The following is a 55015-nucleotide window of genomic DNA, read 5'->3' on the forward strand; positions in this document are numbered from 1 at the left end:
TGCCCTATAGCCCGCAAATCGTCGGAAATCCGCAAACCGGCGTCATTCATGGCGGTGCGCTGACCACGCTGATGGACACCGCCTGCGGCATGTCCACCCTCTGTGTGCTGCCGGAGTTCGAGGTCTGCCCGACCCTCGACCTGCGCATCGACTACATGCACGCCGCCGAGCCGAATAAAGACGTCTTCGGTTTCGCCCAGTGCTACCGCGTGACCACCGATGTGATCTTTGCCCGCGGCTTCGCCTATCAGGACGATCCCGAGCAACCCATTGCCCACGTGGTGGGCACCTTCATGCGGATGGGCAAAGGCATCAAGGGCGCAAAAGGCTTTGGTGGCGCGATCGCCGGAGATGCGAAATGACTGACTCATTCAAGCAGCAGCTGCAACAGGCTCATGAGCGGGGCGACTATGGCGTATTGCTGCAGCGGATTCCCTACGCCGCGCTGATCGGCGTCGAATGCTCACGGGTGGGGGATGAACTGCTGTTTCGTCTGCCGGCCAACAAGGACAACATTGGTAACCCTTTATTGCCGGCTATTCATGGCGGTGTCATCGCCGGTTTTATGGAGCTGGCCGCCGCGTTGCACCTGCTGGTGTCCACCGGCTCGCCAGGTGTGCCGAAGATTATCGATTTCTCCCTCGACTACCTGCGCGCCGGGCAGTTTCGCGATACCTGGGCCCGATGCCAGGTGTGTCGCCAGGGACGTCGCGTCGCCAACGTGGCGATTACAGCCTGGCAAAGCACGGAAGCGGAACCCATCGCCACGGCCCGGGCGCATTTCAAACTCGAGGAGCCCTTGAAATCCTGAACACAGCCCCCAACTCTGATGACATCCCGCCGCCGGCCTTCAAGGTCGCGGCTTAGCCATCTGATTGGAGTTTGATGACCATGAGTGTGGAAACTCAAAAGGAAACCCTGGGCTTCCAGACCGAGGTGAAGCAACTGCTGCACCTCATGATCCATTCGCTGTATTCCAACAAGGAAATTTTCCTTCGCGAACTGATCTCGAACGCCTCTGACGCTGTAGACAAATTACGTTTCGAAGCGCTGTCCAAGCCGGAGCTGCTGGAAGGTGGCGCCGAGCTGAAGATCCGTGTGAGCTTCGACAAGGACGCCAAGACCGTCACCCTCGAAGACAACGGCATTGGCATGAGCCGTGAGGATGCGATCACGCACCTGGGCACCATCGCCAAATCCGGCACCGCCGATTTCATGAAGCACCTGACCGGTGACCAGAAGAAAGATTCGCACCTGATCGGTCAGTTCGGTGTCGGTTTTTACTCTGCATTCATCGTCGCCGACAAAGTTGACGTGTTCAGCCGTCGTGCCGGCAGCGCCGCCAGCGAAGGCGTGCACTGGTCGTCCAAGGGCGAAGGTGACTTCGAAGTTGCAACCATCGAGAAAGCCGAGCGCGGTACCCGTATCGTCCTGCACCTGAAATCCGGTGAAGACGAGTTCGCCGATGGCTGGCGCCTGCGCAACATCATCAAGAAGTATTCCGACCACATCGCCTTGCCGATCGAGTTGCCGAAAGAAGTGGCGGCCGTCGAAGGCGAAGAGAAGCCGGCCGCCGAATGGGAAACCGTCAACCGCGCCAGCGCCCTGTGGACCCGTCCGCGTACCGAGGTCAAGGACGAGGAATACCAGGAGTTCTACAAGCACATCGCTCACGACTTCGAAAACCCGCTGAGCTGGAGCCACAACAAGGTTGAAGGCAAGCTGGAATACAGCTCGCTGCTGTACGTGCCGGCCCGTGCGCCGTTCGACCTGTACCAGCGTGAAGCGCCGAAAGGCTTGAAGCTTTACGTGCAGCGCGTGTTCGTCATGGATCAGGCGGAGTCGTTCCTGCCGCTGTACCTGCGTTTCATCAAGGGCGTGGTTGACTCCAACGATCTGTCGCTGAACGTGTCGCGGGAAATCCTGCAGAAAGACCCGATCATCGACTCCATGAAGTCGGCGCTGACCAAGCGCGTTCTGGACATGCTGGAAAAACTGGCGAAAAACGAGCCTGAGCAATACAAGGGCTTCTGGAAAAACTTCGGTCAGGTCATGAAAGAAGGCCCGGCGGAAGACTTCGCCAACAAAGAGAAAATCGCTGGCCTGCTGCGTTTCGCGTCGACCAACGGTGACGACGGCGAACAAGTGGTCGGTCTGGCCGATTACCTGGCGCGCGCCAAGGAAGGTCAGGACAAGATCTACTACCTGACTGGCGAAACCTACGCGCAAGTCAAAAACAGCCCGCACCTGGAAGTCTTCCGCAAGAAAGGCATCGAAGTGCTGCTGCTGACCGACCGTATCGACGAGTGGCTGATGAGCTACCTCAACGATTTCGACGGCAAGAGCTTTGTTGACGTGGCACGCGGTGACCTGGACCTGGGCAACCTGGACTCGGAAGAGGACAAGAAGGCCGCGGAAGAAGTCGCCAAGTCCAAAGAAGGTCTGGTTGAGCGTCTGAAAACCGCGCTGGGCGAATCCGTCGCCGAAGTTCGGGTTTCCCATCGCCTGACCGATTCCCCGGCGATTCTGGCCATCGGCGAGCAGGACCTGGGCCTGCAAATGCGTCAGATCCTGGAAGCCAGTGGGCAGAAGGTCCCGGATTCGAAGCCGATCTTCGAATTCAACCCGGCTCACCCGCTGATCGAGAAGCTCGATAAAGAGCAAAGTGACGAACGCTTCGGCGACCTGTCGCACATCCTCTTCGATCAGGCGGCCCTGGCGGCCGGCGACAGCTTGAAGGATCCGGCGGCCTATGTGCGTCGTCTGAACAAGCTATTGGTTGAGCTGTCGGCTTAACGGCGTTGTAGAAAAACCCGCTTCGGCGGGTTTTTTCATTCTGGTGTTTAAAAAATCAGGAGTTAGAAATGAGCCAAATCACTGTACGTTCCGTTGCCTATCAGATTGACGGTCAGCCCTACGAAAGCCGTGTGGCCTTTGATGCCGACCATAAGGGCCCGCGTCCGGGCCTGTTGATGGCGCCGAACTGGATGGGCGTCAGCGCTGGCGCCGAGGAAATCGCCAAGTCGGTGGCGGCCAAGGGATACGTGGTCCTGATCGCTGATCTCTATGGCCAATCGGTTCGTCCACAAAATAACGATGAAGCGGGCGCGGCGATGATGCCGTTGAAGAATGACCGCCCATTGCTGCGTAAGCGCATGAAAGTGGCGTTCGAGCAGCTGCAAAGCCAGGGCGAAGTGGCCGTCGATACCTCGAAGCTGGCCACGTTCGGTTTCTGCTTTGGGGGTTGCTGTGCGCTGGAGTTGGCCCGGACCGGTGCGCCGGTGAAGGCTGCGGTCTCATTCCACGGCACGCTGGATACACCGGACGTCAACGATGCGAAAAACATCAAGGGTAAGGTGTTGGTCCTGCACGGCGCTTCCGATCCATTGGTGCCGAAAGAGCAACTGCCGGCGTTTGAAGAGGAAATGAATGCCGCTGGCGTGGATTGGCAACTGCTGAGCTACGGCGGCGCGTTCCATTCGTTCACCGATCCGCATGCGAATGTGCCTGGCATGATGATGTACGACGCCAAGGTCGCTGCTCGGGCATTTACCTCGATGCATAACTTGCTGGATGAAGTGTTCAAGGGCTGATGTTGTCCGGCACTGGCTAATGCAGTGCCCGGGCCGGCCTCTTCGCGGGCAAGCCCGCTCCCACAGGGACAGATTGCGTTCGCATCATTTGTGACTCACCTCGAACCCTGTGGGAGCTGGCTTGCCAGCGAAGGCGACCCGCCAAGCGACACAAAACTAAGGCAATTCGATCCGCTCGCTTTCCCCCGGTACGGTTGGCCAATCCCCGGCCGCCCAGCGTCGGCGCGCTTCATCGATAGCCGCCGGATCGCTCGCCACAAAATTCCAGTTGATTCGTCGCGGACCATCCAGCGGTGCGCCACCGAATACAACGGCATGACTGTCGCTGTCAGCGAACAAAGTCATCTCCTCTCCGCCCGGTAGCACCACTAAGGTGTGTGGCTCTACAGGTTCGCCGTCCAGTTGCACCTCGCCGCTCAAGACATATAGCGCACGTTCTTCATGTTCGGTTGGAATCAGCAGTGTCGTCGCCGTTTGCAGGGTCAACTCCGCATAGAGCGTCGGAGACAGTACGGGGACCGGCGATTCCAGGCAGAAGCCCGTCCCGGCAATCATGCGGATTTTCACCCCCAGGTTCTCGCTGACCGGCAGTGTGGCGGCGGGGTGATGGCTGTAATGTCCCGGGCCTTGCTCATGATCCTTGGGCGAGGCCAGCCAGATTTGCAGGCCGTGCATCGTAAAGCCGTTTTCCTTGAGCGCCTCTGGCGTGCGCTCGACGTGGGCAATGGCGCTGCCGGCGGTCATCCAGCTGACATCACCGGTATCCACGACCTGATCGGAACCGAGGCTGTCCTTGTGCTGGATCTGCCCCTGGAACAGGTAGGTGAGGGTGGAGAGGCCGATGTGTGGATGCTGGCGGATGTTCATGCCTTTGCCCGGCGGGTAGCGGGTTTCCAGCATGTGGTCGAAAAATACGAAGGGTCCGACGCTGCGGCATTTGGCGGTCGGCAGTGGGCGAAGAATCGGCTGGCCCTCGACATCTTCGGCGCGGGGGCGGATCACGAGCGGAGTGTTCATTGTGCATTCCAGACTGAGCGGGTGATGCATTCGAGCATAACCCGCTTGCGCAGCCCTTGCCGCTATTGGCTGAAAGCGCCTTCGGACAAATGGGTTTCGATGCTGACTTCGCTGGTGGTCATCAATTTGTGGATCGGGCAACGATCCGCCACGCGATGCAGTTCTTCGCGCTGGGCATCGGTCAGCACGCCCTTGAGGGTCAGTTTGACGTGCAGCGCGTACTTGCCTTTCTGCTCCTGGCTGTTGTCGCGCTTGACCTCGACGCCGACACCGGTGAGCGGGATGTCTTTTTTCTTCGCGTACATTTTCAGTGTCAGGGCCTTGCAGGCACCGAGGGCGGCGTCGAAGTAGTCGTGTGGCTCCGGCGCCGAACCCTCGCCACCGGCTGTGGTGGGCGCATCGGCAAAGAGTTCATGGTCGTCGATCTGGACGCTGTGACGCAAACCTTCGGCGGAAACGGTGTTGACGGTGACAGTCATGGGAAACCTCGCAAGCGACAGGAAAAGTCATTCGATCAAAAAAGACCTTGAAGGTATAGAGCATGCGCGCGGCGACGCGTTCCGGTTTTTTGTTCCTGCATGAAAAAGCCCCGCGATTGCGGGGCTCTTTGTCTTGATCAGGCTCAGCTGCCTTTGACGGTCTTGCCGTTGACCTTGCCGTCCAGGAGCATGATGTTGTACTCCTTGCCGTCGGTTTCGACCTGTTGCAGACGGACCAGCAGGTAATCCCAGTCCTTGGCGAACCACAGCACGGTGGTGCGCTTGCTTTGAGTCGGGTCACGCACGCGCTCGACCTTGATCGCATCGATCTGGCCAGCCTTGGTGTCGACTTTTTCCGAGCCCAGCACGCGGAAGTCATAGGTATCGACTTCGCCATCATCGACAACCTGATAGCTCATGCTCTTTTTGCCGGCGGCCACGTCGTGCTGCAGCGCCAGTTGATAGGTGGATTTGTCGACCATGCCGCGATTGAGCGGAATATTGACCGCGTCGCCCCGATCGGTGCCGGTGACCTTCTTGGCCGTCCAGTCGAAGTCCAGATCAGCTTTCTTGGCCTTGCCCAGACCGCCGCGTGCGAAGTGGTAGGACTGCGGCAGCAGAGTGTCTTTGTCGACGGTCAGCGTGCTTTCTTCGGACAGGCTGGCGATCATCATCGAGGCCTTGAAGCTGAGTTTCCAGACGCCATTGGCTTCCTTGGTCAGGCTGCGTTCGGCGGTGCCGCTCATGGGCAACTGCTTCCAGTCGGCGGTGTAGCTGGCGGAGAAAGGTTGAAGGTCTGCAGCCTGCGCGAAGGGCAAGGCGAGCAGAGCGCAAGCGAAGAGCAGGGCACGACGCATAAAATCTCCTAGGTTCGAATCAAGTGGCCGCTGGCCGCGAGTAACTGTCCATCCAGTAAAGCACCATGCTCGCCGAGCGATAACCGGCCTTCTGCAAACCAGCGGACGGCCATCGGGTAAATCAGGTGTTCCTGAACATGGACCCGCTGCGCCAGACTCTGCGGCGAGTCGTGCAACTCTACCGGTATTACAGCCTGTACGACCAGTGGTCCGCCATCGAGTTCCTCGGTGACGAAGTGCACGGAGCAGCCGTGTTCGGTGTCCCCGGCTTCCAGCGCTCGCTGATGAGTGTGTAACCCTTTGTATTTGGGCAGCAGCGAAGGATGGATATTGAGCAGGCGGCCCTGATAGTGGCGAACGAAGTCAGCGCTGAGGATGCGCATGAAACCGGCCAGGACCACGAGTTTGGGATTGAAGGCGTCGATCAGTTCAATCAGAGCGGCATCGAAGGCCTCGCGGCCGTCGAAAGCCTTGTGATCCAGGAAGCGGGTGTCGATGCCCGCATCCCTGGCGCGTTGCAGGCCGTAGGCGTCGGCGCGGTTGGAGATCACCGCAGCGATGCGGACCGGGCTGTCGCCGGTCCGCGTGCTGTCGATCAAGGCCTGCAAGTTACTGCCGGTGCCGGACAGCAGCACCACCACATCACAGGTCTTAGGCATCAGTGAGCCTTGAGGTTCTTCAGTTCAACCTGGGCCGCGCCTTCGGCAGCGGTGGAGATCTGACCGATGACCCAAGGTTGCTCGCCAGCTTCGCGCAGGACCTTCAGGGCAGTGTCCACGTGCTCTTGCGCCACGCAGATGACCATGCCTACGCCGCAGTTCAGGACGCGGTGCATTTCGTTCTCGTCGACGTTGCCTTTCTCTTGCAGCCAGTCGAACACCGCCGGGCGGGTCCAGCTTGCCACGTCAACCACTGCTTGGGCGCCTTTTGGCAGCACGCGCGGAATGTTGTCCAGCAGGCCGCCACCGGTGATGTGGGCCATGGCTTTGACGGCGCCGGTTTCCTTGATCAGCTTGAGCAGCGGCTTGACGTAGATGCGGGTCGGGGCCATCAGCAGGTCGGTCAGCGGCTTGCCGTCGAGCTGGGTGTTTTCGATGTCGGCACCGGACACTTCGATGATCTTGCGGATCAGCGAGTAACCGTTGGAGTGCGGGCCGGACGACGGCAGGGCGAGCAGGGCATCGCCGGCTGCGACTTTGGAGCCGTCGATGATTTCGGATTTCTCCACGACGCCGACGCAGAAACCGGCCAGGTCATAGTCTTCGCCTTCGTACATGCCAGGCATTTCAGCGGTTTCGCCGCCCACCAGGGAGCAGCCGGACAGCTCGCAGCCAGCACCGATGCCGGTCACGACCTGGGCCGCGGTGTCGACGTTCAGTTTGCCGGTGGCGTAGTAGTCGAGGAAGAACAGCGGCTCGGCGCCGCAGACCACCAGGTCGTTGACGCACATGGCAACCAGGTCGATGCCGATGCTGTCGTGTTTGTTCAGGTTCAGCGCCAGGCGCAGTTTGGTGCCGACGCCGTCGGTACCGGAAACCAGCACAGGCTGTCTGTAGCCGGCCGGGATTTCGCAGAGGGCGCCAAAACCGCCCAGGCCGCCCATGACTTCCGGGCGCGCAGTGCGCTTGGCGACGCTCTTGATGCGTTCGACCAATGCTTCACCGGCGTCGATGTCTACACCGGCGTCCTTGTAGCTCAGGGAGGGTTGCTTGCTCATGATCCAGGCCTTTAGGGGGGATTCAGGGGTAACGACCGGGTCCAGCGGGGCCGCCGAAATCGACGAGGGCGATTGCCTCACGCGATATTCGAAGGTGCCCGGCTGTTGCCGGTCTGCGAAGGCGCGCGATTTTATCAGGCTTGAAGGGCAGCGGCCATCCTCAGGCCGACGGCAGGGGCATATCCGCCTAAAAAAACCGTATTTGTTCCGTTTGGTGGCATCCTTCACGCCTGCTCAAGGTGCCGCCATTAAGCGTCTATCGTTATGACAGTGCGAAAACTTACTCGGGACGTGTGAATGTTTTGCGCCGGGCGATGGTCACAGCCTTGCTCGATTGTCTTCATGCGGTCTGTTCCAGCCGCTCTTGTCGCCAGGAATCTTCCATGCGTTTTTCTAAATTCTTGTTTGTGGGCTGTTTATCCCTGACCAGTCTGGTCACTCATGCCGAAACCGTCAAAGGCCTCTATCAAGTACGCGAGCCCGTCAGCAGCCAGACGCAGGAGGAGCGTGATCAAGCGACTCAGCGCGCGCTGGACACCCTGGTATTGCGCCTGACCGGTGACCCCAAGGCAGCGCAGAGTCCGGGGTTGGCGGCGATTCGCAAAGATCCGCAGCAAATCATCAGTCAGTACGGCTTTGACGCAGGGCCGCCGGAAGTGTTGAAGGTCGATTTCGATCCGACAACCACCGAGCAGGCGTTACGTCGCGCCGGGTTGGCCATGTGGGGCGCCAATCGGCCGTCGATCCTCGGCTGGTGGTTGAACGACTCCACGGAGGGGTCAAGCCTGGTGGGCGATGGCCAGGCCAGTGCGATGCCGTTGCGCCGGGCAGCGCAGCACCGTGGTTTGCCGTTGCGCCTGCCGCTTGCGGACCTGAATGAGCAAGTCGTCGCCACGGCGCCGAATCTGGAAAGTACCGATCCGGCTGTGTTGCGCGCCGCCTCGGAACGTTACAACGCCGACGCCGTGCTGGCGGTGCATGCCCGCGAAGAGGGCGGTCAATGGCAGGCCAAATGGCATTTATGGCTGGGTGACCAGAAAGAAGCCGGCAGTGTGCAGGGAGCCGATCAGGCTGCCGTGGCGGATGCAGTGATGCTCGCGGTCAATGAGCGTCTGGCGCCGCGATTCGTCGCCAGGCCGGGGGCTTCGACGCAGCAGTTGCTGGAAGTGCAAGGCATGAACCTTGAGCGCTACGCGACGCTCGGACGTTTACTGGAACCCTTCGGCGGGCGTCCGCAAAGTGTCGACGGTGACCGGATTCTGTATCGGGTCAATGGCAGTACCGATCAATTGCGGGCGCAGTTGTCACTGGCGAAGTTGCAGGAGGTGGCGGCGGCGCCAACCCCGGCACCGGCACTCCCTGTCCAGCCCGTAGCGGACGGTTCGACCCCGGCTGTAGCGCCAGCTCCGGTTGCGACTCCGCAATTGCATTTCCGCTGGTAGATTATCTTTCTTTATATAGAAGCAATGGAGTGGTTCATGGTCGATACGCGGCGTTGGTTCTGGTTGGGTGGAGTAGTCCTGCTCTGCGCGTTTGTCTGGCTGTTGCATCCGATCCTTACGCCGTTCCTGGTGGCGTTGCTGCTGGCCTATCTGTTTGATCCATTGGTGGATCGGCTGGAAAAGGCCGGGTTGTCTCGGACCTTGGGTGTGGTCGCGGTGTTCGCGCTCTTCACCTTGATCTTCACCGCGCTGCTGCTGGTGCTGGTGCCGATGCTCGCCAAGCAGTTGTTCCGGTTGTATGAGCTGGCGCCACAGATGCTCGATTGGCTGCAGCACACCGCATTGCCGTGGGCGCAATCGAAGTTCGGGTTGTCAGAGGGTTTCTGGAAATTCGACAAACTCAAGGCTGCGATCAGCGAGCACATGGGCCAGACCTCCGATATCGTCGGCGTGGTACTGAGTCAGGCGACGGCTTCCGGCCTGGCGGTGATTGGCTGGCTGGCCAACCTGGTGTTGATTCCGGTCGTGAGTTTTTACCTGCTGCGGGACTGGGACCTGATGATGGCCAAGATCCGCAGCCTGCTGCCGCGCGACCGTGAAGAGCGCGTGGTGTCGCTGGCCGGTGAGTGTCATGAGGTGCTGGGAGCGTTTGTCCGTGGCCAATTGCTGGTGATGGTGGCGTTGGGTGTGATCTATGCCGCGGGCCTGATGCTGGTGGGGCTGGAGTTGGGGCTGTTGATCGGCCTGATTGCCGGTCTGGCCGCCATCGTGCCTTACATGGGCTTCGTCATTGGTATCGGCGCCGCCTTGATCGCGGGCCTGTTTCAGTTTGGTGGCGATCTGTATCCCATGGTCGGCATCGTCGCGGTGTTCATGGTGGGGCAAGCGCTCGAAGGCATGGTGCTGACGCCTTTGCTGGTGGGTGACCGGATTGGCCTGCACCCGGTGGCGGTGATTTTCGCCATTCTGGCCGGTGGTGAGTTGTTCGGGTTTACTGGCGTTTTGCTGGCGCTGCCGGTCGCGGCGGTGATTATGGTGCTGGTGCGCCATGTGCATGATTTGTATAAGGATTCTGATATGTACTCGGGTGTTGATGAACCTGAGCTCTAGGCCTTGTCATGGGTAGCCCGGCTCGGCGCCGGGTTATCGCCGGCTCCGCCAAAGAAACTGTCATAAAATCAGGGCGCCAACGCAAACCTTTGATTTTGCTTGTGGTCTGTCGCATTGTGCGGTCGGCGTCACGGGTATAAACTTCGCAAACTTTACACAGAGGCCACTAACGGTTCCTTTGGAACTGTTCAGTCAGCATGAAACCGATTCAGCTGCCCCTAGGTGTGCGTCTGCGTGATGACGCCACCTTTATCAACTACTACCCAGGCGCCAATGCCGCTGCACTCGGCTATGTCGAGCGTCTATGCGAAGCCGACGCCGGCTGGACCGAAAGCCTGATTTACCTATGGGGCAAGGACGGGGTAGGGCGTACGCATCTGTTGCAGGCGGCCTGCCTGCGCTTCGAGCAGTTGGGCGAGCCGGCGGTGTATTTGCCGTTGGCCGAATTCCTGGACCGCGGTATCGAAATTCTCGACAACCTTGAACAGTACGAACTGGTCTGCCTGGATGATCTTCAAGCGGTGGCCGGCAAGGCCGACTGGGAAGAAGCGCTGTTCCATCTGTTCAATCGCCTGCGCGACAGTGGCCGACGGCTGTTGATTGCCGCATCGACTTCCCCGCGTGAGCTGCCGGTGAAGCTGGCAGACCTCAAATCCCGCCTGACCCTGGCGCTGATCTTCCAGATGCGTCCGCTTTCGGACGAAGACAAATTGCGTGCCCTGCAACTTCGCGCATCGCGGCGGGGACTGCATCTGACCGACGAGGTCGGGCATTTTATTTTGACCCGTGGAACACGCAGCATGAGTGCGCTTTTCGAATTGCTCGAGCGGCTCGATCAGGCCTCCCTTCAAGCACAGCGCAAGCTGACTATTCCCTTCCTGAAAGAGACGCTCGGCTGGTAGAAAAAAAGCCGGGAATGCCAAGGCCGGCGGGGCTTTCGGCATATTTCAGGCGCCAGGAAATACGCTTTCCTGCAGGGCTGCAGGCTGCGCAAGTGTTTAATATGGGCTTAAGCGCTTAGATGTTGGCAAGAAACCGATAAGTCACAAAAAGTTCGATTGAATTTGCAAATGAGGATGATAGCGGGCATAGTCTCGACTTCTTTACAACTATCAGCCACGGTCGTGCCCATGCTAAAGCGCTTCGCACCCCTCGTGCCTCTCGCACTCGTCACCCTGTTGTTCGGTTGCGCTGCTCACTCTCCAGTGTCCCAGCAACAGCAACAGCAGCAGCAACAGGTTAAAAATTCTGTTACCGCACAGTCGTCCGCTCTTTACCAGGACGCTTTTTACCAGGAAGAGAAGGCCACTGAAAAAGAGCTGGCTGACTTCGCCGATGGCAAGTCGTATCAACTTCCGGCGCTGGCTGACAGCATCCTCGAACGCGGCATGTCCCTGATCGGTACCCGTTACCGTTTTGGCGGTACTTCTGAAGCCGGTTTCGATTGCAGTGGGTTTATTGGCTATCTGTTCCGTGAACAAGCCGGCATGAACCTGCCACGCTCCACTCGCGAAATGATCAACGTGGATGCGCCACTGGTGTCTCGCAGCAAGCTCAAGCCTGGCGATCTGCTGTTCTTCGCCACCAACGGTCGTCGTGGTCGTGTCAGTCACGCCGGGATCTACCTGGGTGACAACCAGTTCATCCACTCCAGCAGCCGCAAAAGCGGTGGTGTCCGGATTGATAGCCTGGGCGACAGCTACTGGAGCAAGACCTTCATCGAAGCCAAGCGAGCTCTCGCGATGGCGCCAAACGCGGCTCCGATTGTGACCGCACGCAATTAAGCGGACATTTTGTAGGGCGAACTTAAAGTCTTACTTGAAGTTTGCCGCATAAGCGCTAGAATCTGGTCTATGAATGATGGCAAACCGCCTGCGTAACGCGCAGGCGGTTTTCTTTTCTGCACCCCCAGCAGAAAAACGCCGCAGCCAGATCAGGATGCTCTGCTTATGTCGACGTCGGCCCGCCTCGCAATCATGCTTTTCGCAGCGCTGCTCAGCGCTTGCGCCAGCCGCACACCGCCGCCTGCGCCGGTGGCTCGCACTCCTCTCGTTTTCGGTTCCTCCCAAGCCTTTTCGCCTGAAGCGGAAGACGTACTGTTTCGTGCGTTGGGCCTGGTGGGTACGCCGTATCGCTGGGGTGGCAATACACCGGATTCCGGGTTCGATTGCAGCGGGCTGATCGGCTACGTGTACCGTGATGTCACCGGTATCTCGCTGCCGCGCACCACTCGCGAAATGATCTCCATGCAAGCGGCCAATGTGGGCAAGGAAGGCCTGCAGACAGGTGACCTGATCTTCTTCGCCACCAATGGCGGTTCGCAGGTCAGTCATGCAGGCATCTACGTCGGCGAAGGTCGCTTCGTCCACGCGCCTGCCACCGGCGGCACGGTGAAGCTCGACAGCTTGTCCAAGGCGTATTGGCAGAAAGCCTACCTGAGCGCCAAGCGCGTCCTGCAACCGGAACACCTGGCGCGCAACCCGTAACAGCCAGAGGGTGCTGTCATGACCGCTCGCACGCTCAATCTTGACGATTCGCTCTATCACTACCTGCTTGATGTGTCCCTGCGCGAAACCCCGCTGCTCAAACGCTTGCGCGACGAAACCCAGGCGTTGCCCATGGCGCGCTGGCAGGTGGCGCCGGAGCAGGGGCAGTTTCTTGCATTGCTGGTGAAGCTGACTGGCGCGCGACGTCTGCTGGAAATCGGAACGTTTACGGGGTACAGCGCGCTGTGCATGGCTGCGGCACTGCCCGATGACGGCTCGATGATCTGCTGCGATATTCCCGGCGACTACAATGCCACCGCACGTCGTTACTGGCGGGAAGCCGGCCTAGCCGAGCGTATTGATCTGCGTTTGGCACCCGCGCTGGAGACCCTCGCCGAACTGGAGAGGCAAGGGCAGGGCGGGCAATTCGATCTGGTCTTCATCGACGCCGACAAGGCCAATTATCCCACCTACCTTGAACACGCGCTGCGGCTGCTGCGGGTGGGTGGATTGGCGGTGTTCGATAACACGCTGTGGAGCGGGCGGGTACTGGAAGAGCGTCCGCTGAGCGCAGACACCCGAGCCATCCAGGCGCTCAACCGTGCCTTGAAGGATGATTCGCGCTTGGACCTGTCGATGTTGCCGTTGGGCGATGGGCTCACGCTCTGCCGCAAACGGTGATTCTTGCGGGGGCGGTCTTGCCCGCCATAGCGGCAGTTCAGGCAGCATCGATATTGCAAGGGCCGGCCCTATCGCGGGCAAGCCCGCTCCCACAGGTTTGATGTGTACTTATTTGACTGCTGAAACCCGCCAAACCTTGTTCCCTACATCGTCCGCCACCAACAAGGCGCCTTGCTGATCTATCACCACGCCCACTGGCCGGCCCATGGCTTTTTCTTGGTCATTGAGAAAACCCGTGAGCACATCCACCGGCTGCCCGCTTGGTTTGCCGGCGTCGAACGGCACGAATATCACTTTGTAGCCACTGTGCGGCTTGCGGTTCCATGAGCCGTGCTGGCCAACGAAGGCGCCCTGGGTGAATGGCGCCGGCAACCGGCTGCCTTCGGCGAACGTCAGTCCCAGGGAAGCGGTGTGCGGGCCGACCGCATAGTCTGGCGCGATAGCCTTGGCCACCATGTCCGGGTTTTGCGGCTCGACGCGAACGTCGACATGCTGGCCGTAATAGCTGAATGGCCAGCCATAGAACGCGCCGTCCTTGACCGAGGTGATGTAGTCCGGCACCAGATCGCTGCCGATTTCATCGCGCTCATTGACCGACGTCCACAGTGCCCCGCTTTGCGGCTCCCAGGACAGGCCATTGGGGTTGCGCAAGCCCGAGGCAAAGATCCGGTGGTTGCCGGTGGCGCGGTCCACTTCCCAGATCGCCGCACGGCCTTCTTCCTTGTCCAGGCCGTTTTCGGCAACGTTGCTGTTCGAACCCACCGTGACATACAGCTTGCTGCCGTCCTTGCTGGCGATGACGTTTTTGGTCCAGTGGTGATTCAGCGTGCCGCCGGGCAGGTCGAGTACTTTGATCGGTTGCGACTTGATCGCTGTATCGCCGTTTTCGTAGTGAAAACGCAGCAATCGATCGGTGTCGGCGATGTACAGGTCATTGCCGACCAGCGCCATGCCGAAGGGGGAGTTCAGGTTTTCCAGAAACACCGTGCGGGTTTCCGCGATGCCGTCGTGGTCCTGGTCGCGCAGCAGGGTGATGCGATTGGCGCTCGGCACGCCCGCGCCGGCGCGCCCCATGACTTTCTTCATGACCCAGCCGCGTATGCCTGTCCCGTCATCGGGTTTGGGCGGTGCATTGGTTTCGGCCACCAGCACGTCGCCATTGGGCAGCACATAGAGCCAGCGCGGGTGGTTGAGGTTCTCGGCGAACACGGCTACTTGGGTACCGGCAGCGGCGACGGGTTTGGCGCCCTCCGGCCAGCCGATCGCCGGGGCGATGTTGACCGTCGGAATCAACGTCTTGTTGGGTTCTGGGAGCCTGGGTGACGGGCCGGTGCCGTCGGAGACTTGCAGGCTGGAGGTTTCACCGCAAGCGGCGAGTCCTCCGGCGAGCGCGATAGCGAGTACGAGTTGGGGCTTGCGCATACTGATCTTCCCTATGAATGCAGTGACCTGATCAGTAGAGAAGTTACGTCGCGCGATGGTTCAACCGTTAGCCGCGAGCTTCCTTGAACAGCACGGCAATGCCGGGATGATAGTGACCTCCTTCGTTGTGCAACTTGCGGTAGGCGTAGGGGAAATACCAGGCGACGGCGCAGGTGTGCTCCTTTTGCAGGTCGTCCACCATGTCCTGCAATTCTTCCGGGGTGGCGCCATGTTGGGTTTTCTGCGGTGCCACAAACAGGCAGCCGAGTCTCAGGTCGCTGGCGTAGCTGACGCGTTTGGCCTCGCTGGTGATATCGAGCAGGGCCTGGGTCAGGTTCAGGCTGTTCACCCGTGGCCAGCGTTGTGTGGCTTGAATCCAGGCGCGAGCTTCGGGTGTGGCGATAAACAAGTCGGCACGACCGTTGCGTTCGCCTTCATCGATTTGTTTGCGGGTGGGCGATTGTTGCAGGGTGACCATTTCGGCCATCCAGGCAGCGGCGGAAAGCAGGCCGAGATTGGCTTTTTCGTCGAGCCAGTAAGGCGTTTCGTTATCGCCGCGTACGGCGTTGTAGCGGTCGATACAGTCAAACCAGCGCTCCAGCACCGGGCGCAGGAATTCCAGTTGCGGATTGCTGATGATCATGCCTTGCATGGGGCTCACCCTTGTTATTGTGATGTGGGGTTGTGGCTCTTTGATATCATTGCTTGAAGTGTGGCACAAGATTGGCGTCAGTTTATTGATCAATGGCAGTTATTCGCCCGCGTACCCCGTCTTCAATTGACGCTCCACCCCCAACCCTCTAACCTTCGCGGCTTGTTTCAGGTGCTCTGTGACTTGGGTCGACAGAGTGAAACAGGGAAGCCGGTGAGCAGGTCCTTCAATGCGTGAAGGCCTTCGATCCCGGCGCTGCCCCCGCAACGGTAAATGAGTGAAAGCTGCGCCTTGAGCCACTGCGTCGTCATCGATGCGGGAAGGCGCGCAGCCAGGCCAACGCCGCTCATGAGCCCGGAGACCGGCCTGATCCATTCAAGCGGCATCACGGTGGGCGATGCCAGGCTTCTTGCCGTCTGTTCTTGTGCCTGCCCGCCGTTATCCTGCCTCAACGGAGAGCTCTCCCATGACTGATACCCCTGATCGTGACGAACGTCATCTGGCGCGCATGTTGCGCAAAAAAGCCGTAATCGATGAACGCATCGCCAACTCCCCGAATGAATGCGGCCTGCTGCTGGTGCTGACCGGCAACGGCAAAGGCAAGAGCAGCTCGGCGTTCGGCATGCTGGCCCGCTCGATGGGCCATGGCATGCAGTGCGGTGTGGTGCAGTTCATCAAGGGGCGCAACAGCACGGGTGAAGAGCTGTTCTTCCGGCGCTTCCCGGAACAGGTGCGTTTTCATGTGATGGGCGAAGGCTTTACCTGGGAAACCCAGGATCGTCAGCGCGACATCGCCGCCGCCGAAGCCGCGTGGGAAGTGTCCCGTGAACTGCTGCGCGATCCATCCATCGGCCTGGTGGTGCTGGATGAGTTGAACATCGCCCTCAAGCACGGTTACCTCGATCTGGATCGGGTGCTCAGTGACTTGCAGGCTCGCCCGCCAATGCAGCACGTGGTGGTCACCGGTCGTGGCGCCAAGCCTGAGATGATCGAGCTGGCCGACACCGTCACTGAAATGGGCATGATCAAGCACGCCTTCCAGGCCGGTATCAAGGCGCAGAAAGGCGTCGAGTTGTGAGTCGCACGGTATGAATAGCCCTCGTCAATGCCCGGCCGTACTGATTGCCGCGCCGGCCTCCGGTCAGGGCAAGACCACCGTCACCGCCGCGCTGGCCCGTTTGCATCGCAATCAGGGACGCAAGGTTCGTGTGTTCAAATGTGGCCCGGACTTTCTCGATCCGATGATTCTGGAGCGCGCCAGCGGTGCGCCGGTGTATCAGCTGGACATGTGGATGGTCGGCGAGCAGGAGAGTCGGCGTCTGTTGTGGGAGGCCGCAGGCGAAGCGGACCTGATCCTCATCGAAGGTGTCATGGGGCTGTTCGATGGCACGCCGTCCAGTGCTGACCTGGCGCGGCACTTCGGCGTGCCGGTGCTGGGCGTGATCGACGGCACCGCCATGGCGCAGACCTTTGGTGCCCTGGCCCTGGGGCTGGCGCGCTATCAACCTGACTTGCCGTTTGCCGGTGTCCTGGCCAACCGCGTGGGCACCCTGCGTCACGCGCAGTTGCTTGAAGGCAGCCTGACCGAAGGCCTGCGTTGGTATGGCGCGTTGTCCCGCGAAACCGCCATCGAATTGCCGAGTCGTCACCTTGGCCTGGTGCAGGCCAGTGAGTTGAACGATCTCGATCTTCGCCTCGATGCGGCGGCCGAAGCCCTAGCCAGCAGTTGCGAGGTGGCGCTTCTGCCGGCCGTGGAATTCGCAGCCCCGGATGTGATCGCTGCCGAACCCTTGCTGGCGGGTGTGCGCATTGCCGTGGCCCGTGATGAAGCGTTTGCCTTTACCTATGGCGCCAGCCTGGATTTGTTGCGGGCCATGGGCGCCGAGTTGTCGTTCTTTTCACCGATGCGTGACAGTCGGCTACCCGAGGCAGACAGCCTCTATCTGCCGGGCGGCTACCCGGAATTGCATCATGTGGCGTTGTCGCAAAACACCTCGATGCTGAGCGCGATTCGCGCGCACCACGAGGCGGGCAAACCCTTGCTCGCCGAATGTGGCGGCATGTTGTATTTGCTCGATTCGCTCACCGATGTCGAAGGTACGCGTGCAGAATTGGTCGGCCTGCTGGCCGGGGATGCGGTGATGCAAAAGCGTCTGGCGGCACTGGCGCTGCAGGCTGTCGAATTGCCGGAAGGTTCCCTGCGTGGGCATACCTATCATCATTCGCTGACCACCACCGGGCTCGTGCCGATTGCCCGTGGCTTGAGCCCCAATGGCGGGCGCGGGGCGGAGGCGGTTTATCGTGAGGGGCGGATGACGGCCTCTTATGTGCATTTCTATTTTCCGTCCAATCCGACCGCTGTAGCCGCATTGTTTGCACCCGATCTTGAGGACGCGTTCGCCGGCAAGCCGGCTCCTGCAGTTGATCACCTGAACCCTGTAGGCGCTGGCTTGCCAGCGAAGAGGCCATGACCGACAACGCCTTTTCCGAAGCCGAACGCGCAGCGGTCTACCGGGCCATCGGTGAACGCCGCGACATGCGTCACTTCAGCGGTGGCACGGTCGAGCCTGAATTGCTGCGGCGGTTGCTCGAAGCCGCGCACCAGGCGCCAAGTGTCGGCTTGATGCAGCCCTGGCGGTTTATCCGCATCAGCGACCGAGCCCTGCGCGGCCAGATCCGGGAACTGGTGGAGCAAGAGCGCATTCGCACCGCCGAAGCCCTCGGCGAACGCACCGACGAATTCATGCAGCTCAAGGTCGAAGGCATTAATGACTGCGCCGAGGTGTTGGTGGCGGCGCTGATGGACGATCGCGAGCGGCATATTTTCGGTCGTCGCACCTTGCCGGAAATGGACATGGCTTCGTTGTCCTGCGCGATCCAGAACCTGTGGCTGGCCTCCCGGGCCGAAGGCTTGGGCATGGGCTGGGTCTCGCTGTTCGAACCGCAAGCCCTGGCCGATTTGCTCGGCTTGCCGCCCGGTGCCAAACCACTGGCCATTTTGTGCCTGGGACCGGTCAAGGAATTCTACCCGGCGCCGATGCTGGTCCTTGAAGGCTGGGCGCAGGCGCGTCCGCTCAGTGAATTGTTGTATGAAAATTATTGGGGAGTGCGCCAATGAGTGTGGCGTTGTTGAGTGTCGCCGCCGTGGCGCTGGATGCGCTGCTGGGTGAACCCAAGCGCTGGCATCCGCTGGTGGCGTTCGGTCGGTTTGCCGAGCGTATCGAGCAACGTTTCAACGCGGGTGGTCGCGGCTGGCGCAGTCACGGGGTCACCGCGTGGGTGATTGCGGTGTTGCCGCTGACCTTGTTGGCCACGGCACTTTCCTGGGCGCCTTATGTGGGCTGGATGGTCGAGATTCTTGCGTTGTACTGCGCCCTCGGCATGCGCAGCCTGGGCGAACACGTCGAGCCCGTGGCCAGGGCCTTGCGCAGCGATGATTTGGAAGAGGCGCGTACGCGCGTCAGTTACCTGGTCAGCCGCAAGACCAGCGAACTGGATAAAACCGAAGTGGCCCGTGCCGCCACCGAATCGGTGCTGGAAAACGGCAGTGACGCCGTGTTTGCCGCACTGTTCTGGTTTGCCGTGGCCGGTGCGCCAGGCGTTGTGCTCTACCGTTTGAGCAACACGCTGGACGCCATGTGGGGCTATCGCAATGAACGCTTCGAGCGTTTCGGCTGGGCGGCAGCGAAAATCGATGATGTGCTCAATTACATTCCCGCGCGTTTGGTAGCGCTGACCTACGCCTTGCTGGGCCAAACCCGACTGGCCCTGAAATGCTGGCGGACCCAGGGCCCGACCTGGGACAGCCCGAACGCCGGCCCGGTGATGGCTGCGGGGGCCGGTGCGCTGGGCGTCGAATTGGGTGGGGCGGCGATCTATCACGGTGAACTGCATCAACGTCCGCAACTGGGCGAAGGCGTGCCGGCGGATGCCGACTCCATCGATCGTGGCTGGCAACTGGTCCAGCGCGGGGTATGGTTATGGCTGCTGATTCTCTGCCTGGGGGCTGAATTTTATGCTTGAGCACGGTGGACGGTTGCGCAAGGCGGCGCTCGAATACGGCATCGAGGAAGCCGATTGGCTTGACCTGTCCAGCGGCCTCGCGCCCTGGCCGTTTCCCGTTCCGGATATCCCGCTGCGGGCCTGGGCGCGGTTGCCGGAAAACGATGACGGGCTGGAACAGGCCGCCTGCGATTACTACGGCACCCTGCAGGTATTGCCGGTGGCGGGGTCGCAGATGGCCATCCAGTTACTGCCGCGTCTGCGTCGGGCGGGGAAGGTGGGCGTGCTGTCGCCGTGTTATGCCGAACATGCCGAAGCGTGGCGCCGCAATGGCTACATCGTGCGCGAGGTGCTGGAGCAGGAAGTCGATTTCTTTGTCGACAGCCTGGATGTGTTGGTGGTGGTTAACCCGAATAATCCCACCGGCTTGAGCCTGCCCCCCGCTCGCCTGCTCGACTGGCATTCACGACTGGCCCAGCGCGGTGGCTGGCTGGTGGTGGACGAAGCGTTCATGGACAACACACCGCAGCAGAGCCTGGCGCCGTTCTCCCATCTGGTCGGCCTGATCGTGCTGCGTTCGTTCGGCAAGTTCTTTGGTCTGGCCGGGGTGCGGCTGGGATTTGTCCTGGCCGAGCGCAAGTTACTCAAGTTGCTCGCCGAACAAGTGGGGCCATGGGTCGTCAGCGGTCCGACCCGGGTGGTGGGCCAGGCCTGCCTGCGTGATGTCGAAGGGCACGCATTGCAACGCGTGCGCGCGGAAGTGGCCAGTGAACGTCTGGCGGTGCTCCTGGAGCAGCACGGTTTCAAGCCTGATGGCGGCTGCGCATTGTTCCAGTGGTTGATCACCGATCGCGCCGAAGAACTGCATGAATTCATGGCCCGGCGCGGCATTTTGCTGCGGTTGTTCACGCACAACAGCAGTCTGCGTTTCGGGTTGCCTGCCGATGAAGCCGACTGGGTGCGTCTTGCCGCCGCATTCGCAGCCTTTGCCAAGGAAGGCCAATGACAACGTTGATGGTGCAGGGCACCACATCCGATGCCGGTAAAAGCACACTGGTGACGGCGTTGTGTCGCTGGGTTACGCGTCAGGGCGTCAGCGTGGTGCCGTTCAAGCCGCAGAACATGGCGCTCAACAGCGCCGTGACGGCCGACGGTGGCGAAATCGGTCGCGCACAAGCCGTGCAGGCGCAGGCCGCTTACCTCGAACCGCACACCGATATGAACCCGGTGCTGCTCAAACCCAACAGCGATACCGGCGCTCAGGTGATCATCCATGGTCGCGCCGTCACAACCATGAACGCCGTCGCCTATCACGACTACAAAGCCATCGCCATGCAAGCGGTGCTGGCTTCCCATGCGCGGTTGAGTGCGGCGTATCCGGTGGTGATGGTCGAAGGTGCGGGCTCCCCAGCGGAGATCAACCTGCGTGCCGGGGACATCGCCAACATGGGCTTCGCCGAGGCGGTGGATTGTCCGGTGCTGCTGATCGCCGACATCAATCGTGGCGGGGTGTTCGCGCATCTGGTGGGGACGCTGGAGCTGCTGTCGCCCAGCGAGCAGGCGCGAGTCAAGGGCTTCATCATCAATCGTTTTCGCGGCGATATCGCCTTGCTGCAACCCGGCCTCGATTGGCTGGAACAGCGCACCGGCAAGCCCGTGATCGGCGTGCTGCCGTACGTGCTGGATCTGCACCTGGAGGCCGAGGATGGCATCGATCAGCGCCAGACCGACAAGGCCGATCAGGTTTTGAAAGTGGTGGTGCCGGTGCTGCCGCGCATCAGCAACCACACCGATTTCGACCCGTTGCGCCTGCACCCTCAGGTGGACCTGCAATTCATCGGTCCCGGCCAGGCGATTGCGCCAGCTGATCTGATCATTCTTCCGGGCTCGAAAAGCGTGCGCAACGACCTGGCGTATCTGCGCGCCAACGGTTGGGAAACCGCGATCTCGCGACACCTGCGCTACGGCGGCAAAGTGCTGGGCATCTGCGGCGGTCTGCAAATGCTCGGCGAGCAGGTGCACGATCCGCTGGGCCTGGAAGGCGTTCCGGGGTCCAGCGCCGGGCTGGGGTTGTTGGCGTTTGAAACCCGACTCGAAGAACACAAGCAACTGCGCAATGTGCGCGGGCGTCTGGCGCTGGAGAACGCTGAAGTCAGCGGTTATGAAATCCATGCCGGCGTCACCACCGGGCCGGCGCTGGAAAACGCCGCCGTACTGCTCGATGACGGACGCTGTGACGGTGCGCAAAGTGTCGATGGGCAGATTTTCGGCACCTATCTGCACGGTCTGTTCGAATCCCCGGCAGCGTGCAGCGCCCTGTTGCGTTGGGCGGGGTTGCAGGCTGTGCAGGACGTGGATTACCACGGATTGCGCGAGCGGGATATCGAGCGGCTGGCGGATCTGGTGGAGACGCATCTGGATACCGGGCTGCTGCGGGGGCTCTGTGGGATTTGAAGTGACTGTGCAGGCCCCATCGCGGGCAAGCCCGCGATGAGGCCTGTCGCGACACCGCCAAATAAAAGGTTATGAACATGCTCCAACTGATCCTCGGCGGCGCCCGCTCCGGCAAAAGTCGTCTGGCCGAAAAACTCGCCTCAGACAGCCAGCTCCAAGTGACCTACATCGCCACCAGCCAACCGCTGGACGGTGAAATGAGCCAGCGGGTCGCCCATCACCGTGCCCGTCGTCCGGCCGAATGGGCGTTGATCGAAGAGCCGCTGGAATTGGCCCGCGTCCTGCGCGAAACCGCCAGTGCCGAACGCTGCCTGTTGGTGGATTGCCTGACCCTGTGGCTGACCAATCTGCTGATGCTCGACGATGAGCAACGCCTGAGCGCCGAGCGCGATGCCCTGCTGGAGTGCCTGGCGTCGCTGCCAGGTGAAATCATTTTTGTCAGCAACGAGACCGGAATGGGTGTCGTGCCGCTGGGCGAATTGACTCGCCGCTATGTCGATGAGGCCGGTTGGCTGCATCAAGCTCTGGCCGAGCGTTGTCAGCGAGTCATCCTGACCGTCGCCGGCCTGCCCCTGACTTTGAAAGGAACTGCGTTATGACCCAATCCTGGTGGCTGAACCCGTGCAAACCGATCGACCTCGATGTGCTCGAGCAGGCGCAAGCCCGGCAACAGCAACTGACCAAACCGGCCGGTTCGCTCGGCCAGCTCGAAGCGGTGGCGGTGCAATTGGCGGGCTTGCAAGGGCAGATCAAGCCAAGCCTGGATCAGCTGTGGATCGCGATTTTTGCCGGTGACCATGGCGTGGTGGCCGAAGGCGTGTCGGCATTTCCCCAGGAAGTCACCGGGCAGATGCTGCACAACTTCGTCACCGGTGGTGCAGCAATCAGCGTGCTGGCGCGGCAGTTGGGGGCTTGCCTCGAAGTGGTGGACCTGGGCACGGTGACGCCGGCATTGAACCTGTCGGGTGTGCGTCATCTGAACATCGGTCCGGGGACGGCGAATTTTGTGCAAGGTCCGGCGATGACGCAGGCGCAAGGTGAGCGTGCTCTGCAGGCGGGTCGCGACAGCGTGCAGCGCGCGCTCGCCTCGGGCGCTCAGCTATTCATTGGTGGCGAAATGGGCATTGGCAACACCACGGCGGCCAGCGCCCTGGCGTGCGCATTGCTGGAGTGTCCGGTCGTACATCTGGCCGGGCCGGGCACCGGTTTGAATGCCGCAGGCGTCAGCCATAAAGCACAAGTGATCGAGCGCGCGCTGGCGCTGCACGGGGCTCAGCGTGGCGATGCGTTGCAGACCCTGTTCAACCTCGGCGGTTTTGAAATTGCGGCACTGGTGGGTGCTTACCTGGCCTGCGCCCAGGAAGGCATTGCGGTGCTGGTGGACGGTTTCATTTGCAGCGTCGCGGCGCTGGTCGCGGTGCGCTTGAATCCCGAGTGTCGACAGTGGCTGTTGTTCGGCCATCGCGGTGCCGAGCCGGGGCACCGCCATGTGCTGGAAACCCTGAGTGCCGAACCCTTGCTCGACCTCGGCTTGCGACTGGGCGAGGGCAGCGGCGCGGCGCTGGCCGTGCCATTGCTGCGTCTGGCCTGCGACCTGCACGGGCAGATGGCGACGTTCGCCGAGGCAGCGGTGGCGGATCGTCCGGCATGACGTTGCGTCTGGATATGCTGCGTCACGGCGAAACCGAGCTCGGTGGCGGCTTGCGTGGCAGCCTCGATGATGCATTGACCGAAAAAGGCTGGCAGCAAATGCGCGAGGCGGTGCTGGCGCAAGGGCCTTGGGATCGTCTGGTCAGTTCGCCCCTGCAGCGGTGTGCGCGGTTCGCTGAAGAACTGGCAGGGCGATTGGGCTTGCCGATCGAGTGGCAGGCCGACTTGCAAGAACTGCATTTCGGCGCCTGGGAGGGGCAGAGCGCTGCGGCGCTGATGGAAACCGATGCCGATTCCCTCGGGTTGTTCTGGGCCGATCCTTATTCGTTCACGCCGCCTCAGGGCGAGCCTGTCGCGGCGTTCGCAGCGCGGGTGTTGGCGGCGGTGGCGCGTTTGCATGCTGCCTACGCGGGCGAGCGGGTATTGCTCGTCAGTCATGGCGGGGTCATGCGCTTGTTGCTGGCGCAGGCGCGCGGCTTGCCGCGGGAGCAATTACTCAACGTTGAAGTCGGCCATGGCGCACTGTTTTCGCTGTCGGTCGAGTCCGACGGATTGTTAAGGGAAGCGGTCTGACCATGCTGCCGTTCTGGATCGCCTTACAGTTTCTCAGCAGCCTGCCGGTCCGTCTGCCGGGCATGCCGGCACCGCAGGAGCTGGGGCGGTCGCTGCTGTTCTATCCGCTGGTGGGCTTGTTGTTCGGCGGTATTTTATGGGGCCTCAACTGGCTGATGCTCGGCGCGCCGCTGTTGCTGCACGCGGCACTCCTGCTCACCGTTTGGGTGTTGCTCAGCGGCGCATTGCACCTGGACGGCCTGGCCGACAGCGCCGATGCGTGGCTCGGTGGCTTCGGCGACCGTGAACGCACATTGACCATCATGAAAGACCCGCGCAGCGGTCCGATGGCGGTGGTCACGCTGGTGTTGGTGCTGCTGTTGAAATTCGCCGCGCTGCTGGCCTTGATCGAACAGCAACACGCCCTTGCGCTGATCATCGTGCCGCTGCTTGGTCGCAGTGCGTTGCTGGGGTTGTTCCTGACCACGCCCTATGTACGTGCCGGTGGCCTGGGTCAGGCGCTGGCCGATCATCTGCCACGCTCGGCAGGCAAGCAGGTGTTGGCGGTCAGTGGCTTGGCCTGCGTGCTGATTGCTGGCTTGAGTGGTTTTTTTGCCGTGGTGCTGGCAGTCGTGTTGTTCGCGTGGTTGCGACGGGTCATGCTGCGACGATTAGGCGGGACGACGGGCGATACGGCGGGGGCGTTGCTGGAATTGCTGGAAGTTGCGATGCTGGTCGGGCTGGCCTTGATATAAGGCTGCGCGAGCAGGGTTGCTCTTACGGGTCGCATGTAACAAAAAATTTGCTTTCACTTAACCACGGGTATATACACGCACCATGCTCGAATCCCAATGTTTATGCATCAACCTGCGTCGCGCCGCCCGTGGCGTCAGCAGGCATTACGACGGCGCTCTCGACGGTTTCGGGATCAACGTTGCGCAGTATTCTTTGCTGTGCAATCTGCAGCGTCTGGATCAACCGAGTATTTCCACCCTGGCCGAGGCCATGGGACTGGATCGCAGCACCCTGGGGCGCAATTTGCGCGTCCTGGAAGGCGAGGGCCTGGTGATGCTGGTCGAGGGCGAGGACATGCGTAACCGTATCGTCCGCCTGACCGAAGCCGGTGCCGAGCGCTTGAAAGCAGCCCTGCCGGCCTGGGAAGCGGCACAGCAGCGATTGGTTGATCGCTTGGGCGCCGAGAAGCGGGAAACGTTGTTGAAATTGCTGGATGAACTGGCTTGATGCCGGTTTTTCAGAACTTAAGCGGGTATATACCCGCGATTGGAGAATAATAATGACATCGATGTGGCGTACCTGTGGTTGGGTTTTATTGGGGAGTGCGCTGATTCTTGCGTTGTCGCTTGGCGTGCGACACGGCTTCGGGCTGTTTCTGGCGCCGATGAGTGCCGAGTTTGGCTGGGGGCGTGAAGTCTTTGCCTTCGCCATCGCCCTGCAAAACCTGATCTGGGGCTTGGCGCAGCCATTCACCGGCGCGCTGGCGGATCGCTTCGGTGCGGCGAAGGTGGTGTTGATCGGCGGCGTTCTGTACGCCCTGGGCCTGTTGTTCATGGGCCTGTCGGATTCGGCCGTCACGCTGTCCTTGAGTGCCGGGCTGTTGATCGGTATCGGTCTGTCCGGCACTTCGTTTTCGGTGATTCTCGGCGTGGTCGGGCGTGCTGTCCCGCCGGAGAAACGCAGCCTGGGCATGGGGATCGCCAGCGCTGCCGGTTCCTTTGGTCAGTTCGCCATGGTGCCCGGCACGCTCGGGTTGATCGGCTGGCTCGGCTGGTCTGCGGCGCTGCTGGCTTTGGGCTGCCTGGTGGCCTTGATCGTGCCGTTGGTCAGCATGCTCAAGGACAAGCCTTTGCCCGTGCTTGGCCATGAGCAAACCTTGTCCGAGGCATTGCGTGAGGCCTGTTCCCATTCGGGGTTCTGGCTGCTGGCGTTTGGCTTTTTTGTCTGCGGTTTTCAGGTGGTCTTCATTGGCGTGCACTTGCCGGCGTATCTGGTGGATCAGCACCTTCCGGCGACAGTCGGCACCACGGTGCTGGCGCTGATTGGTTTGTTCAATATCTTCGGCACCTACACCGCAGGCTGGCTCGGTGGACGCATGTCCAAGCCGCGTTTGCTCACCGGTCTTTACCTGTTGCGGGCGGTGGTGATTGCGTTGTTCCTGTGGGCGCCGGTGACCACGACTACCGCTTATCTGTTCGGTATGGCCATGGGTTTCCTGTGGCTGTCGACGGTGCCGTTGACCAATGGCACGGTAGCGACCTTGTTCGGCGTTCGAAACCTCTCCATGCTCGGTGGGATTGTCTTCCTGTTCCACCAGCTCGGTTCGTTCCTCGGTGGCTGGTTGGGCGGGGTGGTCTACGACCGTACCGGGAGTTATGACTTGATCTGGCAGGTAGCGATTCTGTTGAGCCTGATGGCCGCCGCCCTCAACTGGCCGGTGCGCGAAACGCCGGTGGCACGCCTGCAAACGCAAATGAGCGCGACATGAACAACTTCTGGCCCCGCATTACCCTTCTTGGCGTTTGTGCCTTGCTGCTGGCTCTGGCGTGGTGGGGCTGGCATCGGGGCGGGTTGGCCTTGATGCAGTTGGGCATGGGTGCTTGCTAGCAGGATAAGAGGGCGAGTAACTTCGATAACTGACGACTTATAAGGAAGCCCTGACATGTTGATGCGCTGGCTGGCGGTACCTGCATTACTGGTCGCGTTTACCGGGTTGGCTCAGGCCGCACAATGCCCGACGCTGTTGGAAGGTTCGCTGCCCAAACTACGTGCCAAGGAATCCATCGACTTGTGCCAGCGCTTCGCGGGCAAGCCATTGGTGGTGGTCAATACCGCCAGTTTTTGTGGCTTCGCCCCGCAGTTCAAAAGCCTTGAAGCACTGAATCAGCGTTACAAGGATCAGGGGCTGGAGGTGATCGGTGTGCCGTCCAATGACTTCAAACAGGAGTCAAAGGACGGTGCCGAGACGGCCAAGGTCTGTTATGTGAATTACGGCGTGACCTTCACCATGACCGAGCCGCAGAAAGTCCGCGGTGACGATGCGACGCACCTGTTCCGGGTGCTCGCCGAGCAGTCCAGCGCGCCGAAGTGGAATTTCTACAAGTACGTGGTCGATCGTCAGGGCAAGGTGATCGCCAATTTCTCCAGCCTGACCAAACCCGATGATCCCGATTTCATCGCGGCAGTAGAGAAGGCTCTGGCTTCACCGCCTCCCGCTTCCGCTCCCTGATCGATGCCCACTAAAAAGCCCCGCCTCTGTGCAAGAGAGCGGGGCTTTTTTGATTCAGGTGGCAAGCGGTTCAGGCCCGCCGTGAATCATCAGAAGCGGTAGGTTGCACCGACACCGAAACCGTTTGCACTGTTTTCGTACTTGGCGTTGTAGGACTGACCCAAAGCGTTAGCGCGTTTGACAGTGACAGATTCTTCCTTGAGGTAGGAGTAAGCCACATCAATGGTCCAGTCGTCGGTTGGGTTGAAGCCTGCACCGATGCTGAAAATCGTCCGGTCACCGGTAGGAATGCGTGGCGAACGATCAGTGTTGTTGGTGGGCGACTGGTCAAAGGAGAGACCGGTACGCAGTACCCACTGCTTGTTCAACTGGTAGGAAGTACCCACGGCGTACGCCCAGGTGTCATGCCAGTTCTGCTCTTCCTTGATGGTGCCAAGGATTTGTGGGGCGAGGGCACCACCGCTTTGTGCGGTTACGCCGTCGTTGTTGACCGTGATGTCTTTCAGGCGGCTCCAGCGAGTCCAGGTCGCACCGGCATAGAGCTTCCAGGCATCATTCATGTCTTGAGTCACGGAAAGGTCATAGGACTCAGGTGTTTCGAGCTTCAGCGAGGCATCGTAACGGTTGGATCGGAGTACCTGAGGTGGCACGCCAGCACTGGCAGTCACATCGGTGTGGCCGTCAAGCTTGTAGTTCACTTTCGAGTGATAGGTCAGGCCCACGCGAGTGGTGTCGGTAGCTTGCACCAGAACGCCGACGTTGAAGCCCAAGGCCGTATCGTCGCCCTTGATCTCCACATTGTTGTCGCCAGTCGTCCGGGGGATAGTAATGTCCGATTCCAGGGTGCCGGTAATCCGGTTGATGGTAGGGCCAAAACCGATCGACACCTTGTCGTTGAACGCGTAACTGACGGTTGGTTGCAGAGTGACGACTTTGACTTCGCTCTTGCTGCCGAAAGCGCGGCCCTGAAAGCCGTTTTCGTAGTTGGTAATCAGCCCGAACGGAGCGTAGACACCAAAACCGACAGCCCATTCATCGTTGAGTTTATTTGTATAGAAACCCATCGGTACTGAAGTGAACGGAACCATATCGCCTTTGTTGGTTCCGCTTGAACGGCCGCTGGTATCGCTGATATCGGTCGAGGCGTCGATCGCGGCGATACCGCCGGTGATTTGCTGGCCTTTGAGGCGGGCCATACCGGCAGGGTTGCCAAAAACTGTACTTGCATCTTCGGCAGAAGAAGAGCGCCCGGCATAACCAGTACCCATTCCGCTGATGCTTTGTTCGTTGAGGGCAAAGCCGCTTGCGAAGATTTGGGTGGATGCCAAGGCAACGGCGAGGCTAATGGTGGTTTTGAGCATTACTTTTTTCATTATTAGAACTCCTGGAGATCACCGGGGCGGAAATTACCAACATTTTCGTCCGGGCGCCATAGGCTGTATCGCTTGATTTAGAGCGGTTTTGTAGGACAATCCGACCAGATTCGCGACCAGATGGGCGATTTTTGGATCCAGGGTGATCAGCAGGCCACTTGATTCAGCGGTGAAACACAGGTCTGCCACGCGTAGGTGAAGTCTCTCAGGCGCCCTTGGGGGTGGAAGGTCTGGCGCCAGATTCGCGCCATTCCCAGCAGGTCGTCGGCTTCAGGGAGGGGAGTGTTTTGTTCTTCGACCAGCAGCCAGGCGATGGCTGTGGCGTAACGCAGGTTGACGGTCAATTCGAGGTGCGGGCCGCTGAGGAAAGCATGTTGGCTGGCCAGGCCCCGGACCAGGCTGGCGCGTTCGGGATCGAGTGCCAGATAGTGGTCCCAGAGTGCCTGATGACGGGGTTCGGCGATTCGGTAGAGGCCGTGTCCACGGCGGTCATGCAGGGCGGAACCCAGGGCCGACTGGCTGGCGGCAATGCCCACCAACAGAGATTCGGCAATTGCGCTATGGCGTCCAAGGTAGATCAATGTCGGGCGGATCACATAGCGGCACAGTTCGCTGGCAGCGATACCCATAAAACCCTCGAAACTCGAAATGGGCGGCGATACCTGAAAGGCCTTGGCAGCGGTGGATCGACTCAGGCTCGCCGGAAGCGGAACAAGCCGCTTGAGTTGAAGTGTAGTGTCATATTCGCGACGTAAAGGCCTGTTTTTAAAATATTTACGGCTGCGAGTTATAACCGTTATATCGGTTAGTGCTTAATCGGTATTCACGTCAGGTGAAATGTCGAGCAACAAAAAGCCCCGCGTTTTGTGTGCGGGGCTTTTGGTGTTTCAGCCTTGCTGGCGTCTCAGGCAACCAGTGCCTGACGGGTACGATCGATCACAGCCTGCAGCGGTTCGGCGCTGGAGTACTGATCCGGATACAGGCGTTCGCTATGACGGGCGATGCCGTGTTCGTTGACCAGCGTGAAGCTGAAACAGCCTTTGCGAGCGGCCATGATCAGGCAGTTCATTGGTGCAAAAGCGTTGGTTAGGGTGCGAATGGCATCCTGGGTATGGATTTGAGTAGACATAGTCATTGGTGTTCCTACAAGCGACACGGATAAGAACCGTGCAAAATTAAAACGTTCCAGTGACGACAACCACCATTGGTCGAACGAAGAACCCGACTGGAACAAAGCAGCCAGTTTGAAGCGCTGATAAATTGGCGCGCTTGGGCTGGCAGGTAGGTACTTAGGAGGGCAGGCAACACATCAAGGGCAAAGGTTCTGGGCCCGGGGTGAAGATCCTGATCAATTTGCAGGTTGGTTCGGTCAGAGTAAATGAGCCTGGCAACACCCTTTGCTTACGATTCAAAGGCTGTGTTGGCGCAAGAGTTACCTGGAAACCATCGAGGTGGTCGATCCCGCTTGTTCGGTGGAGGCTTCGTTTGGGAAGGCTGTCCGGGGGGATTTGTTCGACCAGAATTGACTTTCAGCTTGGTACTAACGCCGCGGATACTAACTGATTGAATGGGCGAAGGGAAGTGTGATAGCAAAAAAGATTGAGGGCGACGTTCAATACCGTTCCCGCAGGACGTTGGATCGGTGCTGATACCCTCCAGGTACGCCCTGAAACAGCCTGCAATCCGACCGGCGGCGGTGGAAATCCAACCAGTCAGAACCCGCCCTGGTCATGGAATTGTCACAGTTTATCCCCAACTTCGCTGACAAAACGTGCCGAAAGAGCGCGCTGATATAACCGTCAATAAGGTACTTGTGCACATAAGTTGCGCAGTCTGTCACTTCACTGTCATCCAGCCTTCAATCGCAGTGGGTGCCTGTAACCAAAATTTAAGTCAATGAAAAACATCGCTTTTTTTTACTGGTGAAAAAATCGTCAGTTTGACTGCGAGCCCCATTCCATAGGGCTTTGCGAGAGTTCAGGGGCGGTTGTCCACTGAGTTATCCACAGCTTCTGTGGATTGTCCCTAGCGCTTGCTCTAGGACGGGCGTGCTGCGTTTTTTCGACTTTACCTGTAAGAAAAAAAGAGTAGAGTGGCGCGCCTTCCGATCTGCCCCACAGTGCTTTATGAAGTTTCGTTCACATTCCATTTCCTCTCCCGCCAAACCTTCCATTGTTGTCCCACCCAAGCGCTTTTCGATGCGTGTGGCCGAGTGGTTATTGGATAGCCCACGCCTGGGCGAAAACCCCAACGTCAAACACATTGCCGGGCGTTTGCTCAAGCAGCCGGCGCGTGAGGGTGTCGTGGCCGCGCAAAGCCGCCTCGGTCAACTGATGTGTCGGGAGTGTGGTAATGCCCGGGATCGACGGATTGGCCAGGACCTGTTGCGCCAAGCCGCGCGTGCCGGTGATTTGCGCGCGCAAAGGGAACTGGGGCTGATTGAAGACTGAGCTGTCCAAGACCTGACGCCTTGGTTAACCTTCAAGCTTTATTTCAATGGCAGGAATGGCTATGGCTATGGACTTGACCAGCGCATTGCTCGGTCTGGCGGGCGCTGCACTGCCGCTGCTGGTGTTGGCCTGGCAACTGCAACGACGAGCGGGCACCGCACAGGCAGAAGTGGCGCTATTGGAAGAGCGCCTGTCCACGGCGAATCTGGCTCAGGATGGCTTGAACGCCCAACTTGAAGCCTGTCGCGATGAAATCGCGGATCTTGGCCAGGCCAACTCCGCCAAGCAGGCCGACCTTGCCGCCGTGCGCCGTGAAGTCGAACTGCTGCAGATCGAACGTGACGATGCCCGCGATGCCGCTCACGCCTGGAATATCGAACGCGCCGGAAAAGACGCCGAACTGCGTCGTCTGGATGCCTTGGCCGCCTCGCTCAACGCAGAGCTGCGCGAACAGCAGGAGAGCCATCAGCAGCGCCTCAATGACTTGCAAGGCTCGCGAGACGAGCTTCGGGCGCAGTTCGCCGAGTTGGCGGGGAAAATCTTCGATGAGCGTGAACAGCGTTTTGCCGAAACCAGTCAACAGCGCCTGGGGCAATTGCTCGACCCACTGAAGGAACGCATCCAGTCCTTTGAAAAACGCGTCGAAGAGAGCTACCAGGCTGAAGCCCGGGAGCGCTTCTCGCTGGCCAAAGAGCTGGAGCGTCTGCAACAACTCAATCTGCGACTGAGTGACGAAGCCACCAACCTGACCCGCGCATTGAAAGGGCAGAAAACCCAGGGTAACTGGGGCGAACTGATCCTCGAGCGAGTGCTCGAACATGCCGGGCTGGAAAAAGGGCGCGAGTATCAGACCCAGGTCAATCTCAAGGGCCCGGACGGCGAGCGCTTCCAGCCGGACGTCATCATTTACCTGCCGGGCGACAAGCAAGTGGTGGTCGACTCCAAGGTCAGCCTCACGGCGTATCAGCAGTACGTTGCCGCAGAAGACGAGGCCATCGGCCAGATCGCCATCAAGCAACACGTCCTGTCCCTGCGCAATCACGTTAAAGGTTTGGCCGGGAAGGACTACAAACGTCTCGACGGCCTGCACAGCCTGGATTTCGTATTGTTGTTCGTGCCGATCGAAGCGGCCTTTTCCGCGGCGCTGCAGGCTGAGCCGACGCTGTTTCAAGAAGCGTTCGACCGCAATATCGTGATCGTCAGCCCGACCACTTTGCTGGCGACGCTGCGCGTCATCGACAGCCTGTGGAAACAGGAGCGTCAAAGCCAGAATGCGCGGGAAATCGCCGAGCGAGCCGGGTGGCTGTACGACAAGTTCGTGTTGTTTATCCAGGATCTGGATGAGGTCGGCAATCGCCTGCAGCAACTGGACAAGGCTTACAGCTCGGCGCGCAACAAGCTGACAGAGGGACGCGGCAATCTGGTCAGCCGCAGTGAACAACTGAAGTTGCTGGGGGCGAGGGCGAGCAAGAGCCTGCCAGCCGATTTGCTCGAGCGGGCGATGACCGATGTGGACGGGTTGGTCGAATTGCCAGAGTAGCCAGACAGCATCGCGAGAAGGCTCGCTCCCACAGGGAATGCGTTCGAATGGGGGAGCGAGCCTGCTCGCGATAGCGATGGGCGCGCACCATCGCGCCCGCCAAACACTACAACGGCAAATACCGGCTCAACAACGCCCGCAATGCCGCCGGCTTCACTGGTTTGGCCAGGTAATCCAGTCCCGCCGCATGCACCTGGGCCATCGTTTCCTGTCGCCCATCGGCACTGATCACCACGCCCGGCACAGGCTCGCCCAATCGGGTGCGCAGCCAGGCCATCAACTCCGTGCCGGTTTCGCCGTGGTCGAGGTGGTAGTCCACCAACGCCAGTTGCGGACGTACCCCTTCATCGAGCAATGCCACGCACTCATCGCGATTGCGTGCAGTCCAGACCTGACAACCCCAACGGGTCAGCAGGCTGTTCATGCCGATCAGGATGCTGTCCTCGTTATCGATGCACAGCACCTGCGCGCCACTGAGCAATTTGCCGTTGAGTTCCGCAGGCTTGGCCGGCTGCGCGGTTTGCGCCCTGGCCAGCGGGACGCTGACGCTGAAAACGCTGCCGTGCCCCGGCCAGGAGCGAACGCGCAGGGTGTGTCCTAGTACGCGGCACAAGCCGTCGGCAATGGCGAGGCCTAACCCCAGGCCTTTCTCGGCGCTGGTCTGATGACTGTCGAGGCGTTTGAACTCCTCGAAAATCACCTGCTGTTTATCTTCAGGAATGCCGGGCCCACGGTCCCACACCTCCAGACACAACTCGCCCTTGTGCCGGCGGACCCCCAGGAGCACCGGGCCCTTGGCATAGCGGAAAGCGTTGGTCAGGAAGTTCTGCAGGATTCGGCGCAATAGTTTGATATCGCTGTCGATGCGCAGCTTGCTGCTCCGGACGCGAAACTCGAGCCCTTGTTCCCGCGCCAGCGCCTTGAATTCGGCGCCGAGTGTGTCAAACAACTCGTTGAGCGCGAACGGCTTGGGGTTTGGATTGATCTTGCCGTTTTCGAGGCGGGAAATATCCAGCAAATCGCTGATCAGCTCTTCGGCCGAACGCAGTGAGCTATCGAGGTGCTGGACCAGTTTCTGCGCCTCGTCGGACAGGCCGTCTTCCTGATGGGACAGGGCGGCGGAGAACAGCCGCGCCGCGTTCAACGGTTGCATCAAGTCATGGCTGACGGCGGCCAGGAAACGGGTTTTCGACTGGTTGGCCGCCTCGGCGTTGCCCTTGGCTTCGGTCAGGGCCACGTTGAGCTGCGACAGTTCGTGGGTGCGTTCGGTGACCCGTCGCTCCAGACCTTCGTTGGCTTCGGTCAGCGCCTGTTCGGCTTCGCGGAACGCGGTGATGTCGGTGAAACTCATGACGAAACCACCGCCAGGCATCGGGTTGCCGATCAGCTCGATCACCCGGCCATTGGGAAACAATCGCTCGGAAGTGTGCGCGCGGCCCTGACGCATCCAGTGCAGGCGGCGGGCGACGTGCACTTCGGCTTCGCCGGGGCCGCACAGGCCGCGCTCGGCGTTGTAGCGAATGATGTCGGCAATCGGTCGACCGACGCTGATCAGGCCATCCGGGTAGTTGAACAACTCGAGGTAGCGCCGGTTCCAGGCCACCAGTTTCAGCGACTGGTTGACCACACTGATGCCCTGGGTGATGTTTTCGATCGCCCCTTGCAGCAGCGCGCGATTGAACTGCAGCACCTCGGAGGCTTCGTCGGCGATGCGCACGACGTCTTCGAGTTGCATTTCCCGACCTTCGATGGCGGCTTTTACCACGGCGCGCGTCGACGAGGCCCCCAGCACACCTGCCAGCAAGCGTTCAGTGTGGGCGATCCAATCACTGTCGGCGTTCTGGTTCGGATTGAAGCCTTTGCCCTGGCGGTAGGCAAACCGGATGAAGCTCTGGCGGGCGCGTTCTTCACCGACGAAACGTGCCGCCAGTTGCAGCAAATCGTCGATCTGCACGGCCAGCATCGAGCGTGCGCTGGGGCGGGCGCTGATTTCCTGGCCAATGAAGCGACCGGCCTGCCAGTGTTCCGAGACCCGTGTGCGTGACAGTACCGAGACCCAGGCGAATAGGGTGAAATTACCGGCAAGGGACAGCACCACACCCTGGGTCAGTGGCGTGATAGGCAAGTGCAGCGGGTTGCTGTGCAACCACGCCAGCCCCGGAAAACTGCTCAACGACCAGCCCAGGCTAAGGGCGGCAATCGGCAGGATCAGGGTGTAGAACCACAGGAAGGTCCCGGCAGCGAGGCCGGCGAACACGCCGCGGCGGTTGGCCTGTTTCCAGTACAACGCGCCCAGCATGGCCGGCGCCAGTTGGGTCACTGCGGCGAACGCGATCTGGCCGATGGTCGCCAGGCTCGCGGTCGAGCCGAGCAAGCGATAGCTGACGTACGCCAGCAGCAAAATGGCGACGATGCTCACCCGGCGTACCGAGAGCATCCACTGGCGGAACACTTCGAACGGGCGCTCGGCGTTGTTGCGGCGTAGCAGCCACGGCAACAGCATGTCGTTGGAGACCATGGTCGACAGTGCCACGCTGGCCACGATCACCATGCCGGTCGCCGCCGATGCCCCCCCGATGAACGCCAGCAGGGCCAAGGCGGGATGCGCTTGGGCCAGTGGCAGGCTAATGACGAAGGAGTCCGGCAGTACCGAGCTCGGCAACAGCATCTGACCCGCCAGCGCAATGGGCACGACGAACAGCGCCGCCAATGCCAGGTAGGCCGGGAATACCCATTTGGCCAGGCGCAAGTCCTGAGGGTCGATGTTTTCCACGACGGTCACATGGAACTGCCTTGGCAGGCAGATAATCGCCATCATCGCCACGCCAGTCTGGACCACCATCGATGGCCAGTTGACGGTTTCCTTCCAGTATTCCTCGAGGCGCGGGGCGAGCATGGCCTGGTCGAACAGGTCATCGAAACCGTCATACAGGCCGTAGGTCACATACGCGCCGACCGCCAGAAAAGCGAACAGCTTCACCAGCGATTCGAATGCGATGGCCAGCACCATGCCGCGATGGTGTTCCGTGGCATCCAGGTTGCGGGTACCGAAGACGATGGTGAACAGGGCCAGCACCAGCGACACGATCAACGCGGTGTCCTGTGCTCGAACGCCCATGGCATCGGCACCGGCACCGATCAGCAGGTTCACCCCGAGCACGATGCCCTTGAGTTGCAGGGCGATGTAGGGCAACACGCCGACCAGGCAGATCAACGCCACCACCACCGCCAGCGATTGGGATTTGCCATAGCGGGCGGCGATGAAGTCGGCAATCGAAGTGATGTTCTCCTGCTTGCTGATCATCACCATTTTTTGCAGCACCCACGGTGCGCCGACCAGCAGCAGGATCGGCCCGAGGTAGATCGGCAGGAATGACCAAAGCTGTTCAGCGGCCTGGCCCACTGCGCCAAAGAAGGTCCAGCTGGTGCAATAGACAGCGAGGGACAGGCTGTACACCCAGGCACGCACGCGCGGCGGCAGCGGCGCGCTGCGACGGTCACCGTAAAAGGCGATGGCGAACATGATGGCCATATAGGCCAGGGCAACGGCGGCAATCAGCCCGCTGGACAACGACATGGGAACTCCCGACAACCAAAGACACTCGGGCCGTCCCGCCCGGACAGACAGTCTCGCACGATGGCCGGGGTTAGTCAGTGTCGACCAAGGTCGTGGCGCGGCGGGGTGCCGCAGGGTGAGGGAGGGGTAGCCAGTTTTTTGTGGTGCGTGCCGGCCCCATCGCGAGCTTGCTCGCGATGGCGACCTTACTGGCTCAACGCAATGTCGATCAGTTGATGCAATTCCTCGACCTGCAGCGGTGCCTCGGAGAACAGAATGCGAAACACGATGGGCGCAGCCACCATGTTGATCAGCCGGTCGACGCTGGGGCGGGGCTGATCCGGGTAGCGATCCAGAATTGTCTGTAGCTGCCCGCCAATGATCGTCGCGCAATAGCTCGGCTTGAGGCTCGACTGCACGTCGCGCAGCATGTTGCGGCCGGGGGCGGAGCTCATCTCGTCCAGGTACTGTTCTGCCCAGGCACGCACGTCGCCGGACAAGCTGCCGGTATTGGCCGACTCGGTTTCCGGTTGCAGGCGGGCGAGGGCGACGTCCGCCAGCAGCGCCGACAGATCTCCCCAACGCCGATAAATGGTCGAGGGCGTAACGCCCGCGCGCGCGGCGATCTGCGGCACGGTCACGCTGGCTCGATCCTGTTCTTCGAGCAGTTCGCGCACGGCCTTGTGAATGGATTCCTGCACCCGGGCGCTACGGCCGCCGGGACGTAAAGTCGGAGCTGTCATCACCTTTTTCCTGTCTCGCGTCGAAGCCTGCCAACCCGCAGTCGCCTCGATCCTGAAAAACCTGTTTCGGACCTTAACACAAAGAATTTGCTTTAAGAGCGAGGCGGTAGCACACTCCATAAAAGCAAAAAATTAGCTTTTGCGGAGCGTGCCCATGTCCAGTTCTCATTCAAACCGTGCAAGCCTGTGGTTCCTGGCAATCACTTTGCTCAGTTTTCTCGCCGCCTCCACGGCACCCACGCCGTTGTACCACCTGTACCAGGAGCAACTGCAGTTTTCGGCCGCCATCCTGACGCTTGTTTTTGCGGTGTACGCCCTCAGTCTGCTGGTCGCGTTGCTGACGGTGGGGTCGCTGTCGGACCACCTTGGACGCAAACCGGTCATTTTCACTGCGGTACTGCTGAACATTGTCGCGATGCTGCTGTTTATCCAGGCCGACAGCGTCGGTTGGCTGATCAGTGCACGTGTCCTGCAGGGCTTCGCCACCGGGATGGCGACGGCTGTGTTGAGTGCCACGCTGCTGGACACTGATCGCCAGCAGGGGCCGCTGATCAACAGCGTGGCACCCTTGATCGGCATGGCGCTGGGTGGCATGGGTTGCGGTTTGCTCGCCGAATTTGCCCCGGCTCCGTTGCACCTGACGTATTGGCTGCTGCTCGTGTTGTTTGTGATGCAGGCGTTGTATGTCTGGCGTTTGCCGGAAACTGTCTCGCGTCAGCCAGGGGCATGGGCGTCATTGCGGCCAACCCTGCACGTGCCGGTTCAGGCGCGCTCGACCTTGTGGCGGGTGCTGCCGCTCAATACCGCAACCTGGGCGCTCGGTGGTTTTTACGCCTCCCTGGCGCCTTCGTTGGTGCGCACCGCCACGGGCTCGACCTCGAACCTGATTGGCGGCGCGACCGTTGCCGTACTGACATTGACCGGTGCTTTGATGATTTTCATCCTGCGCAATTGGCCTGCCGGCAGGGCATTACAGTTGGGGGCCGGTTCGTTGGCAACGGGGGTTGCCCTGATTCTCCTGGGGGCGCACGGTGCCAGTCTGCCGCTGTTCTTCCTTGGCACGCTGGTCGCCGGTTGTGGCTTTGGAGCCGGTTTCCTGGGGGCTTTGCGTAGCGTCGTGCCGTTGGCTTTGCCCCATGAGCGCGCCGGTCTGATGTCGGCGTACTACGTGCTCAGTTACCTGGCCTTCTGCCTGCCGGCATTGCTGGCCGGTAACCTGGCCCGCACCTTTGGCCTGGTGGCGACCACCGAGGGTTATGGGGTCGTGCTGATCCTCCTGGCCTTGGGTGCATGGCTGGCGCACTGGCTTCGGCGCTCTTCCGGCGCTTGCAGCGATACTGGCCAGCCATAGGAAAACGGCATTTAATGCTGCCCATTCATTCGAAGGATCTGACCATGAAGATCATCCGCAGCAAATCGTTTACCGGCGAGCGTGCCTGGGCCGCGCTGGACATTGCCAACATGAACGGCATTACCACGCGCCTGCACTGGACTGATCAGCCCTATAAATGGCACATCAACGACGGCCAGGAAGTGTTTGTGGTGCTCGATGGGCAAGTGCAGATGCGCTACCGCGAAGAGGGGGTCGAGCGCGAGGCACTGCTGGAGGTCGGAGACATTTTTTATGCGTCGGTGGGCACTGAACACGTGGCACATCCCGTGGGGCCGGCGCGAATTCTGGTGATAGAAACAGAAGGCAGTGTCTGACGGATTATCTGTGAAATAGATAACTCATAGAGAAATTACCCGTTATATCGATATTCGATCTGGATCTATGATGAGTTCCACCTCGCCCGAGGACAGGATTTCACCATGACATGCCCCAACACCATCAAGCCCGGTATCAAGCCGTTCAGCCACCTGCAGCACCCGCGCGAAGTCATTCGCCAGTTCACTCCGAACTGGTTCGCCGCCACCATGGGCACCGGCGTGCTGGCGTTGGCGTTGGCACAATTGCCCGTCGCCAGTCCCGGTTTGCGCGCTCTCGCCGAAGCGCTCTGGCTGTTCAACATCGTTCTGTTCGCCTTGTTCACAGCCTTGTACGCGGCGCGCTGGGTGTTGTTTTTCGATGAGGCCCGGCGGATTTTTGGCCACTCCACGGTTTCGATGTTTTTCGGCACGATTCCCATGGGCCTGGCGACCATCATCAACGGTTTTCTGGTATTTGGCCTGCCGCGTTTTGGCGAAGGCGTGATCCAGGTGGCCGAAGCGTTGTGGTGGCTGGATGTGGCGATGTCTTTAGCGTGCGGCGTATTGATTCCCTACATGATGTTCACCCGCCAGGAACACAGCATCGACCAAATGACCGCGGTTTGGCTGTTGCCGGTGGTGGCGGCGGAAGTGGCGGCCGCCAGTGGTGGCCTGCTGGCGCCGCATCTGGTCGATGCCCACTCGCAACTGGTGGTGCTGGTGACCAGCTACGTGCTCTGGGCATTTTCCCTGCCCGTGGCGTTCAGCATTCTGACGATTCTGTTGCTGCGCATGGCGCTGCATAAACTGCCTCACGAAAACATGGCCGCTTCGAGTTGGCTGGCACTCGGGCCGATTGGTACGGGGGCGCTGGGCATGTTGCTATTGGGGGCCGATGCGCCGGTCATTTTTGCCGCCAACGGTTTGCCGGGTATCGGTGAGATCGCTGCCGGGCTGGGGCTGGTTGCCGGGATCACACTGTGGGGCTTTGGCCTGTGGTGGATGCTGATGGCTGTGCTGATCACTCTGCGCTATCTGCGCGCAGGCATCCCTTTCAACCTCGGCTGGTGGGGGTTCACCTTTCCGTTGGGCGTCTATTCCCTGGCAACGCTGAAACTGGCCAGCACCTTGCACCTGTCATTTTTCAGTGTCTTCGGTTGTGTGCTGGTGAGTTTGCTGGCCGTGATGTGGCTGATCGTCGCCAAACGCACCGTGCAGGGCGCCTGGCGCGGTGAGCTGTTTGTCTCGCCGTGCATAGCAGGATTGAAGAAATAACCGGCAAAGATTAGGTAATGTGTGGCCTGGATCGACGTGCGACATTCCAATAAATGTATCCACGCCACTCACACCTGAATCAGGGACACGGAAGATGAGTCATCCCTCACAGTTCACCTTGCTGCGCACACGGCGTTTCCTGCCGTTTTTCGTGACACAGTCCCTCGGGGCATTCAACGACAACATCTTCAAGCAGTCACTGATCCTCGCCATCCTCTACAAGTTGACCATCGAAGGTGATCGTTCGATCTGGGTCAATTTGTGTGCGCTGCTGTTCATTCTGCCGTTCTTTCTGTTTTCGGCACTGGCCGGGCAGTTCGGCGAGAAGTTCGCCAAGGATGCGCTCATCCGCCTGATCAAGCTCGGCGAAATCGTCATCATGGCGGTCGGCGCGGTGGGTTTCCTGTTCGATCATTTGTCGCTGATGCTGATAGCGCTGTTCGCCATGGGCACGCATTCGGCGCTGTTCGGGCCGGTGAAATACTCGATCCTGCCCCAGGCCTTGCGCGAAGAAGAGCTGGTGGGTGGCAACGGGCTGGTGGAAATGGGCACCTTCCTGGCGATCCTGGCCGGGACCATCGGCGCCGGGATCATGATGTCGTCCAGTCACTATGCGTCCATCGTTTCGATGGCCATCGTCGGTATTGCCGTCCTGGGTTACCTGGCCAGCCGCGGCATTCCACGGGCTGCCGCGACGTCGCCGCAGATGCACCTGAACTGGAACATTTTCAGCCAGTCCTGGGCCACCTTGAAGCTGGGCCTGGGGCAGACCCCGGCGGTGTCGCGCTCGATTGTCGGCAACTCATGGTTCTGGTTTGTCGGAGCGATCTATCTGACGCAAATCCCCGCCTATGCCAAGGAGTGGATGCACGGCGACGAGACTGTAGTGACGTTGATTCTGACAGTGTTCTCGGTGGGTATCGCACTGGGCTCGATGCTGTGTGAGAAATTGTCCGGACGCAAAGTCGAAATTGGCCTGGTGCCATTCGGCTCTTTCGGGTTGACCGTATTCGGCTTGTTGCTGTGGTGGCATTCCGGCGGGATTCCGGACAGCGTCGAGGGCCATGGCTGGCTCGAGATTCTCGGCTTTGGCCACACCTGGCTGGTATTGATCGACATCCTCGGCCTGGGGATTTTCGGCGGTTTCTACATCGTGCCGCTGTACGCGCTGATTCAGTCGCGCACCCCCGAGAACGAGCGGGCGCGGGTCATTGCCGCCAACAACATTCTCAATGCGCTGTTCATGGTGGTGTCGGCGATTGTCTCGATCGTCTTGTTGAGCCTGGTCAAATTGTCGATTCCACAGCTGTTCCTGGTGGTGTCGCTGCTGAACATCGGCGTCAATGCCTACATTTTCAAAATCGTTCCCGAATTCACCATGCGCTTCATGATCTGGCTGCTCAGCCATTCCATGTACCGCGTGGAGCATCGCAACCTGGATCTGATTCCCGATGAAGGCGCGGCCCTGCTGGTGTGCAACCACGTGTCGTTCGTCGATGCCTTGCTGATTGGTGGGGCGGTGCGTCGGCCGATTCGCTTCGTGATGTATTACAAAATCTACAACCTGCCGGTGTTGAATTTCATCTTTCGCACGGCCGGGACAATTCCGATCGCGGGGCGCCAGGAAGACATCCAGATCTATGAAAAGGCCTTCACGCGCATTGCGCAGTATCTGAAGGACGGCGAACTGGTGTGCATCTTCCCCGAGGGCAAACTGACCGCCGATGGCGAGCTCAACGAATTCAAGGGCGGATTGAAGCGGATTCTCGAAGAGACACCGGTGCCGGTGATTCCGTTGGCGTTGCAGGGTTTGTGGGGAAGTTTCTTCAGTCGCGATCCGAATAAAGGATTGTTTCGCCGATTGTGGTCGCGGGTGACGTTGGTGGCCGGGCCGGCGGTGGCAGTGGAGGTGGCGGAGCCGGCCAGATTGCAGCAGTTGGTGGGGGAGTTGCGCGGGGCCGTTAGATAAAAGTTGTTCGTGCGGGCCTCATCGCGGGCAAGCCCGCTCCCACAAGGATTGGTGATGTGCCTTCTGTGTTTGGCACAACACAAACCCTGTGGGAGCGGGCTTGCCCGCGATGGCGTCAGAGGCTTACGCGCTGACCTTGAGCCCAACCAGTCCGGTAATGATCAGCGCTACACTCGCCAGCCTCACCAGCGCCATGGACTCGCCAAACAGGATGATCCCGGCGATCACCGTGCCGACGGCACCCACACCGGTCCAGATCGCATAGGCCGTGCCCAGCGGCAGTTCCTTCATGGCAAGGCCCAACAAGCCAAGGCTGACGCCCATGGCTGCAACGGTCAGTGCGGTGGGGAGAGGGCGGCTGAAACCGTCGGTGTATTTCAGGCCGACTGCCCAGCCGACTTCGAACAGGCCGGCGAAAAACAGAATGATCCAGGACATCAAAGACCTCCATCGATTGACGGGGTCGTCCCCAGATTAATGACTCGATTGAGCCGCGAGGTCGTCCTCGCGTTGCGCAATATAGTGCCCAGCATTAACCGGGTGATCAAGTTCAGGCATCAGTCGATGGCTTGTTGAGCAGCGATTCTCCGGTCTTCTTTCTCACTCATGCGACGGAAATACGTCGAGAGCAACGCCCCGGAAATGTTGTGCCACACGCTGAACAATGCACTCGGCACCGCCGCCAGCGGCGAGAAGTGCGCACTGGCCAGGGCTGCCCCCAAACCTGAGTTCTGCATGCCGACTTCCAGCGCCAGTGACTTGCGCTGAGCCAATGGCAACTTGAACAGGCGCCCGGTGAAGTAGCCCAGCAGATAGCCGAAGCTGTTGTGCAGCATGACCACCGCCATGATCAGCAAGCCGGACTCGGCAATCTTCGCCTGGCTGGCGGCAACCACGGCTGTGACGATGATCACGATGCTGACCACCGACACCAGCGGCAACACGTCCACCGCGTGGCGAACCCGATCACCCAGCAGGCGCTGGGCAACGACGCCGAGCACGATCGGCAGCAGCACCACTTGCAGGATCGACCAGAACAGCTCCATGAACGACACCGGCAACCAGGCCGAGGCCAACAGCCAGATCAATGCCGGCGTCAGCAACGGGGCGAGGAGGGTGGTGACGGCGGCGATGGCCACCGACAGGGCCAGATCGCCGCGTGCCAGCCAGGTCATCACGTTCGACGAGGTGCCGCTTGGGCAGCAGCCGACCAGGATCACGCCGACGGCGATTTCGGGCGGCAGATGGAACGCCTGGCAGAGCAACCACGCCACGCCGGGCATGATCACGAAATGTGCGACCACGCCCAGGGCCACGCGCCAGGGATGGCGAGCGACTTCGGCGAAGTCTTCGAGCTTGAGGGTCAGGCCCATGCCAAACATCACCAGCCCCAGCAGCGGCACGATGGCGCCCTTGAGGCCGATGAACCATGCCGGTTGCAGAAACGCCACCACGGCGAAAACCAGTACCCAGTAAGCGAAGGTGTTGCCGACAAAACGACTCAACGCAGCCAGTGCGCGCATGGCCTGATCCTTATTATTAAGTAGCAGCACAAGACCCCTGTAGGAGCGAGCAAGCTCGCTCCCACAGTAAAACCACCAGGCTTTAGATCCCTTGCGGAGTCTCTTCGCCACCCAATGCCTCAACCAGCGCCGGCAGGAAGTCGCCGAAGGTGAGCATCATCAGGGTGAAGCTGGCATCCAGTTGGCCCAGGGCTTCGTCGCCACCGTCCTGTTCCGCCTGGTCTTGCAGCAGGTCTTCGAACTTCAGGCGCTTGACCACCATCTTGTCGTCGAGGACGAAGGACAGCTTGTCCTGCCAGGCCAGCGACAGCTGAGTGACGACTTTGCCAGTGCTCAAGTGCAGCTGGATTTCTTCGCTGGTCAGGTCCTGACGCTTGCAACGCACGATACCGCCGTCTTCGTGGGTGTCGCGCAGTTCGCACTCGTCCAGCACAAAGAAATCGTCCGCGGCTTTCTGAGTGGTGACCCACTCGGTCATGGTCGCGGTCGGAGACATTTTTACCGTCAGCGGGCGCACCGGCAGGGTACCGATCACTTCACGCAGGGTGGACAGCAGGTCTTCGGCACGTTTCGGGCTGGCCGAGTTCACCAGGATCAGGCCCTGTTTCGGCGCGATGGCGGCGAAGGTCGAGGAGCGGCGGATAAAGGCGCGCGGCAGGAAGGCCTGGATGATTTCATCCTTGATCTGGTCGCGTTCCTTTTTATAGACCTTGCGCATTTGCTCGGCTTCGATCTCTTCGACCTTTTCCTTGACCGCGTCACGCACGACGCTGCCTGGCAGAATACGTTCTTCCTTGCGGGCGCTGATCAGCAGGAAGTCGCCACTGACGTGCACCAGCGGTGCATCTTCGCCCTTGCCGAATGGCGCGACGAAACCGTAGGTGGTCAACTCCTGGCTTGCACATGGACGCGCCAGTTTGGTGGCCAGTGCAGCTTCCAACGCCTCGGCATCAACAGGCAGATCTTGGGTCAGGCGATAGATAAGCAGGTTCTTGAACCACATGGGGTGAGTCTCTCCTTTATACAAAGGGAGGCATTATTGTCCTCGCGGTGCCATAGGCCAACCCTTCTCTAAGCCTTTGGAAGGCATGAAAAAATTAATTAAAAAAGTGCTTGCCAGAGGTAGGGTCGCTCCGTAGAATGCGCGCCACACCGAACGTGAAGGGTGATTAGCTCAGCTGGGAGAGCGTCTGCCTTACAAGCAGAATGTCGGCGGTTCGATCCCGTCATCACCCACCATTCGCATTCAGTGTTACGCGCAGCGGTAGTTCAGTCGGTTAGAATACCGGCCTGTCACGCCGGGGGTCGCGGGTTCGAGTCCCGTCCGCTGCGCCATATTCGGTAACCTGGAATACTGAACGCCAGGTCACCACGGAAAAGCCCGCTGATGCGGGCTTTTTTCTGCCCCTAGTTTGTATGTTGTTCCTGTGGGTTGCATCGTTTCACCGGTTTTTAGATTTTTTTGAAAAAAACATCAATTAAATCAACACTTTATAAAAACCTGTGGCATAATGTGTCCCGCAACGAAGGTAAAGGGTGATTAGCTCAGCTGGGAGAGCGTCTGCCTTACAAGCAGAATGTCGGCGGTTCGATCCCGTCATCACCCACCACTTTCAACGCTACGCGCAGCGGTAGTTCAGTCGGTTAGAATACCGGCCTGTCACGCCGGGGGTCGCGGGTTCGAGTCCCGTCCGCTGCGCCATATTCGGTAACCTGGAACACTGAACGCCAGGTCACCACAGAAAGCCCGCTCGATGCGGGCTTTTTGCTGTCTGGCATTTGGCTTTTCCTGCGGCGAATCTGCCCTTCGATGGTAAGAGCGAACTTGCTCGGGGCGGCGTTCCGACGATGGTCGTCAAGGATAACGCTGCAAATTTGCCCCCCCCTCCTTGGTGTTCTCGGGTTTTTCGCGAGCAGGCTCGCTCCTACTGTTCGGCGTTGCGGGCGTGTCGGTAATCGCTGACGGCTTCGTAAACGGCTTTGCGCAACCGATTGATGCCGCCGATAGGACGATGAGCCTCAAGCCCAAACCATGGGTTGAACGACTGATTGTCGCATTGCAGGTTCAGCGCAGGCGTGTCGAAGTCCTGTGCAGGCACGTTGATTCGTGCCACGGTCTGGAAGGGCGCATCGTTCTCGCTCCACTCAATGCTGGTGTCTTCGATCGGCATGTACTTGTTTGCGTCCTGGCGCTGAATCTGCAAGACGAAACACGCAGGTACCCGATCTGTCGACAGCTGTTGGTTCAGCGCATTGCGCAGGAAGTTCGGCAATTTCTGGTTTTGCGCAGGCAAGCTGTAGGGCGGGCAGCTTTGCGGGTCGGGCATTACACGAAACTTGGCGTTGGCTTCACCGAATTTGTAAGGCGAAACTGAAAAGTAGGTGGCCTGGGTCGGGCTCGGCGGCGCGGGTGACAGGGTCTTCAGTGCAATAAACAGGTGACGAATCTCCCAGGTGCGCGGGTCCCAACCCGGAAAAAAGGCCATGATTTTTTTGCCGTCTGCCTGTGCGGCGACGTTTTGACGATACTCGGCGACATCGCTGACGAAAAAGTTCGGGTGGTTGAACATCACGAAGTCCTGTTCGCTTCGATGTGTTTGATCGCTCAGCAGCTGTTTGCCCGGCACATCGAGCAGCTTGATCGCCATGCCCCGGGCATCGCGGATGCTGTCGAACTGCGGATAGGCATTGCCGTTGGACAGGCGCATCGTCGCTTGCCAGGTTTTGCCCGGTTCGCTGAACACACCCTGACGTAAATCGTTCGCCAGGTCCGGCAGCACTTTGACCTCGGCTTGCACGCAGCCGTGGGCCTTGGCATGAGCATCGCGCAGATAGCGGGTGTTATCGCGGTGCTGGTCGACGATGCGCACGGCGGTCTGGATGATGTCCTGAGTCATTGCCGCTTCGCCGTCCGGAATCAGCTCTTGCGCCGATACGGGGCCGCGGTGTTGCCAGGCAAACCACGCGGTGATCAGCGCCCAGCCAAGCAGCCCAAGACCCAGCAGCCAAAGCAGCGTCTTGCCGAGAAATGCGCCCAGGCGCAGCCAGAGGGTCATGAGCATGCAGAAATCCTTTTGCAAAGGGCGAGGGTCATGGCAATTGCGACTCAAGAGGGCCGCCCAGCACCTTGAGATACTCCAGCAGCGCCCAGCGCTCCTGTGGTTGCAACAGACGGCCGATCACGCCATTGCCAAGCTTGCCGGCGCGGAATTCGTGACCGCTGTTGTGGTTGCCGGTAATGCGCGTGTCAAACACAAAGCCATTGGTAAAGGCTTCGGTGCGATAGCCCAGGTGCTTCGGGTCGTACTCGAACGTGCCTTTGTAAAAGGTGGTTGAGCGTTCATCCTGAGGCGAGAGCAATTGATAAAGGCTTGGCACCGAGCCGTTGTGCAGGAACGGCGCTGTCGCCCAGACCCCCGCCAATGGCCGGGCCTTGTAGGCGCGTAACTCGCGAACACCGATCGGCAAGCCGAATCCATCCATTTCAGGTCGCTCGGCGGGTGTGATGCCGGCCTCGCGATAGGCCCGGTTTTCCACAAACGCTGTGACATAGGCCAGCCCTTTGGCCACCGACATCTGGCTCAGATCAAGGGGGGCTTCAGGTTTGGGTTCGACATCCAGTTGATCAAGCTCGGTTTGACTCCACTGCAGCGCCGTCAGGTCGAAGCGATGATTGGCAATGTTGTTGGCAGCACCGGGGTCGGTGCCGATGTATTCCACCGGGAGCATTTTCAAGTGTTGCACATATCGCCCTTGGCCTTGAGTCACCCGCGGTACGTGGCAGCCGGCGCAGTTTTCGCTGAACAGTGCGCGACCTTTTGCGGCCAAGGGTTTGTCGATGGGCCCCAACAGTTCTTCGGGCCAGGCGGGCGGTGCGAGCCGTTGCAGGGTTTCTTCGATCAGATGCAAATCACGCACCCGGACGCTGGAAGGGTAACGATCATCGCCCTTGAGCGGTTGCCGATTACGGTCGAAAAAATTCAGCGTGGCGCCTACACCCAAGGCTTCGCCGATATTGCGAGCCATGGGCTGCTGCGCCGAGCCGTTCCATTGCACCCAGTCGAATGTCCACATATCCCATAGCTGTGGATAGTCCACCGGGGCGTCGGCTACGCGATAATTTTCGGGGGTAATGGCATCGCCGAAACTGGCATTGGCGATGCGCCCGAAAGCATCCGTACGCCCCGGCCCTTCTTCAGTCGGGTAGAGCCCGCGATGGGTGTCGTTCCAGGCCACTTTCAGGAAAGTATCGAGCGAACCCTTGAATTCTTGGCGCAGTTGTTGGCGCCGGGCGTCGTAATCCTGCCCCAGCACCTGACGCGCGAAACGTTCGAATTTCCAGGGGTTGTAATAAGTCGCTGCCAGGCTCGCTACCAAGGCTTGTCCGAAACTGCCACCTTGTAGTGTAGGCACGCTGGAGGGCAGTACATGCTGCGCCGAACCGCCATCGATGCGCACGGCTTGGCCTTTTAAACGCAGTTCCCCGGTATGACAGGCGGCACAGGTAATATCCAGAAACGTATCCGCGCTTCCGGGATTTTGGTGCCGGGCAAAGCCCACCGGAAGATTTCCGGGGTTGTTCGGCGTGGGTTTCTGATTGGGATCGATCAAAAAGCCGAAGCGTGCGAGGTATTCAGGAGAGGCGAATCGTTGTTGCGAGAAGGGCAGCTCAAGCGCCGTGAACCAGTCGTAGTGCAGGCCTTTGACCTGCGTGCCCTGAGGTGTGAAATAGTAGGTCTGACGGTCGGTATCGCTCCATTGGTCGAGATAATGCACCTGTTGCGCAGGTGACCAGGCCGGCAGTTTCGGGTTGGCGACGTAGTACAGGACCACGGCCAGACACAGCCCGACCAGGATTAAGATCAGCATCAGCAAACGGAAGAAGAGGCGCAAGATAAACGTCCTTGTCGATTATTGTTCTTTTATGCCTCAGTGCCAGATCAGCGGCAAGTGGCCATTACGCCAGACATTGTGAGGTAGCAGAACGGCGTCTATGTGAGTCTGATGACGGAAGTTTCATCATCTACACTCCGAAAAGCGTTTAAACACCTGAACTTATCCAAAATTTCCGGCTCTCATGCCGGTAGCCATTGGTCGTGGCCGCCTGATAAGCTCGCGGCTTTACTCGATTGCCCTTTAGGCGCATGAACAAGGAAATAGCATGAAACAGCATCGGTTGGCGGCGGCGGTGGCCCTGGTTAGCCTGGTACTTGCGGGTTGCGACTCGCAGACCAGCGTAGAGCTGAAAACCCCGGCGCAAAAGGCTTCCTACGGCATTGGCCTGAACATGGGCAAGAGCCTGGCTCAGGAAGGCATGGATGACCTGGATTCCAAGGCCGTAGCCCAGGGCATCGAAGATGCCGTCGGCAAGAAAGAACAGAAACTGAAAGATGAAGAGCTGGTTGAAGCCTTCGCAGCGCTGCAAAAGCGTGCCGAAGAGCGTATGGCCAAGATGAGCGAAGAGTCGGCAGCCGCCGGCAAGAAATTCCTCGAAGAAAACGCCAAGAAAGCCGGCGTCGTGACAACCGCTTCGGGCTTGCAGTACGAAGTGGTCAAGAAAGCCGATGGCGCTCAGCCAAAGCCGACTGATGTAGTGACTGTCCACTACACCGGCAAGCTGACCAACGGCACCGTTTTCGACAGCTCCGTCGAGCGCGGCAGCCCGATCGATCTGCCGGTTAGTGGCGTGATTCCGGGTTGGGTTGAAGGCCTGCAACTGATGCACGTCGGTGAGAAGTACAAGCTGTACATTCCTAGCGAACTGGCTTACGGCGCACAAAGCCCAAGCCCGGCGATTCCGGCCAACTCGGTGCTGGTGTTCGACCTGGAACTGCTGGGGATCAAGGATCCGGCAAAAGAAGACGCTGCCAAGTAATCAGCGTCCGCTCTAACAACAACGCCTCGCTAATGCGGGGCGTTGTTGCATCTGGTGTGTGGCGCGGGTAAACAAAGCGAACAGATGCAGCAGGCTGCAGTCATAGACATTGTCGGAGCGGCGTTAACCTCGCCAGATCGCCAAGTCAATGAAATATTGGGTTTTTTTAGATGGGTAAAAAACGCCCGATCTGAGTTGGGCCCTTATGCAACGGGGCTTTCAGCCACGAAAAGCTGCTCTGTTCACAAGGTTATCCACAATTTGTGTGGATAACTACATGGGAGGCGTGATGAAAGCACCCTGGAATTTTGCTCGTTTCCTGCCATTGGCCGGACGACTGCTTGCTCGTGGACGTTTGCCGACCTTGCTGTTCGCGGTGGCTAGCAAAGGTGCCAGTCAAGGCAATCGGCTGGGCAAACTCAAGGATGATCTGGGCCTGTTGCAGGCACTCTGCCTGGCTTATTGGCGCGGTGAATATCGGGCTATCAGCCCTAAAGCGCTGGTGTCGGTCGTGGCGGGCCTGATGTATTTCCTCAGCCCGGTGGACGCGATTCCGGATTTCATTCCGGTATTCGGCATGCTGGATGACATCGCTGTACTGGCCTGGTTGATGAAAGTCCTCGATGACGAACTCAATGCTTTCCGCGAATGGCGTAAACGTCAAATGCCAGAGAAGCTTGCCGTGGTCGAACGCCTGCCCGATACCCCTGAACAACTTCAGCTTCAGGGGCCGAAAAAGAACTGAACTGATTCAATCTCAGCCGCAGATAGATACCCCCCGCGACCTTGGCCGCTGTTAGGATTACACTTCTAGGGAAAAGTGCCGACTCGCTAAGTGTTGTTGTCCTACGGGGTAGTCATGGATATTCAGATAATTACACGCGAAGGCGAGCCCGAATATGCGGTTCTGCCGTGGGCTCAGTATCAGGCTTTACTGAAAGCAGCAGGCATTAACGAAGCACCGTCGCGTCCGGCCGCAGCGCCGCTTGCGACAACCCAGGACCCGATTCTTCCAGGTCTTGATCAACTACGCAGTTTGCGCGAAGGGAAGGGCATCGCCATCGAGGCGCTGGCCCGCACGGTAGGCATCAGCCCGTCTTATCTGGCCATGATCGAAAGTGGCGAGCGTCTGCCCGACGCGGCCATCCGCCGAAGCCTGGCCTGGGAATTGACGGTGCCAGGGTGGAGGGATGAATCGTGAGCGTACGCATCAGTCGTCAACATTGGGACGGATTGCTGGGCGAGCTGGATCAGGCGCGCCGTCAGCGTCATCTATTGACCTATCGGGCATTGCTGGAGCGTTTGCAGCTTCCTACGCCCGCCATGCAAACCCTGACTGCCGCGCTCGAGCATCTGGCGGCACTGGATGCCAAAGCCGAACAACCGCTGCGCAGTTCGCTGGTGATCAGCCAGGGCGCCAGCCGCCTGCCACGCACCGGTTTCTTTGAATGCGTCGAGCGCCTCGGGCGATTTTCCGGGCCGTCCGATGGCGTGGCTGCCGCGTCTTGGCATGCCTCGGAAGTGGTGCGGGTGTTCGAGTACGAGTACCCCGAGTCGGCGGAGGCCTGAGTGTTTTTCCGACTCAAGGCGCAGGTCAGTTACTGGCTGGCACGCCGGCTTTTTCACTGGCAATGGTTCGTGCGACAGCCGCGTGGCTGGAGCTGGCTCGAAGGCCAGTTCGCCCGTATGGCTAACCTGGGCGATGTCGACGCTCAGAGCTTCTATGGCCACATCCTGACCTTTCGCGGCGTCGGTCTGGGCGCTCGCGAAGAGGGCATTCGCTTGCTGCGCCTGGCGGCATTGGCGGGTGATGGCAAAGCGGCGTATCAGGTCGGGGTGATCAGCCTCGCCGGGACGCCGAGCAAGGCGCCGGACCCGGCTGAAGCGGCGCGTTTCTGGAGCATTGCAGCGAAGGCCGGGCATCCATTGGCCGAGCTCAAGCTTAAAGAGCTGGCGGCTCGAGATGACGGGCTATAGCCCAAAATCGTGTTGTTCCGGCGGGCGGCATCGCGAGCAAGCTCGGTCCCGCAGTGGATCTGTTGAGGGCCCGCCTTTCATGTGGGAGCGAGCCTGCTCGCGATGGCGTCAGACCCTTCATCGATGCCCGGCAAGCAGCACATCCTCTTTCTCCGGCGCCGCCAGGCTATCGATCACATGCACGCTGTACCCCTGCACATTCTTCGCGTGGTGTTTGGCCTGTGACGCCATCTCGGCCAATTGGCTGGCATCGAGTTGATCGCAGGCCTGTGGATGCAAATGCACCACGCCGATGGACAGGGACAACAAGGGGAACTCCTGGCGCAGGCCTTGGCGATTGGGCGCGATAAAGCAGCCGGCTTCCAGGTGTTCGCTGCGATAGAAGCGTCGGCACTGACCCTGGAAGTCCTCCAGTAACTGGTTCAAGCGCTTGCGCCAGTCTTCCGGGCCGAGCACCAGCAGGAAGTCGTCGCCGCCGATATGGCCGACGAAGTCGCGGGACGGGTCGACGCGGTCGTTCAGGCATTGCGCCAGGCATAACAGGACTTCGTCACCACGGCCGTAACCATAGATATCGTTGAAGGGCTTGAAGCTGTCGATGTCGACGTAGCAGATCACCGATTCCCGTTGCTGTTGCAGCAGCCGCGTCAGGCATTGCTGGATCGGCACATTGCCTGGCAGCAGGGTCAGGGGATTGGCGTAGCGCGCTTGCTGGATTTTCAGTTCGGTAATCAGCTTGAGCACATCAATGACCCTACCCAGGCCCAGGTAGCCGCCGTTGAGGGTGATGATGAAATCTTCTTCGATGCGTTGGCGGGCGCGGCTGGTGATCAGGCGGCTGACCTGTTGCAGTGACTGGCTCACCTCGACGGCGAGGAAGTCATCGTTCATCAGGCGGCTGATGGGTTTGCGGGCGAACAGATCGGTGGCAAACGGCTTGAGCAGGGCGTCGGAGAGTGAATGGCGGTGGACGATGCCACACGGTTGGTCGTGCTCATCCAGCACCGCCAGCGAATTCAGATTGGCCTGGCGGCGGAAGGCTTCCAGTACCGTGGCCGTCGGCGTGTCGCGCGTCATCGCCGGTTGGTCGTTGAGCAGGGCGCTGAGGTCGCTGCCATCGTCGTTCAACACCACGGCGGTGTTGTCCTGCCGCGGCATCATGGGGCGGGCATCCCGGGGCGGATGCTCTTGCGGTCGACAGAGCAAATAGCCCTGGACCAGGTCGACCCCCATTTCCGTCAGTACCGCGAGCTCTTCCGGCAACTCGATGCCTTCGGCGATCACCTGTGCGCGTGAGGCCTTGGCAATTTGCAGGATCGAGCCGACGAATTCGCGCTTGAGGGCGTCCTGATGTATGCCATCGATGAAGTGCCGGTCGATCTTCACGTAGTCCGGCCGTAACTCGGACCACAGACGCAAACTCGAATAGCCGGCACCCAAGTCATCCAGGGCAATGGAAAAACCCATCGCCCGATAGTGATGCAGGGCGGTTTGCAGCAACTCGAAATCGTCGGTGGGAGTCTGTTCGGTGAGTTCGATCACGACCTGGCTCGGCGGGATGCCGAAATCGTCCAGCAGTTGCAGGGTGCGGCCGGGTTGGTGCGCGGCTTCGAGCAGGGATTCCGGGGACACGTTGAGGAACAGCTTGCCGGGCAGTTGCTGTTCATTGAAGCGTCGACAGGCGCTTTCACGGCAGGCGATTTCCAGTTCGCTCAAGCGTCCGGCCTGGCGGGCGACGGCAAACAATGCAATAGGGGAGTGCAGCGGGCTGTTGGACGGGCCCCGACTGAGGGCTTCATAGCCCAGAATCCGTCGTTCAGAAAGGCAAATGATTGGCTGGAACAGACTGTGCAAACCGCTTTGAGTCAGGATTGAACTCAACGCACTCAGCTGTTCTGTTGTGGTCATGGCGATCTCTGGCGATAAAAAAAGGACCGGGCGGGCTCTTGGTAAGAGAGCACGCCCGGTCCTTATTTCACGACAGAATGATGACTGTTTGATGACGCTCAGCAGAGCATCAGCATTAAATCGCCATCATCTTAGTGCTTGGCTACCGCGGTGTTGAGCTTGAGGTAGTCCAGCAGAATGCGCCCGGTCTCGCTCAGGTAGGCGTCGTCTTCTGGCTTGGTCTTGTCCGGCTCGGCCGCGATGGCGTCTTCGTCTTCTTTCTTCAGCTCTTTGAGCGGCTCTTCGCCCTTGGCCTTGCGACGGATATTCTCCATGGCCAGTTGCTTGGCTTCGATGTCGGTGTGCTGGGCACGACGGTCGGCTTCATTGAGGCTGACGGTTTTTTCTGCCATCAGTTTCTGCGCCAGGGCCAGCTTGTCGCGAATGAACACGAACTCTGCGTCCTTGGCCGTGCGCACGTCATGCTCGGATTTGAGCTGGCTGATATACGGTTTGAACGGGTCGACCGAAGGCCTGATCGCCGCTTTGATGGTGTCCCACGGCATGGCTTCCGGCAGGGCGCTCTCGCCGATTTCCTTGGTGTCGATGATCGACGGGTAATCGATGTCCGGCAGTACACCCTGATGCTGGGTGCTCTGGCCGGAAACCCGGTAGAACTTGGCCAGGGTCAGCTTCAGTTCGCCATGGTTCAGCGGCTGGATGGTCTGTACGGTGCCTTTGCCGAAGGTCTGGCCGCCGATGATCAGGGCGCGGTGGTAGTCCTGCATGGCTCCGGCGAAAATCTCCGAGGCCGAAGCGGACAGGCGGTTGACCAGCAACGCCATCGGACCTTTGTAGAACGCCCCCGGGTTTTCATCTTCCAGGACGTCGACGCGGCCATCGGCGTTGCGCACCAGCACGGTCGGACCTTTGTCGATGAACAGGCTGGTCAGCTCGGTGGCTTCCTGCAGGGAGCCGCCGCCGTTGTTGCGCAGGTCGATGACCACACCGTCGACCTTGTCTTTCTGCAACTCGGTCAGCAGTTTCTTGACGTCCCGGGTGGTGCTCTTGTAATCCGGATCACCGGCACGGAATGCCTTGAAGTCCAGGTAGAACGCCGGAATCTCGATAACGCCGAGCTTGTAGTCCTTGCCATCCTGTTTCAGGTTGAGGACCGATTTTTTCACCGCCTGATCTTCCAGCTTCACCGCCTCGCGAGTGATCGGCACGATCTTGCTGGTCTGGTCGTTCGGCGCATTGTTGGCCGGAATCACTTCCAGGCGCACCACGGTGCCTTTCGGGCCGCGGATCAGTTTGACCACTTCGTCCAGGCGCCAGCCGACCACGTCGACCATCTCTTTGTTGCCCTGTGCAACGCCGATGATCTTGTCCGCCGGCGCAACCTGTTTGGTCTTGTCCGCCGGCCCTGCCGGCACCAGGCGCACGATCTTCACTTGATCGTTATCGCTCTGCAACACAGCGCCGATGCCCTCCAGGGACAGGCTCATGTTGATGTCGAAGTTTTCCGCGTTATCCGGCGACAGATAGTTGGTGTGCGGGTCGTAGGACATGGCAAAGGTGTTGATGTACGCCTGGAAGATGTCTTCCGCACGGGTCTGGTCCAGACGCGCCAACTGGTTCTTGTAGCGCTTGGTCAGGGTTTCCTGGATCTGTTTGGGATCCTTGCCGGCGATCTTCTGCCGCAACACTTCGTCCTTGACGCGCTTGCGCCACAGGTCGTCGAGCTCTGCGGTGGACTTGAGCCAAGGAGCGTCCTTGCGATCGATCAGCAAGGTTTCC

The 55015-nt window shown here is 60.0% G+C and carries 54 protein-coding genes, 4 tRNA genes and 1 riboswitch (2 of these 59 cut by a window edge); of the genes, 39 read left to right on the forward strand and 19 right to left on the reverse strand.

The annotated features are described in order from the left end of the window. The 4 genes from ACX3YD_RS07435 to ACX3YD_RS07450 form a co-directional block, all read left to right on the forward strand. Positions 1-362, forward strand: partial view of a PaaI family thioesterase gene (locus tag ACX3YD_RS07435; protein WP_458960392.1) — the 3' portion only. It extends 115 nt beyond the left edge of the window; the window shows 362 of its 477 coding nt (coding positions 116-477); its start codon lies beyond the left edge, outside the window; its stop codon occupies positions 360-362. Further along, complete coding sequence (locus ACX3YD_RS07440; RefSeq protein ID WP_047531865.1) at positions 359-811, forward strand: PaaI family thioesterase; 453 nt, start codon at positions 359-361, stop codon at positions 809-811. The genes ACX3YD_RS07435 and ACX3YD_RS07440 overlap by 4 nt, the downstream gene beginning before the upstream one ends. A gap of 80 nt (positions 812-891) precedes the next feature. After that, complete coding sequence (gene htpG, locus ACX3YD_RS07445; RefSeq protein WP_103402735.1) at positions 892-2796, forward strand: molecular chaperone HtpG; 1905 nt, start codon at positions 892-894, stop codon at positions 2794-2796. A gap of 68 nt (positions 2797-2864) precedes the next feature. Beyond that, positions 2865-3593: a dienelactone hydrolase family protein gene (locus tag ACX3YD_RS07450; RefSeq protein ID WP_090464056.1), complete on the forward strand. Its 729-nt coding sequence runs from the start codon at positions 2865-2867 to the stop codon at positions 3591-3593. Between the two features lie 156 nt (positions 3594-3749). On the opposite strand, the gene ACX3YD_RS07455 is transcribed toward ACX3YD_RS07450, so the two are convergent. The 5 genes from ACX3YD_RS07455 to purM all read right to left on the reverse strand — a co-directional run bounded on the left by ACX3YD_RS07455 (position 3750) and on the right by purM (position 7663). After that, positions 3750-4610 carry a pirin family protein gene (locus ACX3YD_RS07455; protein ID WP_047531861.1) on the reverse strand — a complete coding sequence of 287 codons (861 nt, stop codon included), beginning with the start codon at positions 4608-4610 and terminating at the stop codon, positions 3750-3752. 62 nt (positions 4611-4672) lie between these two features. Next, positions 4673-5089 (reverse strand): OsmC family protein, encoded by a 417-nt coding sequence (locus ACX3YD_RS07460; RefSeq protein WP_458959577.1) that lies wholly within the window; start codon positions 5087-5089, stop codon positions 4673-4675. 143 nt (positions 5090-5232) lie between these two features. Next, a complete protein-coding gene (locus ACX3YD_RS07465) occupies positions 5233-5946 on the reverse strand; it encodes a DUF3108 domain-containing protein (RefSeq protein WP_047531856.1) in 714 nt (237 codons plus the stop codon). A gap of 8 nt (positions 5947-5954) precedes the next feature. After that, the gene (gene purN, locus ACX3YD_RS07470; RefSeq protein ID WP_047531854.1) at positions 5955-6605 is read right to left on the reverse strand and encodes a phosphoribosylglycinamide formyltransferase; all 651 of its coding nucleotides are present in this window, start codon (positions 6603-6605) and stop codon (positions 5955-5957) included. Then, positions 6605-7663 (reverse strand): phosphoribosylformylglycinamidine cyclo-ligase, encoded by a 1059-nt coding sequence (purM, locus tag ACX3YD_RS07475; protein WP_458959578.1) that lies wholly within the window; start codon positions 7661-7663, stop codon positions 6605-6607. The genes purN and purM overlap by 1 nt, the downstream gene beginning before the upstream one ends. A gap of 383 nt (positions 7664-8046) precedes the next feature. Here purM and ACX3YD_RS07480 point away from each other — a divergent pair, with 383 nt between their 5' ends. The 6 genes from ACX3YD_RS07480 to ACX3YD_RS07505 all read left to right on the forward strand — a co-directional run bounded on the left by ACX3YD_RS07480 (position 8047) and on the right by ACX3YD_RS07505 (position 13382). Beyond that, a complete protein-coding gene (locus tag ACX3YD_RS07480; protein WP_458959579.1) occupies positions 8047-9105 on the forward strand; it encodes a DUF2066 domain-containing protein in 1059 nt (352 codons plus the stop codon). Positions 9106-9141: 36 nt separating this feature from the next. Further along, a complete protein-coding gene (locus ACX3YD_RS07485; protein WP_047531846.1) occupies positions 9142-10215 on the forward strand; it encodes an AI-2E family transporter in 1074 nt (357 codons plus the stop codon). A 197-nt stretch (positions 10216-10412) separates the two neighbouring features. Continuing rightward, on the forward strand, positions 10413-11117 hold the full coding sequence (hda, locus tag ACX3YD_RS07490) for a DnaA regulatory inactivator Hda (protein ID WP_458959580.1): 705 nt from the start codon (positions 10413-10415) through the stop codon (positions 11115-11117). Positions 11118-11345: 228 nt separating this feature from the next. After that, positions 11346-11999, forward strand: a complete 654-nt coding sequence (locus ACX3YD_RS07495; RefSeq protein ID WP_458959581.1) for a C40 family peptidase — start codon at positions 11346-11348, stop codon at positions 11997-11999. A gap of 165 nt (positions 12000-12164) precedes the next feature. Continuing rightward, on the forward strand, positions 12165-12701 hold the full coding sequence (locus tag ACX3YD_RS07500) for a C40 family peptidase (RefSeq protein ID WP_047531832.1): 537 nt from the start codon (positions 12165-12167) through the stop codon (positions 12699-12701). A gap of 18 nt (positions 12702-12719) precedes the next feature. Further along, positions 12720-13382, forward strand: coding sequence for an O-methyltransferase (locus ACX3YD_RS07505; RefSeq protein ID WP_047531830.1), 663 nt, complete (start codon positions 12720-12722; stop codon positions 13380-13382). A 108-nt stretch (positions 13383-13490) separates the two neighbouring features. On the opposite strand, the gene ACX3YD_RS07510 is transcribed toward ACX3YD_RS07505, so the two are convergent. Together ACX3YD_RS07510 and ACX3YD_RS07515 are read right to left on the reverse strand one after the other, a co-directional pair. Then, positions 13491-14804 carry a PQQ-dependent sugar dehydrogenase gene (locus ACX3YD_RS07510; RefSeq protein ID WP_458959582.1) on the reverse strand — a complete coding sequence of 438 codons (1314 nt, stop codon included), beginning with the start codon at positions 14802-14804 and terminating at the stop codon, positions 13491-13493. 67 nt (positions 14805-14871) lie between these two features. Continuing rightward, positions 14872-15456 (reverse strand): hypothetical protein, encoded by a 585-nt coding sequence (locus ACX3YD_RS07515; protein WP_103402537.1) that lies wholly within the window; start codon positions 15454-15456, stop codon positions 14872-14874. Between the two features lie 152 nt (positions 15457-15608). After that, positions 15609-15840: riboswitch (cobalamin riboswitch) on the forward strand. 82 nt (positions 15841-15922) lie between these two features. On the opposite strand from ACX3YD_RS07515, the gene cobO reads away from it, so the two are divergent. From cobO to ACX3YD_RS07585, 14 genes are all read left to right on the forward strand, one after another. Then, positions 15923-16534: a cob(I)yrinic acid a,c-diamide adenosyltransferase gene (gene cobO, locus ACX3YD_RS07520; protein ID WP_047531822.1), complete on the forward strand. Its 612-nt coding sequence runs from the start codon at positions 15923-15925 to the stop codon at positions 16532-16534. A gap of 10 nt (positions 16535-16544) precedes the next feature. Further along, entirely contained in the window at positions 16545-17927 is a 1383-nt protein-coding gene (locus tag ACX3YD_RS07525) for a cobyrinate a,c-diamide synthase (RefSeq protein ID WP_458959583.1), read from the forward strand. After that, positions 17924-18574, forward strand: a complete 651-nt coding sequence (gene bluB, locus ACX3YD_RS07530; protein ID WP_458959584.1) for a 5,6-dimethylbenzimidazole synthase — start codon at positions 17924-17926, stop codon at positions 18572-18574. Before ACX3YD_RS07525 ends, bluB begins: the two co-directional genes overlap by 4 nt. Continuing rightward, the gene (cbiB, locus tag ACX3YD_RS07535) at positions 18571-19479 is read left to right on the forward strand and encodes an adenosylcobinamide-phosphate synthase CbiB (protein ID WP_103402540.1); all 909 of its coding nucleotides are present in this window, start codon (positions 18571-18573) and stop codon (positions 19477-19479) included. Before bluB ends, cbiB begins: the two co-directional genes overlap by 4 nt. Continuing rightward, a complete protein-coding gene (cobD, locus tag ACX3YD_RS07540) occupies positions 19472-20464 on the forward strand; it encodes a threonine-phosphate decarboxylase CobD (protein ID WP_458959585.1) in 993 nt (330 codons plus the stop codon). Before cbiB ends, cobD begins: the two co-directional genes overlap by 8 nt. Further along, positions 20461-21912, forward strand: coding sequence for a cobyric acid synthase (locus ACX3YD_RS07545; protein ID WP_458959586.1), 1452 nt, complete (start codon positions 20461-20463; stop codon positions 21910-21912). The genes cobD and ACX3YD_RS07545 overlap by 4 nt, the downstream gene beginning before the upstream one ends. 77 nt (positions 21913-21989) lie before the next feature. Then, positions 21990-22511, forward strand: a complete 522-nt coding sequence (gene cobU, locus ACX3YD_RS07550) for a bifunctional adenosylcobinamide kinase/adenosylcobinamide-phosphate guanylyltransferase (RefSeq protein ID WP_103402736.1) — start codon at positions 21990-21992, stop codon at positions 22509-22511. Then, positions 22508-23563 carry a nicotinate-nucleotide--dimethylbenzimidazole phosphoribosyltransferase gene (cobT, locus tag ACX3YD_RS07555; RefSeq protein ID WP_458959587.1) on the forward strand — a complete coding sequence of 352 codons (1056 nt, stop codon included), beginning with the start codon at positions 22508-22510 and terminating at the stop codon, positions 23561-23563. The genes cobU and cobT overlap by 4 nt, the downstream gene beginning before the upstream one ends. After that, complete coding sequence (gene cobC / locus ACX3YD_RS07560; RefSeq protein ID WP_458959588.1) at positions 23560-24135, forward strand: alpha-ribazole phosphatase family protein; 576 nt, start codon at positions 23560-23562, stop codon at positions 24133-24135. Before cobT ends, cobC begins: the two co-directional genes overlap by 4 nt. A gap of 2 nt (positions 24136-24137) precedes the next feature. Beyond that, complete coding sequence (locus ACX3YD_RS07565) at positions 24138-24869, forward strand: adenosylcobinamide-GDP ribazoletransferase (RefSeq protein WP_103402545.1); 732 nt, start codon at positions 24138-24140, stop codon at positions 24867-24869. Positions 24870-24951: 82 nt separating this feature from the next. Continuing rightward, complete coding sequence (locus tag ACX3YD_RS07570; protein ID WP_090464006.1) at positions 24952-25356, forward strand: MarR family winged helix-turn-helix transcriptional regulator; 405 nt, start codon at positions 24952-24954, stop codon at positions 25354-25356. 52 nt (positions 25357-25408) lie between these two features. Further along, positions 25409-26617, forward strand: a complete 1209-nt coding sequence (locus ACX3YD_RS07575; RefSeq protein WP_047531793.1) for an MFS transporter — start codon at positions 25409-25411, stop codon at positions 26615-26617. Then, positions 26614-26736 carry a hypothetical protein gene (locus ACX3YD_RS07580; RefSeq protein ID WP_256590086.1) on the forward strand — a complete coding sequence of 41 codons (123 nt, stop codon included), beginning with the start codon at positions 26614-26616 and terminating at the stop codon, positions 26734-26736. The genes ACX3YD_RS07575 and ACX3YD_RS07580 overlap by 4 nt, the downstream gene beginning before the upstream one ends. Before the next feature lie 55 nt (positions 26737-26791). Next, the gene (locus ACX3YD_RS07585; RefSeq protein WP_103402546.1) at positions 26792-27358 is read left to right on the forward strand and encodes a glutathione peroxidase; all 567 of its coding nucleotides are present in this window, start codon (positions 26792-26794) and stop codon (positions 27356-27358) included. Positions 27359-27447: 89 nt separating this feature from the next. On the opposite strand, the gene ACX3YD_RS07590 is transcribed toward ACX3YD_RS07585, so the two are convergent. The 3 genes from ACX3YD_RS07590 to ACX3YD_RS07600 form a co-directional block, all read right to left on the reverse strand. Beyond that, positions 27448-28731 (reverse strand): OmpP1/FadL family transporter, encoded by a 1284-nt coding sequence (locus ACX3YD_RS07590; protein WP_458959589.1) that lies wholly within the window; start codon positions 28729-28731, stop codon positions 27448-27450. 146 nt (positions 28732-28877) lie between these two features. Then, positions 28878-29360, reverse strand: a complete 483-nt coding sequence (locus ACX3YD_RS07595; RefSeq protein WP_103402548.1) for a hypothetical protein — start codon at positions 29358-29360, stop codon at positions 28878-28880. Positions 29361-29635: 275 nt separating this feature from the next. Next, positions 29636-29860 carry a hypothetical protein gene (locus tag ACX3YD_RS07600; protein WP_003214941.1) on the reverse strand — a complete coding sequence of 75 codons (225 nt, stop codon included), beginning with the start codon at positions 29858-29860 and terminating at the stop codon, positions 29636-29638. 997 nt (positions 29861-30857) lie between these two features. Here ACX3YD_RS07600 and ACX3YD_RS07605 point away from each other — a divergent pair. Beyond that, positions 30858-31181, forward strand: coding sequence for an SEL1-like repeat protein (locus ACX3YD_RS07605; RefSeq protein WP_081997930.1), 324 nt, complete (start codon positions 30858-30860; stop codon positions 31179-31181). A gap of 61 nt (positions 31182-31242) precedes the next feature. Beyond that, complete coding sequence (locus ACX3YD_RS07610) at positions 31243-32721, forward strand: DNA recombination protein RmuC (RefSeq protein WP_047531775.1); 1479 nt, start codon at positions 31243-31245, stop codon at positions 32719-32721. 106 nt (positions 32722-32827) lie between these two features. Here the strand turns inward: ACX3YD_RS07610 and ACX3YD_RS07615 are convergent, their stop codons facing one another. Then, positions 32828-36298 carry a hybrid sensor histidine kinase/response regulator gene (locus ACX3YD_RS07615; protein ID WP_458959590.1) on the reverse strand — a complete coding sequence of 1157 codons (3471 nt, stop codon included), beginning with the start codon at positions 36296-36298 and terminating at the stop codon, positions 32828-32830. 185 nt (positions 36299-36483) lie between these two features. Continuing rightward, positions 36484-37020 carry a TetR/AcrR family transcriptional regulator gene (locus tag ACX3YD_RS07620; protein ID WP_458959591.1) on the reverse strand — a complete coding sequence of 179 codons (537 nt, stop codon included), beginning with the start codon at positions 37018-37020 and terminating at the stop codon, positions 36484-36486. Between the two features lie 154 nt (positions 37021-37174). Here ACX3YD_RS07620 and ACX3YD_RS07625 point away from each other — a divergent pair, with 154 nt between their 5' ends. From ACX3YD_RS07625 to ACX3YD_RS07640, 4 genes are all read left to right on the forward strand, one after another. Next, positions 37175-38371, forward strand: a complete 1197-nt coding sequence (locus ACX3YD_RS07625; RefSeq protein WP_458959592.1) for an MFS transporter — start codon at positions 37175-37177, stop codon at positions 38369-38371. A gap of 44 nt (positions 38372-38415) precedes the next feature. Continuing rightward, positions 38416-38727 carry a cupin domain-containing protein gene (locus ACX3YD_RS07630; RefSeq protein ID WP_047538961.1) on the forward strand — a complete coding sequence of 104 codons (312 nt, stop codon included), beginning with the start codon at positions 38416-38418 and terminating at the stop codon, positions 38725-38727. Between the two features lie 105 nt (positions 38728-38832). After that, positions 38833-39984: a TDT family transporter gene (locus tag ACX3YD_RS07635; protein ID WP_458959593.1), complete on the forward strand. Its 1152-nt coding sequence runs from the start codon at positions 38833-38835 to the stop codon at positions 39982-39984. Positions 39985-40078: 94 nt separating this feature from the next. Beyond that, positions 40079-41953 carry an MFS transporter gene (locus ACX3YD_RS07640; RefSeq protein WP_458959594.1) on the forward strand — a complete coding sequence of 625 codons (1875 nt, stop codon included), beginning with the start codon at positions 40079-40081 and terminating at the stop codon, positions 41951-41953. A 123-nt stretch (positions 41954-42076) separates the two neighbouring features. Here the strand turns inward: ACX3YD_RS07640 and sugE are convergent, their stop codons facing one another. The 3 genes from sugE to rdgC form a co-directional block, all read right to left on the reverse strand. Next, complete coding sequence (sugE, locus tag ACX3YD_RS07645; RefSeq protein WP_090324109.1) at positions 42077-42391, reverse strand: quaternary ammonium compound efflux SMR transporter SugE; 315 nt, start codon at positions 42389-42391, stop codon at positions 42077-42079. Positions 42392-42510: 119 nt separating this feature from the next. Continuing rightward, positions 42511-43476: a bile acid:sodium symporter family protein gene (locus ACX3YD_RS07650; RefSeq protein WP_103402555.1), complete on the reverse strand. Its 966-nt coding sequence runs from the start codon at positions 43474-43476 to the stop codon at positions 42511-42513. Positions 43477-43558: 82 nt separating this feature from the next. Further along, entirely contained in the window at positions 43559-44479 is a 921-nt protein-coding gene (gene rdgC / locus ACX3YD_RS07655; protein ID WP_458959595.1) for a recombination-associated protein RdgC, read from the reverse strand. 160 nt (positions 44480-44639) lie between these two features. On the opposite strand from rdgC, the gene ACX3YD_RS07660 reads away from it, so the two are divergent. The 4 genes from ACX3YD_RS07660 (at position 44640) to ACX3YD_RS07675 (ending at position 45178) form a co-directional block, all read left to right on the forward strand. Then, positions 44640-44715, forward strand: a tRNA-Val gene (locus tag ACX3YD_RS07660). A 19-nt stretch (positions 44716-44734) separates the two neighbouring features. Next, positions 44735-44811, forward strand: a tRNA-Asp gene (locus tag ACX3YD_RS07665). 199 nt (positions 44812-45010) lie between these two features. Next, positions 45011-45086: transfer RNA gene (locus ACX3YD_RS07670), tRNA-Val, on the forward strand. A gap of 15 nt (positions 45087-45101) precedes the next feature. Beyond that, positions 45102-45178 (forward strand) — tRNA-Asp (locus tag ACX3YD_RS07675). A 223-nt stretch (positions 45179-45401) separates the two neighbouring features. On the opposite strand, the gene ACX3YD_RS07680 is transcribed toward ACX3YD_RS07675, so the two are convergent. Both ACX3YD_RS07680 and ACX3YD_RS07685 read right to left on the reverse strand, forming a co-directional pair. Then, entirely contained in the window at positions 45402-46538 is a 1137-nt protein-coding gene (locus ACX3YD_RS07680; RefSeq protein ID WP_458959596.1) for a catalase family protein, read from the reverse strand. Between the two features lie 28 nt (positions 46539-46566). Continuing rightward, positions 46567-48369 carry a di-heme-cytochrome C peroxidase gene (locus ACX3YD_RS07685; protein WP_458959597.1) on the reverse strand — a complete coding sequence of 601 codons (1803 nt, stop codon included), beginning with the start codon at positions 48367-48369 and terminating at the stop codon, positions 46567-46569. Between the two features lie 268 nt (positions 48370-48637). Between ACX3YD_RS07685 and ACX3YD_RS07690 the strand changes: the two genes are divergently transcribed. The 5 genes from ACX3YD_RS07690 to ACX3YD_RS07710 all read left to right on the forward strand — a co-directional run bounded on the left by ACX3YD_RS07690 (position 48638) and on the right by ACX3YD_RS07710 (position 51328). Further along, complete coding sequence (locus tag ACX3YD_RS07690; RefSeq protein ID WP_047531749.1) at positions 48638-49351, forward strand: FKBP-type peptidyl-prolyl cis-trans isomerase; 714 nt, start codon at positions 48638-48640, stop codon at positions 49349-49351. Positions 49352-49640: 289 nt separating this feature from the next. Further along, positions 49641-50096 (forward strand): YkvA family protein, encoded by a 456-nt coding sequence (locus ACX3YD_RS07695; RefSeq protein WP_103402561.1) that lies wholly within the window; start codon positions 49641-49643, stop codon positions 50094-50096. A gap of 114 nt (positions 50097-50210) precedes the next feature. Continuing rightward, on the forward strand, positions 50211-50552 hold the full coding sequence (locus tag ACX3YD_RS07700; protein ID WP_047531735.1) for a helix-turn-helix domain-containing protein: 342 nt from the start codon (positions 50211-50213) through the stop codon (positions 50550-50552). Then, a complete protein-coding gene (locus ACX3YD_RS07705) occupies positions 50549-50920 on the forward strand; it encodes a hypothetical protein (protein WP_003223109.1) in 372 nt (123 codons plus the stop codon). Before ACX3YD_RS07700 ends, ACX3YD_RS07705 begins: the two co-directional genes overlap by 4 nt. After that, positions 50921-51328 carry an SEL1-like repeat protein gene (locus ACX3YD_RS07710; RefSeq protein WP_047531724.1) on the forward strand — a complete coding sequence of 136 codons (408 nt, stop codon included), beginning with the start codon at positions 50921-50923 and terminating at the stop codon, positions 51326-51328. A 117-nt stretch (positions 51329-51445) separates the two neighbouring features. Here ACX3YD_RS07710 and ACX3YD_RS07715 read toward each other — a convergent pair whose 3' ends face one another. Together ACX3YD_RS07715 and ACX3YD_RS07720 are read right to left on the reverse strand one after the other, a co-directional pair. Then, positions 51446-53236, reverse strand: coding sequence for a bifunctional diguanylate cyclase/phosphodiesterase (locus ACX3YD_RS07715; RefSeq protein WP_458959598.1), 1791 nt, complete (start codon positions 53234-53236; stop codon positions 51446-51448). Positions 53237-53367: 131 nt separating this feature from the next. Continuing rightward, on the reverse strand, positions 53368-55015 hold the 3' portion of the coding sequence (locus ACX3YD_RS07720; protein ID WP_167361787.1) for a carboxy terminal-processing peptidase. It continues 434 nt past the right edge of the window; the window shows 1648 of its 2082 coding nt (coding positions 435-2082); the start codon falls outside the window, past its right edge; its stop codon occupies positions 53368-53370.

This window comes from Pseudomonas fluorescens group sp. PF-1 (genome assembly GCF_054481335.1).

What these genes read in the sequence shown, in the direction of transcription:
- ACX3YD_RS07440 (WP_047531865.1), top strand. Translation starts at nt 359, where the DNA reads ATGACTGACTCATTCAAGCAGCAGCTGCAACAGGCTCATGAGCGGGGC.
- htpG (WP_103402735.1), top strand. Translation starts at nt 892, where the DNA reads ATGAGTGTGGAAACTCAAAAGGAAACCCTGGGCTTCCAGACCGAGGTG.
- ACX3YD_RS07450 (WP_090464056.1), top strand. Translation starts at nt 2,865, where the DNA reads ATGAGCCAAATCACTGTACGTTCCGTTGCCTATCAGATTGACGGTCAG.
- ACX3YD_RS07455 (WP_047531861.1), bottom strand. Translation starts at nt 4,610, where the DNA reads ATGAACACTCCGCTCGTGATCCGCCCCCGCGCCGAAGATGTCGAGGGC.
- ACX3YD_RS07460 (WP_458959577.1), bottom strand. Translation starts at nt 5,089, where the DNA reads ATGACTGTCACCGTCAACACCGTTTCCGCCGAAGGTTTGCGTCACAGC.
- ACX3YD_RS07465 (WP_047531856.1), bottom strand. Translation starts at nt 5,946, where the DNA reads ATGCGTCGTGCCCTGCTCTTCGCTTGCGCTCTGCTCGCCTTGCCCTTC.
- purN (WP_047531854.1), bottom strand. Translation starts at nt 6,605, where the DNA reads ATGCCTAAGACCTGTGATGTGGTGGTGCTGCTGTCCGGCACCGGCAGT.
- purM (WP_458959578.1), bottom strand. Translation starts at nt 7,663, where the DNA reads ATGAGCAAGCAACCCTCCCTGAGCTACAAGGACGCCGGTGTAGACATC.
- ACX3YD_RS07480 (WP_458959579.1), top strand. Translation starts at nt 8,047, where the DNA reads ATGCGTTTTTCTAAATTCTTGTTTGTGGGCTGTTTATCCCTGACCAGT.
- ACX3YD_RS07485 (WP_047531846.1), top strand. Translation starts at nt 9,142, where the DNA reads ATGGTCGATACGCGGCGTTGGTTCTGGTTGGGTGGAGTAGTCCTGCTC.
- hda (WP_458959580.1), top strand. Translation starts at nt 10,413, where the DNA reads ATGAAACCGATTCAGCTGCCCCTAGGTGTGCGTCTGCGTGATGACGCC.
- ACX3YD_RS07495 (WP_458959581.1), top strand. Translation starts at nt 11,346, where the DNA reads ATGCTAAAGCGCTTCGCACCCCTCGTGCCTCTCGCACTCGTCACCCTG.
- ACX3YD_RS07500 (WP_047531832.1), top strand. Translation starts at nt 12,165, where the DNA reads ATGTCGACGTCGGCCCGCCTCGCAATCATGCTTTTCGCAGCGCTGCTC.
- ACX3YD_RS07505 (WP_047531830.1), top strand. Translation starts at nt 12,720, where the DNA reads ATGACCGCTCGCACGCTCAATCTTGACGATTCGCTCTATCACTACCTG.
- ACX3YD_RS07510 (WP_458959582.1), bottom strand. Translation starts at nt 14,804, where the DNA reads ATGCGCAAGCCCCAACTCGTACTCGCTATCGCGCTCGCCGGAGGACTC.
- ACX3YD_RS07515 (WP_103402537.1), bottom strand. Translation starts at nt 15,456, where the DNA reads ATGCAAGGCATGATCATCAGCAATCCGCAACTGGAATTCCTGCGCCCG.
- cobO (WP_047531822.1), top strand. Translation starts at nt 15,923, where the DNA reads ATGACTGATACCCCTGATCGTGACGAACGTCATCTGGCGCGCATGTTG.
- ACX3YD_RS07525 (WP_458959583.1), top strand. Translation starts at nt 16,545, where the DNA reads ATGAATAGCCCTCGTCAATGCCCGGCCGTACTGATTGCCGCGCCGGCC.
- bluB (WP_458959584.1), top strand. Translation starts at nt 17,924, where the DNA reads ATGACCGACAACGCCTTTTCCGAAGCCGAACGCGCAGCGGTCTACCGG.
- cbiB (WP_103402540.1), top strand. Translation starts at nt 18,571, where the DNA reads ATGAGTGTGGCGTTGTTGAGTGTCGCCGCCGTGGCGCTGGATGCGCTG.
- cobD (WP_458959585.1), top strand. Translation starts at nt 19,472, where the DNA reads ATGCTTGAGCACGGTGGACGGTTGCGCAAGGCGGCGCTCGAATACGGC.
- ACX3YD_RS07545 (WP_458959586.1), top strand. Translation starts at nt 20,461, where the DNA reads ATGACAACGTTGATGGTGCAGGGCACCACATCCGATGCCGGTAAAAGC.
- cobU (WP_103402736.1), top strand. Translation starts at nt 21,990, where the DNA reads ATGCTCCAACTGATCCTCGGCGGCGCCCGCTCCGGCAAAAGTCGTCTG.
- cobT (WP_458959587.1), top strand. Translation starts at nt 22,508, where the DNA reads ATGACCCAATCCTGGTGGCTGAACCCGTGCAAACCGATCGACCTCGAT.
- cobC (WP_458959588.1), top strand. Translation starts at nt 23,560, where the DNA reads ATGACGTTGCGTCTGGATATGCTGCGTCACGGCGAAACCGAGCTCGGT.
- ACX3YD_RS07565 (WP_103402545.1), top strand. Translation starts at nt 24,138, where the DNA reads ATGCTGCCGTTCTGGATCGCCTTACAGTTTCTCAGCAGCCTGCCGGTC.
- ACX3YD_RS07570 (WP_090464006.1), top strand. Translation starts at nt 24,952, where the DNA reads ATGCTCGAATCCCAATGTTTATGCATCAACCTGCGTCGCGCCGCCCGT.
- ACX3YD_RS07575 (WP_047531793.1), top strand. Translation starts at nt 25,409, where the DNA reads ATGACATCGATGTGGCGTACCTGTGGTTGGGTTTTATTGGGGAGTGCG.
- ACX3YD_RS07580 (WP_256590086.1), top strand. Translation starts at nt 26,614, where the DNA reads ATGAACAACTTCTGGCCCCGCATTACCCTTCTTGGCGTTTGTGCCTTG.
- ACX3YD_RS07585 (WP_103402546.1), top strand. Translation starts at nt 26,792, where the DNA reads ATGTTGATGCGCTGGCTGGCGGTACCTGCATTACTGGTCGCGTTTACC.
- ACX3YD_RS07590 (WP_458959589.1), bottom strand. Translation starts at nt 28,731, where the DNA reads ATGAAAAAAGTAATGCTCAAAACCACCATTAGCCTCGCCGTTGCCTTG.
- ACX3YD_RS07595 (WP_103402548.1), bottom strand. Translation starts at nt 29,360, where the DNA reads ATGGGTATCGCTGCCAGCGAACTGTGCCGCTATGTGATCCGCCCGACA.
- ACX3YD_RS07600 (WP_003214941.1), bottom strand. Translation starts at nt 29,860, where the DNA reads ATGTCTACTCAAATCCATACCCAGGATGCCATTCGCACCCTAACCAAC.
- ACX3YD_RS07605 (WP_081997930.1), top strand. Translation starts at nt 30,858, where the DNA reads ATGAAGTTTCGTTCACATTCCATTTCCTCTCCCGCCAAACCTTCCATT.
- ACX3YD_RS07610 (WP_047531775.1), top strand. Translation starts at nt 31,243, where the DNA reads ATGGCTATGGACTTGACCAGCGCATTGCTCGGTCTGGCGGGCGCTGCA.
- ACX3YD_RS07615 (WP_458959590.1), bottom strand. Translation starts at nt 36,298, where the DNA reads ATGTCGTTGTCCAGCGGGCTGATTGCCGCCGTTGCCCTGGCCTATATG.
- ACX3YD_RS07620 (WP_458959591.1), bottom strand. Translation starts at nt 37,020, where the DNA reads ATGACAGCTCCGACTTTACGTCCCGGCGGCCGTAGCGCCCGGGTGCAG.
- ACX3YD_RS07625 (WP_458959592.1), top strand. Translation starts at nt 37,175, where the DNA reads ATGTCCAGTTCTCATTCAAACCGTGCAAGCCTGTGGTTCCTGGCAATC.
- ACX3YD_RS07630 (WP_047538961.1), top strand. Translation starts at nt 38,416, where the DNA reads ATGAAGATCATCCGCAGCAAATCGTTTACCGGCGAGCGTGCCTGGGCC.
- ACX3YD_RS07635 (WP_458959593.1), top strand. Translation starts at nt 38,833, where the DNA reads ATGACATGCCCCAACACCATCAAGCCCGGTATCAAGCCGTTCAGCCAC.
- ACX3YD_RS07640 (WP_458959594.1), top strand. Translation starts at nt 40,079, where the DNA reads ATGAGTCATCCCTCACAGTTCACCTTGCTGCGCACACGGCGTTTCCTG.
- sugE (WP_090324109.1), bottom strand. Translation starts at nt 42,391, where the DNA reads ATGTCCTGGATCATTCTGTTTTTCGCCGGCCTGTTCGAAGTCGGCTGG.
- ACX3YD_RS07650 (WP_103402555.1), bottom strand. Translation starts at nt 43,476, where the DNA reads ATGCGCGCACTGGCTGCGTTGAGTCGTTTTGTCGGCAACACCTTCGCT.
- rdgC (WP_458959595.1), bottom strand. Translation starts at nt 44,479, where the DNA reads ATGTGGTTCAAGAACCTGCTTATCTATCGCCTGACCCAAGATCTGCCT.
- ACX3YD_RS07680 (WP_458959596.1), bottom strand. Translation starts at nt 46,538, where the DNA reads ATGCTCATGACCCTCTGGCTGCGCCTGGGCGCATTTCTCGGCAAGACG.
- ACX3YD_RS07690 (WP_047531749.1), top strand. Translation starts at nt 48,638, where the DNA reads ATGAAACAGCATCGGTTGGCGGCGGCGGTGGCCCTGGTTAGCCTGGTA.
- ACX3YD_RS07695 (WP_103402561.1), top strand. Translation starts at nt 49,641, where the DNA reads ATGAAAGCACCCTGGAATTTTGCTCGTTTCCTGCCATTGGCCGGACGA.
- ACX3YD_RS07700 (WP_047531735.1), top strand. Translation starts at nt 50,211, where the DNA reads ATGGATATTCAGATAATTACACGCGAAGGCGAGCCCGAATATGCGGTT.
- ACX3YD_RS07715 (WP_458959598.1), bottom strand. Translation starts at nt 53,236, where the DNA reads ATGACCACAACAGAACAGCTGAGTGCGTTGAGTTCAATCCTGACTCAA.